Genomic DNA, 57,671 nt, shown 5'->3' with positions numbered 1-57,671 from the left:
CCGTTTGCAACATTTTTAATGATATTTTCTTCATTTCAGCTATAGCAATGATAGTATCCGTAATCATTAATCACTGAGTTTGGTTTGTGTTTATGGCTATCCTTGATTTACCCGAATCTATTCTTCAATCTTTATCTAGTGTTTTGACACAGTTACAACAAGTTCTCCCTGCTCCTAAACAACCAACAGATTTTTCTGCGATTGCTTTTCGATGGGAAAATCAACAATTAGTTGCAATTCAACAACCTAAAAAAATGTATTTAGAAGATCTAAAAGGAATTGAACGCCAAAAAGCCAAGATTATTCAAAATACTTTACAGTTTCTCAATGGTTTACCTGCCAATGATGTCTTACTCACAGGTTCACGCGGTACAGGGAAATCATCCATTGTTCGTGCCTTACTCACAGAATATTCAGCACAAGGTCTGCGTTTAATTGAAATTGAACGAGACGATCTTTCTGATTTACCTAAAATCCAAAAATTAATCGAACATCGTCCTGAAAAATTTATTGTTTATTGTGACGATCTTGCGTTTAACGCAGAAGATGAGAATTATCGTAGTTTAAAAAGTGTCTTGGATGGTTCACTTCAATCGGGTTCAAGTAATTTTATTATTTATGCAACCAGTAACCGCCGTCATTTACTACCTGAATTTATGCACGAAAATACGCCTGTGCGTAAAGTCGATGTTCCTCAATATACCGAGTTACATCCTCAAGAAGCGATTGAGGAAAAAATTTCACTGTCTGATCGTTTTGGCATGTGGCTTTCCTTCTATCCAATGGATCAACAACTGTATTTAGAAATTGTTGAGCATTATATTGTTCAAGCAAATTTGGAATATAACGACATTGTTCGTGCTGAAAGTTTGAAATGGTGCCAAGCTCGTGGGCAGCGTTCAGGGCGTGCAGCTTACCAGTTCTCTAAACATTGGATTGGCTCGCAAAACCTTGAAAAATTGTCTAACAAAGCTTAGGGAGATTGTCCTAAAAAGCTTTGGCTTTGTCCTTATTTCCGCTTAGCAAAGGCAATTGTTTTTCATAACCTAGCTTTTCAGTATGGAAAGAACGTAGGAAACAAGATGAAAAAACAATTGCCACCCTCATCCCTCACAAGCAAAATTTTGGGTAAAAGTTTATTACTCGCACAAAGCACCTTAGACCAAGCGATTAAATATTCAACGAGTCCTTTTTCTGCACCAGAAATCATTCGTCCTAGAACTGAAGAAAAATTCTATACATGGACACACTATGGCATCTTCTTTCCACTGCTACCTGAGCCACATCGTTATTTGAATATCATGATTTTACTCGGTACACCTGGTGCATTGGCTTTTGATCATGATTATATTACTTTGGGCGATCCACGTAAGACCGCAACTTTCTTTTCAAGCACTGCTGCCTTAGATGAACATCTATTAAAAGCCTATATCATGCCTGAAGAGACTCATATTCAAGAAAATGGTTGGCAGATTGAGTTGGGGCAAGAGGTTTCGATTGAAGGCACTTTACCCAATATTCACCTCAAAGGTGCTTATCATGGCTTAAAGTTTGAGTTTGATTTGGATGTTACAGATCAAGTCTCTTGGTTTATTAAAACCCCAATTTATGATCATTTTAGTTTATTGTCAAAATTTAAAGGACAACTCGAATACCAAGGACAAACAACACTTGCAGAAGGCTTATGTACTTATGAATATGCTAGAGCAGCGGGTGCACATGGTATCGTTAAAAAATTGCTGCCTGAAGCCTATAAACTCCCTCTCGATTTTTTTACTTATCAAATTATTAACTTAACAGAAACCACTCAACTACTTTTAACCAAAGCCGATATTTTAGGTCAACCAGCGGCATATAGCTTACATGTTCGCCACACAGATCAACCTGCTGAAGTGTATACCAACGTGGAATTTAAAATTATTTCACATCAAGTTGATGATTATATTTCCCCAAGTGGTAAGAAAATGCGTTTACCGCAATTGTTTTCATGGTCTGTGAAGGATGATGCCAACAACAAACTGCTCGACATTATTGCAGAAGTCGACAGCCCATATCGCTATGGTCATGGGATCGGTTATGCAAGTGCATACACTTTCACGGGTGAATATCAAAACCAAAAAGTTCAAGGTCGTGGTTATCTTGAATATATTGATGTCGAAAATCAAAATGCTTTTAAAGATTAAAAGCTTTTAATTAGGTAAAACAAGCCTTTGGACATGATCCAAAGGCTTATAGCTTTAGGCTTAAACTTCTTTTTGATTAAGATCAATTAAAATAAAAGTATCAACAATTTGCCTGATTGAATTTTTGATCTCTGCTGCAACTTTGACATCATAGCCTTCTACTAAAAAGCGGCTAATTAATCCTTCAATTAAGGTATAAATAATTTCAACTAATGCATCTGCATTTGGCATAGATCTTAAATACTGAGCGATTAAGTTCCGAATCCAAATCTTATGCTCTTTCGAAACCATGATGATGTCTTGATCACCCACATGCGATTCGGCAACTGCTCGAACAAATAGACATCCTTTAAAATTATCTTCTTGAAACCACAACAGATGCCAATCAATCAATTTATCTAATGCTGCTCGCCCAGTTTCACCTGCAACATAAGCAACCAGACTATTCCTAAACTTTTGGTCTCGCGCTTCTAAGACAGACTTCACCAATTGATTTTTATTTTTAAAATAGGTGTACATCGTTGTTTTTGAACAACCGGACTCATCCCGAATTAAATCGACACCCACACCAACAAAACTATTTTCATAAAATAATTTTTCTGCTGTATCCAAAATTTTGTGGGCTGATTTAGACATAAAAATTTACTCACTCAAATAGTACAGATCTGTACTATTTTTAATTTTAGCGATATCATCTCTTCAAAGCAACCATTCAATGAGAATGAAATGTTATCAATATTCCAAGGTAAAGAGCACCTCGCCCCAGCACCACAATCCATTGATATAATTAGAAGCTTAGTCGGTGGAACACTGAGTATTTTAATCCTGATTATCCTCAGTAAATTGACAAATAATCTATTCATCATGGCGCCATTCGGTGCAACTTGCGTACTGTTATATGCAGTATCTCAATCGCCGTTAGCTCAACCTCGTAATGTTATTCTTGGACACTTTATCTCGGCATTCATTGGTTTACTATTTCTTAAACTTTTTGGTATCACCACAATCAGTATTGCACTTTCTGTTGGCTGTGCCATTGCTGCCATGCAATTATTGCGCTGTGTCCACCCACCTGCTGGTGCAAACCCACTCGTGATTTTACTTACCGCAAATACCATTGAATATCACTGGAGTTTCTTATTTTCCCCAGTATTATTCGGGGCAACTTCTCTTGTACTGATTGCTTGGTTGGTTAATAACCTCAAATCAGAAAACAAATGGCCAATTTATGGTTTAGCATTGATTCATAGTAAAAAGACTATCAAATAAATAAAGTCGTGATGGAGGAGATCAAAGCTCTCTCCATCGTATCCCTTTAAGCTCATAGAAAACTTTCTATCAATGAATTCAATAAATTTCTCTTGCTAATTATTATACTTTTCCATAATAATAGGTAGATCAGTATACCTAATTTATATTTAATTATGAGCACCAAATCCGCAAAACAAAAAATCTTAGATGCAGCATCCATCCTGTTCTATAACGATGGGATTACTAACACAGGCATTAATAGCATTACAGACAAAGCAAAAGTCGCGAAAATGTCTTTGTATAATAATTTTCCAACCAAATCTGACCTAATTACCTGTTATATCGAAGCTCGCCATCAAGAATGGTTAGACTTATATAAGAAAAGAAAAGTTCAGATCAAAACACCGATGGATGGTATTTTAGCTATTTTTGATGCCTATCAAGACCATGCTGAATTTGCCTATGAAAAAGGTTTTCGTGGTTGTGGTTTACTGAATGCAGCAGCCGAATTTCCTGCTCATAGTCCTGAACGTTTAGCCGTTAAGAATCATAAAGATGAAATCGAAAATATTGTGGCTGGGCATTTATCACAATTATTCAAAGAACCGCAAAAAGTCCAACAACTTGCGCTACTTATTTCTTTCATATTAGAAGGCTCGATTGCCCGTGCAGGTTTAGAAAGTTCCAGTGAGAAAGTATTTGCGGCAAAACAAATGGTTCAAAATTTATTAGAACGAGAGATTTCAAATTGAGTAGCTCATCTTTTAATTTCAGTACTCATTCTGGTTTTATCGCCGTTTTAATTGCCTCTATTTTATGGGGAACGACAGGTACTGCTGCCTCTTACGCGCCAAATTTAAGTCCTTTAGCGATTGGCGCAATCGCAATGGGTGGCGGTGGCTTATTACAAGCTTTATTAGCCCATAGAAATATCCGCAGTCATTTACCTCAAATTGGCTCTCATTATCCTTTACTTTTGATAGGCATGATCTCTGTAGCGATCTATCCTCTCGCCTTTTATTCATCAATGCGTATGGCGGGGATCACGATTGGGACTGTCGTTTCAATTGGTTCAGCGCCTTTATTCACTGCATTGCTAGAAAAATTCTTTGATAAAAAAGCACTCTCAGGAAAATGGTTTATTAGTTTTGTTTTTGGTGTTGTAGGAGTATTACTGTTATCTCTAGGAGAATCTCACGCTCAAGGTGCGACACAAATAGTGACTACAGACCAAAAAACTTTTGGGATTATTCTCGGACTGATCGCGGCACTGACCTATTCTTTATATTCTTGGGCTGCCAAAAAAATGATTGATCGAGGTGTCGATTCAAAAGCCTCCATGGGCTTAATTTTTGGTTTTGGTGCTTTAATCTTATTACCAACACTGTTTTTTACTGGTTCAAATCTTTTTGATGAACCTGTGAATCTGTATGTAGTGGGTTATATGATGCTGATTCCAATGTTCCTTGGCTATCTGCTATTTGGTTACGCTTTAAAGACTATTTCAGCCAGCACTGCAACCACACTGACCTTATTTGAACCACTGGTTGCAGCTTTATTTGCAGTCTTATTGGTAGGCGAGCAACTGGCACCAATTGGTTGGGTTGGTATGGCATTGATTTTTGTCTGTCTGGCAGTGTTGTCTAAAGCAGATAAACCAAATTAATTTTTTTATTTAAGATTAGAGATATTCAGAATTGATGCAGAAAATAAATTTTCTCTGCATCAAAAATACAGCTTAAATATTAATACTCTTTTGCTAGCTTCTCTAAGGTTGTGAGCATTTTTCTCACCACACTTCTTTTATGATGCAGCATATTCTTAATATTGCTTGGATTAAAACCTGTCAATTTTGCAATACCACGACTGGTCATGTATTCACCAGTTTTTGCAAAGTGCTTTTCACTTAACTCGGTTTTCGCATTTGAGAATCGAACTGCCAGCTTATAATCACTAAACTCAGACCATGCACCAGTCTTATATTCGTCCGCATCAAAGCTACCCTTCTGCTGAGTAGGTTTTTCACGAAGAATATTACTCAAGCGGTTAATGACAATCTTTTCTTCACTTTGTTCAATTATTTGATAAAGTTCAGTTTCTTCAAAAGGACGTCCTAAAGCGATGTCTTTTCTATATTGCTCAACGACCTTTTCTTTTGACTCGACCTTTTTCTCACCTTGTTGAGTGAGACAGAGAATCTTAAATAAAGACTCTAATCGGCCACATGTAAAAATATAAGAAATTTTCAACTTTTGTACTCCACAATGAGTTTTAGCTCATCAAAAAATAATTTACCCAATACTTCAAATACAATAGCGTAGGCAGTACGCGTTCGCTATGCATAAAATGAATGATTCGATTTTTTAAATAGAAGAATAGTCAGGTAAATATAAGAACCACCTAGATTTACCCACAGCCTAACAAGCAATAGAAAGATGAATTGTATTTTAGGTCGGTTGTAACTCAGTCATTGGCCATCTTGGTGTCGTCGTCACCGCTAAACCATCATGTTGCCCAGCTTTTAAACGTTGGTATCCAGCAAAGGCAATCATGGCGCCATTATCAGTGCACAATGCAGGCTCGGCATAATAGACTTGAGCTTTGATTTTTTTAAGTGATGTTTCCAATTGCTCACGCAATCTTAGATTGGCGCTCACACCACCTGCAATCACCAAACGTTTTAAACCTGTTTGCTTTAAAGCTTTCACTGATTTTTTAACCAGTGTATCGACAACAGCTTCTTGAAAAGAAGCCGCCACATCGGCATCACGACTCTCTTCACCTAGCTTTTTCAGTTGTACTGAAACTGCAGTTTTAAGACCGCTAAAAGAAAAATCTAAACCTTGATGTAATATTGGTCGTGGGAATTCAAATGCTTTGGCATCACCCTGTAACGCCAATTTCGCAATATTCGGCCCACCTGGATAAGGCAATTTCATCATTTTTGCGACTTTATCAAAGGCTTCACCCGCTGCATCGTCAATTGACTCACCGAGCAATTCGTATTGACCGATGCCATAGGCTGCCATGAGTTGAGTGTGTCCACCCGAAACCAATAAAGCTACAAATGGAAATTCCGGTGGAGTTTCCGAAAGCAATGGCGCAAGCATATGGCCTTCCATATGATGCACACCAATCGCAGGTTTATTAAATGCAAACGCCAAACTGCGGCCAAACAACGCTCCAGTCATCAGTGCACCCATCAATCCTGGACCACGGGTATAGGCAACAGCATCAATCTCTTGCTTTTTAACACCACTCTGCTCAAGCAATTGATTAATCAAAGGAATCATCTTACGAACATGATCACGTGAAGCCAATTCAGGAACGACACCGCCATATTCTGCATGCAGTTTAATTTGGCTATACAAAACCTGTCCACGTAAGCCGAGCTCGCTATCATAGAGTGCTAACCCAGTTTCATCACACGAAGTTTCTAAGCCCAAAACAATCATTAAACTGCCTTTACAACGATCAAAAATAATATCAGAGCTATTATAGACTTGTGATCTGAGTTGTAAATGAGTAAAATACTGACCTTCACTTGCGATCTAGTGCAATCGTGCATTAGATCTTATCCATAATCTTAGAGGATTTTACATGCCACAAGTTAAGTTGAAAGAAGGCGAACCAGTAGACGTAGCTATCCGTCGTTTCAAGCGTTCATGCGAAAAAGCGGGTGTTTTAGCTGACGTTCGTAAGCGCGAATTCTATGAGAAACCAACTCAAGAGCGTAAGCGTAAAAAAGCTGCTGCAGTTAAGCGTTATCAAAAGAAATTGACTCGCGAATCTGTACGTACTACTCGCCTTTACTAATTAATTTGTGATTGACTGCTGAAAATACTATGAATACTTTAAAAAACCAAATTACTGACGTGTTAAAAAACTCAATGCGTGCCAAAGATATGGCAACAGTAACGGTTATTCGTGGTGTACAGGCAGCAATTAAGCAAATCGAAGTCGATGAGCGCATTGAGCTTGACGATGCTCAGGTTCTTGCGGTCATTGAAAAGCAAATTAAACAACGTAAAGAATCGATCAAGGCCTTTTCTGGCGCTGGTCGAGATGATTTAGCTAGTAAGGAACAAGCCGAAGTTGAGGTTATTTCTCAATTTCTACCAGCAGCTATGACTGAGGAAGAACTTGATTCCATCATTGAGCAAACGATTGCTGCTCAAGAAGCTACTAGCATGAAAGATATGGGTAAGGTGATGAATTCTCTACGTCCGATCATAGCCGGGCGTGCCGATCCTGCACAAGTATCTGCTAAAATTAAAGCAAAATTAAGCTAAGCTAGAATTTTAACGCTTATTTTGGTATTAATTCAAAAATATTTTTTCTAGATTATTATATTTATAACTGTTCATCAAGTTTAAGCATATTGATAAATAAGGTCTGAAGAATACGCATATATCTCGCCTTTATTCACACTAGTCATACTATAATATAAAATTAAATTTCCCAACTCCGAATCAACTATACCATTCTCCTTATTATATTCACATTTACCTAAAGTCACATATACTCTGACCGTACTATATCCAAGTAAACAATTATTTTGATAAATAATCGCTTCAATCTTAAAATCTATTTCATTTATAGAAGTTTTATTTGTGACTTTTTCACCGACATCATCATAGATTAGAATCAGATTTTCTTCGTTTGATTCTTTTAAATAGTCGACTAAATGCCCTCTTGCATCTTTAAATACAACTTCTTCAATAAAAATATTTTCAAGCTGTTCTGATATCTTCATTTTATTTAAAATCACACCGAACATTATATTTCACTAGCATTTGCATCTCATTTGACTCAGTGACTTGTTTGATTACATCCTGCTTAGTCATATTTGCGTATTGTGGCGGCAAAGATGAGCGATTTTTTTCAATCGCATCTGACATATCCTGAATATAACGCTGATTAATACCACAATACTGAGCTTGCTGCTCAGGTGTGAACTGTGAAATCTGTGGATTAAGGCTACGTAAAAAACTACGAATATCCTGTGCATAGACACTACGAATTTTCTCAACCGAATTTACATATTGCTCAACTGATGCTGCTGAGCTAATCCCTACACTGCTTATCGCAAAAATAAAAACTAAAATTTTCTTCATAAATGTTCTAACTTCTCAGCTATTTTTTACGCAGATCATCTTATCTTAATTCAATAAAGTTTGGTTTGTGCTCAGTAAAAAATTCTTCTTTTGGTGCAGGAAGATTCCCATCGGTCACTGTTCCTAGACGTAAACGAATCACATTAGGTAAATCTGTACGATATGAATAAAGTGGGCTTGCGCAATTTTGACAAAATACGCGTGCTTTATTCGGTGTGTGGAAATACTCTTTGAGCTGATCATGTCCTGACAGAATTTTAAATTGTGTTTCGTCAAGTGGGCTGTTCCAGCCAGCTATCGAACCTTGCGCCTGCTGACAATGACTACAATAGCATAAAATACTGTTTTCAATTTCACCATAATATTGATACTGCACAGCACCACACAAACATTGTCCTTTGATCATTTTTATTTCTCTTAATTCTTGATAAAGATTAAATTTTCATACGGCGATCATCTTGCATTTGTTTTAAGCGAGAGTCAATTTTTGCTGACATGGCTAAATTTCCTTTGGCTAAACGCTGAGCGTGCAACATCGATTTAATTGCATTTTCTTCATATCCTGACCAATACTCAGCTTCAGCACGGTAACAAAGCACATTAATTGCTTGCAGTGGCGAACTTTTATCTAAGTTTGTTGCTTGTTGCAACAGTTGCCAACCTTCAATATCTCTCTGGTTTTTATGAATAAACCTTTGAACTAATGTTTGAGCTTGAGCAGCCTGCCCTTGCCGAATTAAAACTTCTGCAAGTTTGTAAGATAGTGCCCTATTTTCAGGCATCGTTTTTTGAATAAAATTTATACTACTATAAGCCTGATCAAATTTATTTTGCCCTAAGTAAATATCTGTTTGAATCAGTGGGACCAATACATGATATTTAAGCTTTGCTTTTACCAAATCTAGATTTGCTTGTGCCTGAGTATAATCACCACGTTCTAAATAAAACTTACTTAGCGCTAATTGTGCAGCTGTATTTTTTTGATTTGCAAAAGCTTGTAATTGAGTTTCTGTCGCTTGGTTTGAAATTACGAGCGTATATAACTTTAAAATCTCAAAATCAAGATCATATATTTTTGATTTTACTTTTGGGAGTTGGTTTGCTCGTAATCGGGCTTCACTCATACGCTCTGTCGTTAGGGGATGAGTGAGCCAAAAATCAGGTAGAAAACTCACACGACTTGTTTCACGATGCATGGTTTCAAAATAATCTGCCATGCTTTGTGGGTTGTATCCAGCAGAATACATAAACTGCATACCGATACGGTCTGCTTCACGCTCTTGATTACGACTATAACTGAGTTGCTTGTCCATCAAAGCAGCTTGAGTGCCTAACATTACCGCGGAACCTACATCACCATCCGCTTTAGATGCGATTGCCGCACCGACAAGAATACCTGCAAGAGCAAGTAACCCCTGTCCTTTAAATGCTTCTTGTGAACGACTGTAATGTCGCTGTGCAACGTGGGCGATCTCGTGCGCCATGACACCAGCTATTTCATCCAAATTTTTTGCAGATGTAATTAAGCCTGTATTTAATGCAAACAAACCACCAGGCACTGCAAATGCGTTAATTTGTGGATCTTTTATAACCACTAAACCAATCGGTTGACCAAGCTGAGTCTGACTAAGAATACCTGAAAAAACCTGTAGAAATTGATCTTCTAACCACGCATCTTGTACCGTTGGCATCTGTCGATGAACTTCACGATAAACTTTTTCACCAATCAGTTTTTCTTTCTGTTGATCAAGCAAACCTATACCACTGCCAATTTCAGGTACTTCTGTTTGTCCAATTGTCTGTGTAGGCAAAAAGATCTGAGTATGACTCAATTGAGTTGTGGCCAATAAACCACATGCAAGCAGCAGCGATCTCAAGTCGTTTCTCTATGATTCTAATAAAGAAATTTAATATAACATTAGAAAATGAAGATATTTGCAACGAAGTGTTATAAAAGGCAGGAAAATCCTGCCTTAGTTTATATTTTTGAAATCAACACTATTATTTCGTGTTTATATAACGTTGATCGACACTAAATTTCTCTGGAAACTTTGCATTAATCTCTGCATAAAAAGACATAATCTCAACCATATCTTTTTCATAATCTCCCGTAGGATAAACAATTTTTCCTACCCCTGTTTTTTTCTTAGCATAATCCATATACGCCAATGCAATCGGTACGCCTGCGGTAGTTGCAACATGATAAAAACCAGTTTTCCACTGTTCTTGTTTAGCACGCGTCCCTTCTGGTGTAACTAACATCACTAACTTAGGATGTGTTTTGAACAAGTCACTCATGAGTTGAACCATACTCGGTCGCGCTTGTCCTTCTTGTTTCACGCTACGATCAATCCCAATACCACCCATTGCACGCACAAATGGACCAAATGGAAACTTCATGTAACTATCTTTAATCGTAAGACGAACATTTACACCTAAAGCTTTTAATGCCAACCGTGCATATAAAGCATCCCAATTACTGGTATGCGGAGCTGCAATCATCACGCATTGATCAACATTCAAATCCCAATGATTATCCAGTTCCCAACCCATTAGATTTAAACTTTTTTCAGCCAATTTCTCAAACACAGACACCCCGAAGACAAAATTTCAAAAGGCGCAAGTGTACCAATATTAATCAACTTAAAAAGATAGACCCGCACAATAATGCAGCAATTGACTGATCAGCATTGTAAGCAATTATTCAAACTTTGGATTAACGAGATAACGAGGTGTTCTATCTTGTAGTGCGGCCACTAAATTTTGATAGGCAAGTTTCACCATTTTCTGACGTGTTTCAGTCGTTGCTGAGCCAATATGCGGCAAGGTTACTGCATTTGGCAACTCAAATAATGCTGAATTTTGCAGAGGTTCTTTGGCATAGACATCTAATCCAGCAGCAAATATCTTATTTTGTTTTAATGCTTCGATTAAAGCGTCTTCATCTACTACAGAGCCACGCGCGATATTGACGAAGACAGCGTGTTTTTGCATTAAGTCAAACTGTTCTGCGCCAATCAGTGCTTGGGATTCATGATTTAAATCGACAGCAACTACAATAAAATCAGACTGCTGCAATAACTGATCTAAGTCGCGATATTGAGCATTGAATGCTTGAGCCACCTCAATCTTTTCACGGCGGTTATGGTACAAAATATTCATATTAAAACCATAAAATCCACGACGGGCAATGGCAGCACCAATATTCCCTAAGCCAATAATGCCTAGCGTTTTACCAAAAACATCCATACCAAATTGTTCAGTAGATACCGTTCGTTTCCACTGACCTTGTTTTGTCCATGCATCAAGGTATGGAACTTTGCGTGCAGCACTCAGCAACAAAGTAAAGGCAAGATCGGCCGTTGTTTCCGTCAAAACATGTGGTGTATTAGCAAGCCAAATTTTCTTTTGATTAAGATAGTTAACATCGTAATTATCATAACCAACAGACACTGTCGAAATGATTTTAAGTTTTTGGGCTGGTGCCAAATTACTTTCGTTTAACAGTCGTCCTGCGCCAATCATGGCATCAGCATCAACAACTTCTGTTCGAATCTGTTCGTTGATATCACCAAGTTTAGGATTAAGTACCACGACCTGATAATCTTGCTGTAACTGCGCTAAAACATCTTGATCTATTTGGCTGAATACAACAACTTTCTTCATGATTCGATTTCCGATCTTTATTGCATGAGCTGCCACAACCGTCTTTTTAATAAAGGTTGGGCTAACATTTCTTCTAAACTCGCTAAATGTAAGATATTAGAATGCTGAATAAAGTCCAATTGACCTAAGCATAATATCTTTTTTTGTGTTGCGGTTGCATCCAGAAAACCTTGAATATACGAGGAGAGTCCCCGGCTTTCCTGAAAAGCAGCCAAAGGAAATGGCCATTTTAATTCAGCATACTGCCCTAATCTTGCCTTTTGAATATTTTGCCAGAGTTGGCTTTGAGCATCGCTAAGCTGACTGCTTTCTAATAAAATGGCACAGTTTTCCAACACATACATTTGCAATTCAAATGACTGAACCTGAGCAGTAATAACAATCTGTTCTTTTTCAACAAGCGCTGCTTTAACAATAGGTTCTGTAACAACTTTCGTTTGCTGCGATACTTCAATTTCGGTGATCGGTGGCGTATGTGCAGATGTTGCTGGAATATCTTCTAAAATCGGTGCAATTTCAAATGTACGTTCTGTAGACTCAGAAACGTCATCAATTAATTGATCTCGCCATAGACTTGGTGCAGTGTTTTTTTGACATACAACTTCCCGAGGAATCCAAACATCTATTCCCAAAGCTGCTAGCCTGTTTCTCTGCTGCCCAATCATCTTACCTACTCATTCTGGTTACTCACGGTAATTTGCGATACCGTAAGTTGAGTAGTCTAACATAAACCGATCTCGTCAAAATGGCTTCCTTTTGTTCAATCAAATCAATACAAATTCAATTCATTATTTAAAAGATACGCTTATCTTTAATTTCGGAAAATATTTAACAAGAATAGATAATTTTTCATTCATCTATTTTCTACATTTTTATTAAAATACTTCAATAAATAATTAGTATCTTGCTTTGTTAAATTCAAACGTTCTCAGGGAAAAATAATGAGTTTCAAGGTTAATATTGAAAAATATAAGTTGTAGCATTAATACTTTACAAAACTCTCAGAAGCTCATCCCACTTGGTCAAATAACTCGGTGATTTATGGTTTTGATTCATACGCCACGCTCGCCCATGTGGCGTAATTAATCGCCCTAGTGTCATACAATCCCGACCAAATCTTTTATTAATATCATCAAAAGCGATCGAAAGATTTTTTCGAGCAACGAGCTTATTGGTGTCATGGAATAAATCTACTGCATGGCTATGTTGTGGGATAATATCCAACAAAATCACTTCTGCTTTTTTATAACGATGCCCTGCTTGATAAATTCGATCAAGCCCCTGTAACACAGCTTTGATAATTTCTAAACGATCATCGCTATAGTCAGATAGATACATCACTGTATAGGGGCGATAATATTGATCTTTGTCAAAACGATTCGTGCGAATGCTAACGCCAACAGCTTTGCACAGTAAGTTTTGCTTTCGCAAACGCTCAATAGCACGTAAGCTAAATTCAGTTAAAGCGCCACTCAGGCTAGTTTTGTCCTCAATCGGCTGACCAAAGGAACGGCTGCTTAACACTTGTCGTCGATCTGTCACAACATCTTCAATTTCTAAGCAAGCCATGCCTTGTAATTCTTTAACCGTATTTTCCATGACCACAGAAAAATACTTACCTAACATTTTAGGATCAGCTTGAACCAAATCCAACACCGAGTAGATATTCATTTTTTCTAAGCGCTGACGAATCTTTCGTCCAACACCCCACACTTCACCTACAGGCATCTGCTGTAACAAATCTTCAATCACGCATGGGTCTTCAGCAACGATATTACAGACACTATCAAAACAGGCATATTTCTTGGCTAGATTATTGGCAAGTTTTGCTTGAGTCTTGGAATAACCAATGCCTATGCAACATGGCAAACCCAACCAGTTTTTCACCGTGTCTAGAATTTGGTGCGCATATTCGGTTAAATCGTGACTATGCTGATAGGCAGTCAACTCTAAAAAGCATTCATCAATCGAATAAACTTCCTGTTCAGAGGGATCTACAAAGTTGCCTAATATGTTCATAAAACGACGCGACATTTCCGCATATAAAGCATAATTACTGGAAAAGACCTGCACTTGATGCTGACGAATAATATCTTCGATTTGAAAGAATGGCACAGCCATACGAATACCGAGCTTTTTTGCTTCATAAGAGCGGGAAACCACACAGCCATCGTTATTAGATAAAACCACCACAGGACGCTTTTCTAGCTTTGGATTGAACACGCGCTCACAACTGACATAACAGTTATTCACATCAATTAAAGCAAAAATACGTTGCGGTAGGCTCATTGGCTTACCTCATTGGCTTCAAGTTATACGTCACCACACCCCAGATCTGCAACTCTTGTCCGTCTGTGATATAAATATTTTGGTAATCTGGATTTTCAGCTTTTAACCATACCTTTGGCGGGCTGAAATGATGATCAATCATCAAACGTTTGACAGTAAAATCATTGTCAATCAAAGCAATCACTATATCCCCAGACTTCGCTGAAAGACTACGATCCACCACTAATGGGTCATCAATATCAATCCCTGCATCCAACATCGACAGTGAATTGGCTTTGACGATGAAAGTCGAGTTTTCGTTACGAATTAAAAATTCATTTAAATCAAGTGATTGCTCAACATGATCTTGGGCAGGCGATGGAAAACCCGCAGCAACCCGTTCCGTTGCCAGTGGAATATGATAAATTCGGTCATTCTTTGCTTGCACATTTTGGACTTTCATTTGACCAGTCAAATCTGTACGAGTATCTGTTTTGACATTATTCAGTAACCAATTTTTGATGAAATCAACCTGAGATTCGGGAACACGGATGACTTTGGTTGGCTCACTGAACTGTGCTTTACGTCCTGCATTACTTCGGGCACCACCATGCTCAAATTCGTTTTTTTTGGACATAATTCCTCCTTACCCAAGTTTAAAATACTTACAAATAATTTAACTTGAAAAAGTTACAAATTCAAGTTGACGTACAATTAATTTTGCATAACAATGAATTTAATAGATCAAATTTTGGCTTATTTAACTAATACACGGATGTGAAATAAGCTAATATTAGTATTTAAAATCAATGGTTTAAAAAATAAATTTAATTTTTACAACTTAAACCTTTGATCTAATTCAAGAATATATTTGATCTGTTAGCAGTAGATTTTACTCAAAAGATTTTTGATGTGGAGACATGAAAAATGAACAATCGACGTGATGCTATTCTAGGTTATGCTGACGAACAACATGCTTTCTTTATTCGTCTCATCGAGAACAACACTGTATTAGGTGAGAGCTATGGACTATTTTGTGACAACCAAAATAGTGAGGCAGCGGAAAGTATTATGACTACCCTTTTTCTAAAAAAATCTTTTTGGCTCAATGGCTCTGAGTTTAATGATATTGTTAAAGGGCTTAACCCAATTCATTGAGATCACACAATGGTGTTTTCAACAACTGTTTGCTATGACTAAGGGCTTGTACCATCACATTGAATCGACAAGCTCCTTATTTTTATTTTAGATTTCATTCAAGATTTAAATCACTTTCGTTGTCCTCAAATAAAAGCCCACTTATTTGAATCTCATAAGTGGGTCTTGTTATCGTATTGAAAATACAAGATTAAGGTCAGATAAATCTTTTATCATTCACAGGTGCAACTAACTTATAAATTTTTCCATCTATATCACTTTCAAAAAGTAAATCGATATTTGGAAAAATGATATTCCCTTCTACTTCAATATGCTCAACTCGTTTAAAAAAAGGAATATCTTGGTCTTCCAAATCATTGAGCTGTGCCACAACAATCGATTCATTTTCTTCTTGATCTTTAATAATTACCGTAATCTTATCCATAATACTTCTTCCCAAAATATTGTTGATAGGACTATGGGAAATTTTCTAGCAATTGTCGACTAATAGCTTGTAACAAGACTTATAACTATTATATTTTTATTTTTTAGACAACTAAGTGATTGAAATTAAGTACTGGTTAGAAATTTCTTTAATATTAAACTAACCATACAGTTACAATATTATTTAAAAATATTTCAACCGCCTTACTTTGACTTAATGTTAAATAAATTTTGTTAAAACCAATATAAGAATTTTAAATACTAGCCTTATATAATTAGAATATATCCTGAATAAAATTAAAAGCTAAGCATATGAAGTAGACTTGCTTATAAAAATCTAGATGAAGCCTATCATATATTTGGCTTATATCTAGCTTGAAGATTCAAGTAAAAAATTCTTAAAATATTTCTTTTGCAAATCTGAGGCTTATTTAAGCTAAATTCCATTTTTCTACACAATTTTACATTAGGCTACACACAAAATAATTTGATCTTTTTTGGGGTACTTGAATGAAATATCCACTCTATTCTGGGAAATTGAGTGTACTTAGCTCGGCATTACTGAGTATCAGCACTTCAGTTTTCGCCGCTAATAGCAACATAACAACACCTACAGAACCAGCAACGCAGGTTCTACCTACCCTATCGTTTAAAGCATCAGTAGAGCCACAAAAACCAAAAGATGATGATATAAGTGCTGTACCTAAAACCATTATCACCCGTGATGAAATGCTACAGTACGGCGATCAATCCATCATGGATGCATTGCGTAGAGCTGCTGGATTTCAACTTCCGACACCAGGACAAGGTCCACGCGGTGGTGGTGGCGCTTCTGGAATGCGTTTCCGTGGCGGAGCTGGTCCGACATTCCTTATCAATGGTGAACCTGTGCAAGGTGGACCACGTGGTGGAATGTCTATTATTGACACGATTACCCCTGAAATGATTGAACGAATTGAAGTCGTAAAGCAGCCAAGTGTTGCTCAAGCGTCTGTTGCGTCATCAGCTGTTATCAATATTATTTTGAAAGAACCTCTGGATAGTCGTATCAGTGGCTCGATAAAAGTAGGTTATGGTAAGTATGAGGGTTCTGAGAAACAATCAAAGAGCGAACAAAAAATCAGCCTACAAGCTGATGGTCGTGAAAATCAATGGTCATATAGTGTTTCTGCAAATCAAATGTGGGTTGATAACACATCCCTAACCAAAACAGAAACATCAGCGGGTACACGTGAACAATCGCGCACGGTCAATCGAAGCATGCAAATGTTTTCGCCTCGCTTGCAATACGATCTCGATGATCAACAAAAAATGATTGCCGAATTATTCTATCGCAACATCAAAATGGATGGTTATTCAGCCAATCAAACGCAAGATGATAAAAATGATAGCATTCGTCTAAATACACGTTATGAACGAAAAGACAAAGACTTAAGCGATAAGATTCGGCTATCCGTTGAACGTCAAACTGAAACTCAACTCACCCGCTCACCACAAAATACCATTTATACCGATGAAACCATTCATGAGTATGGTCTCGCTTATGATGGGATGCGTAAATTAGATCCGACTCGTCAAATCAAATTTGGTGTTGATACACGGAGTAGTAATTTAGACAGTAATGTGAGCAATAGTTTAGATGAGCAACGTTATGCTTTATATGCTGAGGGAAGCTGGCGTTTCACAGATCGACAAACCATTACGTTGGGCGCGCGCCAAGAATGGTTAAATCGCTCTGGTCTAGTTGATTATCAGGACCAACATCTTAGCCCTGTACTTGCTTATCGTTTTGATCTAACCGAACAATGGTCGATTCAAACCAACCTGAGCCAAGCATTTAACAGCCCAAAAACTGATCGTCTAATCCCAAACGTAACTGTTTCTACAGATAGCGATGCTGGTTCATTGAATAATCCTGATCGCGGCGGTAATCCTGAATTAAAACCAGAGAAAATAAGTGCTGTAGAGTCAACTCTTGCATATGACTCAGCGAATGGTGGTATGAGTTTAACCGCATATCATCGCGAAATTAAAGATTACATCGAAAAGGTGATTGCGCTTGAAGGTTCACGTTATGTTGAACGTCCACAAAACCAAAATCAAGCAACGACCTATGGTGTTGAACTTTCTGGACGTTATGCGCTGAAACAAACGGATGAAGGTCATTCATTTATGCTGAATGGGCAAATATCAACGATTCGTGCCCAAGTTGAAGATGAACAGCACAATGAGCGTTTAGTCAGCGATGTTGCCCCATACAATGCAAGTGCAGGTTTATCTTATAACTTTAAGCCTTGGCAGCTTTCTACCAGTATGAATCTAAGTTATACGCCTGAGTTTACGCGTGGCTTAGATGGTCAGCCTTATGATCGAACAACCAATCAACGTTTTGGATTAGACCTCAGTGCAACCAAACGTTTCACTGGTGGCTGGGCAGCAAGTTTGAATCTAAACAATCTACTCAGCACAGATTATAAAGAACGACTGACTAATCAATCTGACGGTAGTTTATATCAAGCAAGAACAAATCAAGGTATGGCGAGTTTCCAATTCTCTGTTGAGAAAAAGTTCTAACTTTACTGCCTAGGCTAAGTTGATTCACTATTAACAAAAGCCAGTTATGAAAATAGCTGGTTTTTTAGATTTCAAAATAGATATTAAAAATCTAACTATGAGAATTTTCGATATTGGGAATGCTATGATCTGCATATTATTTTCTTTAATGAATAAAGGATAATATGAGAGCCGAACTCAAAGCCAAAATCCTACAGGTCTGCGATGAAAAAATTGCAAAAAAAGGCAGTAACGTCGGACTTTCTTTTTATGCTTTCTTTGCCAATAAAAATGATGATCCTGAATGCTTAATGGAAGCTGCCCATTGGTGGATCATTGAACATCGACTTGATCATTTTGAAAAAGCTGACAAGATCAAAGCACTAGTCCTAGCCCAATCTGACAACTAATCGATAGACTTAATACACATCGCGTTGATAACGCTGTTGCTGCTTAAGCTGTTCTAACTGTTCATGCCCTAGAATCTCTTTTAGAACTTGATCCACTCCGCTCGCCATGCCTTGTAAACTACCACAGACATATATCGCTGCACCTTGTGCAACCCATGCTTGTAATTGAACCGATTGTGCTCTTAGACAATCTTGAACATAGATTTTTTCAGCTTGATCACGTGAAAAAGCATAATCCACATGCTCCAGAAAACCATGCTGCTGCCAATAGCGAATCTCTGTTTGGTACAAATGATCAAACTGCTGCTGTCTTTCACCAAAAATCAACCAATTCCGTCTATATCCCCAATGCTCACGTTGGCGTAAATGTGCAACTAGACCTGCGATTCCCGTACCATTGCCAATTAAAATCAGTGGTCGTTCATCATGAACTAAGTGGAAACTTGGATTATGTCGTATATTGGCTTGCAGCGATTGGTCTTGCTCCAACCCCACTGTCAACCAACCTGAGCCTAGTCCTAAACCTGATTCAGTCTGTTGCTGTCTCACCACCAATTCGATTAAACCATTTTCAGGTAAGCTTGCAATCGAATACTCACGCTGAGCTAAGGATTCAAATTGTGTAATCCATTCAGCAAATGAAAGTGATGCACGCGGAGGTAGTTCTCTTAAATTTAAGCGGCGCAGTTGAGGAATGAAATCCACTGCATCTTTTTGCTGTTGTGCTGCTAAAAAATTCTGAATATCAATCGTATTATTTTCACATTGAATTTCTAAAATATCACCTGATGACCAAACCAAATCTTGTTCAGGAATCAATTGGATTTTATAAATTGCTTCCCCAATACTGCCTCTATTCAGGCATTGGCGATGAGCAAACTTTAATTCTACACGCTCTTTTTCAATAGATAGCGCTGAAAATTGAGTGCTAGTTAACTGCTCCAAGCCAAGCAACCATTGTTCTAAATCACGACTATTGAGCTGATCCACACAAACCGTCGGAAATAGAGCCTGAGCTTGCTGCTTCAATAGCCATTGTTCTAGTGTTTTCCCAAACTGACAAAAATTCGCATAACGTTGATCACCCAATGCAAGCATTGCAAATGACAAATGCGATAAATCTAAAGATTGGGACAATATTTTATGCACAAATGGCTGGGCTGAATCAGGTGCATCCCCTTCTCCATAGGTACTCACCACCCATAAAATACGTTGATGTTGCGTTAAATCAGCAATACTCAGTTCTTGAATATTTCGAATTGCAGTGTGATGATCAATTAAACGCAATTGTTCGGCGGTGTGATTTGCCCAAGATTCAGCATGACCCGATTGACTTGCATACACTACTAAATAAGCAGGATGATCTTGCTTGGCTTTTTGCTTCACATGACGTTGTTGCCATAACAACCAAACGATTATAAAGAGATGTAGACTCAATAATATTGCTAATATCACAATAATCGTCAGTACAGCTTGAGTCATCCTTTCACCCTTAAATGGCAGACCAAATGAGCAAAATAATTGCCGATAAACTACATGCCGTTAAAAGCAGATGTGTCACTAAACGGGTTTTAATGGTCAGGAACAAAATATAACCTGCCAACGATAATAAAATAATGATGATCGCGCTAATATCAATTAACCAATGCCAAGCTGTTCCAACATTTTTCCCACGATGAAGATCATTCAATAGTGAAACAGTAGTGGCTGATTTCTGCGTCATCTCAACATCACCATTGTCGAGCAATACCCATAAGTCTGTTGAACCTGCTGGGCTTTCGAGACGAATCATGACTTCACCATCCATCACTTCGCTACTTTTATAGCGGCCAATCAAAGGCTGTTTTGTACGAACATATTCAACAATACTTTGACTCGGGTTCTCTTGTTTTTGCAGAGACTCAACCAGTGTTGGCGGCAAAGTGAATGTGGTGGTCTGCTCTTCATTCTTTGATTTAAACCAATCAGGGTTATTGAGAAATAGACCTGTGGCAGCAAAGAAGATCAAAACGATAAAGGCAAAGGCAGAAAGCCAACCATGCACATAACGTGCATGGCGGTAAAAATCACGGCGCTGATACAAGGGACTAGCCTCATAGATGGAGTGATGCTAGAAATTAAGCACCACGTTGGAAATTCAGTTTAACTGTACCAATTTCTGCTTGAGCAGGAAGCGTTTGTGTCGCTGATTTTGGTGTGACATTCAATTCGATGGTTTGATAAGAATGATCACCATGCTCACGCGAGGTTTCAATATGAATTATATATTTACCTGCATTCACCATTTTACCCGCTTCGTCTTTACCATCCCAAGCCAACTTATACTGTCCTGGTTGACGTGAAGGTTTTGCAACAGCATCTAAGTTTGGCATTTGACGACCATATCGACGCCACCAAACATAGTTAGAGTTAATCCACTTCTCATCTTTACCCCAAACAGCCAGTGTACGCACAATCTTTTTATCGCTATCTGTAACCCAAACTGACACATAAGGTGCACGGTAGTTATCTACTGCGATCTTTGGAATATTCACTTCTAACTGAGCTTGGTAGCCTTTTGGCCAAGCTGTTGCTGTACCAGTTGCAGCTACATGACGCATTGTTTTCGGTTGATTGGCATCTAATAATGATGACCAGCCTGAACTTTGATAACGTGTGCCATCAGTTGCAACAAGTTGAGCTTCATAACCAACGAGTTGTTCAATCAGTTGCATCCCTTCATGTGCAGGCATTGCCGTTAATGCTGTTGCTAAAGCATCTGAATCGGCTGCACATTGTCCAACCACGACACATTGTTCAACGTTCTGAATCGGATGTCCTGTATGTGGATTTAACAAATGCGATTGATTTGCGAACCCACGATAGCCTTGACCACTAAAAGCCACTGCTTGATCTTTCAGGTTGAGTACTTGAGTTGGTGCAACATTATCAAAACGTTCATTCGGATCTTGTACACCAACTTTCCAACCCGCTTGTTGAGGTGATTTCCCCCATACACGCATATCGCCGCCAATATCGATCAGAATACCTTGTAAATGTGGCACTGCTTGTTTAGCTGCTAATAAAGCCCGATCAATTACATAACCTTTAGCGTAAGCATCAGGTGCGATTTTAATAGCCGATGTTGTTTTAATCTGCTTGGTTACAGGATTCAGTTCAATACTTTGCGTTTGTAACTGTCGTAATAAAGATTCTTGAGTGTTGTCATCCAAACGTTGGACTTGATTGCTATTTTCCCATAATTGAATCAATTGCCCCAAACGTGCATCAAAACCGCCACACGTTGCACTGCGCCACTGTTCACAAGCTGCGACAACATCATAAAGCTCAGATGAAGCCGAAATTTGCTGCTCACGATTTAATTGGCTAATTTCACTATCATCACGCCAAACAGAAAGAATCTGATCAAGCCTCGCAATTTCTGTTTGAATTGCTTGTAAAGCTTTTTCTGCATCTTGTTGCTGGGATGTAGTGACAACAACATCTAAAGATGTACCTAGTACATGATCTTGATGAAAACGATAACTTGGTAATTGGATTGGCGCGGATAATTGATTTGCATCTTTTATATTTCTACTTAGTTCATCTGCTTGAGTCGCCGTAAATGGGGACATCAAAACAGTTAACGCAGCCATCAACGGAGATAAACGAAAAATTATCTGTATTGGACGAAAAATTTGTTGAGTTGATGACATACGGGGATTCCATTTTCCAAGATTTACTTAAAATCTACTGGTCGCTCAATTAAAGTAATGCTCTTCTCTTTCTGTCTCAATACTTAACTTAGACTACGATATAATTTTATAAAATTTTTCAATAAAATCAATAACATTAATCTTCATCAAAAATTAAGCTAAAAGAGAGGAATAACTTTTTAATCATCAACTTAGTTTTTGAACATGACGATTAAAAATTTATCGAAATGATATTGCAATTGATACTCGTTATCAAGTAGATTGTGGCAAATCTTTTGCATTTTTGTATATTTCTCTTTTAAGGAATTTTTCATGCGTCATTTGATTACGACTGGATTACTCGCGCTGTTACCAACCTTGAGTTTTGCTCATACTGCCAGCCCATTTTTACTGCCTGAAGTCTTCGATAGCAAATCTGACAGTGTGAGCTTTCAAAGTGGTATCACAGTAGAAAAATTCTTTGTCCCAAGTAGAAATTTTAAAACCAGCTATCAAGTCACAACGCCTGAAGGTAAAACTGAATCTTTCAATGCAGCAGCTGAACTTAAAAAATTTAATATCGCTGAATTCAATTTAACCAATGATGGTACCTATCGCATTCGCACAAAAGAAGCGACTGGTAATCCAACTAAATATGCTCAAATTGATGGGCGTTGGTTACGTGTTCGTCCATCACGACCTGCAAATGCTGCACCTATGCAACCTCAAGCAAATGCTGAACAAAAAGCACCTATGCAAGCAAGCCAACCGCCACGTTTTGTGACAGAGGATCAAATCCCAGCTAATGCAAAAACACTTCAAACAACAAACTATTATCTTGCTGAAAGCTTTGTGACCAAGGGTAAACCTAGCCCAATTCCACAAATTGAAAATAAAGGTTTTGAGTTTAAGTTTTTAACTCACCCCAATGAACTGTATGCTGGTGAGTCATTAAAAGCTCAAGTTTTAATAGATGGAAAACCTGTACCAAATTTAGAAGTTGATGTATTTAAAGGTGCGAGCAGCTATCAACCAAATGCTAAACGTGAACAACCGCACGTGAAAACTAACGCTAAAGGTGAGCTTGAAATTAAATTTAATGAAGCTGGTATTTATTTAATTGCAGCGACTTATCCAGAAGCGAATAGTGACAATACCAAAACACCTGTTACTCAAACATACACGTATAGTGTTACAGTTGAAGTAACTGAATAATATATTATTCTGGCACTTCACTTAGTGTAAGTGCCCTTTTCTTTTATAATAAATAGCATCCACTTCTAAAATAAAAATAGTATATTGTTTTAAAACGTTCAGTTACTTTGTTTTATGACTTCAAAGAAAACCAGTGATGCAGGTATCTTTTTATGGATGGTTTATCAAACCATGCAGAAGATGAATTTAGATGCCGCAGCCATTTTTGCTAGTGTGCATTTACCAGATCAACCTCCAGACAAATTCGTTCGCCGCGATAACTCAACTCAATCGCGTTTTTGGCAAGCAGCAGCAGAAATTAGTCAAGATTCAGATATTGGTTTACATGTAGGTTCGAATGTGCCTGCATTTCGCGGACAAGTAATCGAATATCTTTTTTTAAGTAGCCCAACCTTTGGGGATGGTTTGAAACGAACCATTCGATATCAAGTATTATTGACAGACGCAATGTCATTTAAGCTTTTATTCAAAAATGAAACGACTGCAATTATTTCTGGTCTTAACCATCCAATTCGACATTATTTAGAATGTGCGATTGGAATTTTACTCATTTTTTTTAAATATATGAGTGAAAATACTTTTGTACCGATTGAAATTGGTTTGCCATATCTTGATGGTGCAACACAAGAAGAATATTTTAAAACATGGGGTTGTCCTGTCAAACTTGGACAAATTGAAGGTTATATTGAATTTAATAATGACTTATTAGGACAATCTTCCCCTGCCTACGAACCTGAATTATTAAAAATCCATGAACACCATGCAAAATCTCAAATTGAACTCCTCAATAAACACAAACTCATAGAACAAATAGAAAAAATTCTGGCAAGTGGTCTATTAGAATCAGGGGAATTTGACCAGAATATCGTTGCTAAACATTTAAATAGGAGCGCTCGCAGCTTAAGAGCTGATTTACATTTACTTAATACCAGCTACGAAAAAGTGATTGCGGGTTATCGTGAACGTTTAGCTAGACGCTTGTTATCTCAGACACAAGAGAATATTGATCAAATCGTTTACTTAACAGGATTTTCTGAACCATCAGCCTTTTCTAGAGCATTTAAACGTTGGACTGGGGAAACACCAACAGCTTATCGTCAAAGAAAACAAAAATAATTTGATTTAATAGGCAGATTAAAACTGTCAGAGCGGTCAAAACATTTCCTTTTTCTTTTTCTAAAATTCAATGCATGTTTTATTCGGTATATTCAACATGATTGGTTTCCCTGTAGGTATCTTTGTTGCAAATGGTATGGAATGGTATTTTCATAGAGTTTGGTTACATGAATTTCCAAGTAAAAATAGAAATAGTCCTTTTTTTACTCATATTGCTCACCATAAGCGTGCTCGTTTGAATAACTTTCATGACGAAGGTTATGCAGAATCCATGTTTAAAAATGCTGAAATGTATAATGAGAAATCGGCACTTATCGGTCTAGCAGCAGCATCAACTATTTTTCTACCTGTTGCACCTTTCTTTACTGCTGGTTTGTATTACGGCATTTGGAATTATTGGAAAGTTCATGCCAAATCACACTTAGATCCAGAATATGCAAAAAAACGAATTCCATGGCATTATGATCATCACATGACCAGCAACCAAAATGCGAATTGGTGCGTCACTAAACCTTGGTTCGATTATATTATGGGAACGCGTGTTTTAACTGATGTATCGCATACGGAAACAAACCCTCTAGCCATCAAAATGCCATTATGGTTAGAAAAAAAAGTGAATCGTGTTGCTCGCCGTGTATTACCTAAAGCCTATGCAAAAATTGATGCTAATACTCAACTAGATCAGCAGAATTTAAAACAAGGGATTGAAATCGCTTTGTAAATTTTATTTTATTGAGGATAAACAAGCCTAATCACTACGATTAGGCTTTAAAAATTATTAATCTGGGAGCTTTTAAACACAATAATAAATCGATATTATTCTGCTACAAAATAATCCTAGTAGAAAACTAACAATGTTAAATATTAAATCGAGTGTCGCTGTCTTAACTACATCATTAATACTATCTGCTTGTGGTAGTGATAATCATCAATCTAAAGAAAATAATTCGACTAGCCCTGCAACCTTCACAACTGAGTTTAAAAGTGATTTAACTTTACAAAAAGATTCAGACCCAGTCATTCAGATTGCAGGAAGAACGAGCAATCAAGATGATAATATAAATGCTTATTCAGTTACGCATCATTTTGAAAAATCAAAATCTTCAATTATTTTTAGTTATAATTTAGATAAAAATGATGTAAGTAAAACTTTGTATGTCAAATACGATCCGATACTCAAAGAAATATTAGGCGCTTCAATTAAAAGTAGTCCAACTAAAATAGGTGAATTACAAGTAGGGTCTATGCAGTATGCTTGTAGTGAATTTTTTTATGATGCTTGCAAAAACATTCAAATTAACTTTGATGATAAAACAGGTTATAGCGAGCTTACGTTTCATAATGCAAAACTATCCACTTCAAACCTAACTGATTCAACCAATACAATCAAAAGTTTCATCACTTTAAATGGAAAGCTAGCAGGTTCATTATCTAATTTGCCTCAAACATTCGAAGATATTAGAAAAACAAGCGTGTCAAATCTCTTAATAAATCAACAAAAAAATATGCCATTAGCAGTTATATACGATCCTATTTTGAAACAAATTTCTTTCGACACTTATACAGAAAATAATTTTGATACTGGTTTAAAATTGGACCAGTTCATTACAACATTAAATGATAAGTTCCCACCCTCTACTATACTTAGAACAGAAACATTAAGCGGTTTATCTGGTGCATGCATATCGAAGATAAGCGATATTTATGCATCACCATCATCTATTACGGTTACTGAAAACTCAAATGATATTACTTTAACATTTGATCAGACAACATATAAGCATACAAATGATGCTCTTTTAACTCCAAACCTACCATTGTTAGATACTTGTCCTTCTACATACCGCGAATTAAATGGTTTCGTGAAGGTAAATAAACCCCATACAAAGCTACAAATTAGCCCTATCAAAAAAGAAGATTTTGGATATTCAGATTTTCAAGTTCCTGCACAATATTTTGATGTCGCTAATCATAACTTACAGAAATTTGGTAATGATTTTATCGATGTTGAGATAAAGAATAAACAAATTGAAAAAGTTAGCTTTCATGAATACGATTTGAGAGTCGCTCCTAACTCTAATGTGCTTACAGTTTTTAGATATACTTTTACATGCGATGCCAAGAAATCATGTAAAGGAATATCTTACGATGATAAAAATACAAGTATCACATTTAAAAATACAAATTTATTTTATGAAGAAAATCAATTTGACACAATCAACCAGTCAATTACTTTAAATGGTGTATTTGATTTTGCTGGACGTTAATTTTGATTTATAAAATTTGAGTTAGAAACCGAGCAAATATCAGCTCGGTTTCTTATTTGATTAATGAGAATTCGTTTTCGACAATAAGTTTAAAATCAATACACCACTCATAATCAGTACAATCCCAATAATTCCCCAAACATCTAACTTCTGATCAAATACAAACCATGCCACGGTGGTAATTAAAACAATTCCTACACCCGACCAAACTGCATAAGCAATACCGACAGGGATTATTTTTAAGGTTAAAGATAAGCAATAGAATGCAATCATATAACCAAGAATCACAACTATAGATGCAATCGGCTTAGTAAACCCTTCACTACTTTTTAAAGCAGAAGTAGCAACAACTTCAGCAACAATTGCGATAAATAAAATGAGCCAATTCTTCATTCAATTTCCCATAGATAAATGGTTAAGAACAAAATCATAAAAATTAAAAAAATACCCTCTTATAATAAGAGGGTATTTTTAACACGTAACTTTATACAAGAATTATGCTGATTTCTTCGCCATATTATTTTTGCGAATGGTGATCATCAATAATTGTACTGCTGCGGGAGTCACACCAGGGATACGACTAGCTTGTGCCAAAGTTTCTGGACGGACTGTTTTTAACTTCAAGGTGATTTCACGTGACAAACCTGAAATCCCATCATATTCAAAATCAGCAGGAATTCGGGTTTCTTCTAGACGTTTCAATTGTGCAACATCTTCATGCTGACGATTAATATAGCCTTCGTATTTCACCGCAATTTCGATTTGCTCACCCACTTGCTCTGAAACTTCAGAACCCGTTAACTCTGCAATTTGACTGAAATTGATATTTGGACGTTTCAACAAATCAATCGCACTACATTCTTTACTAAGATCAGCACCCGTCATTTCAACGAATTTTTTACCCATTGGATTGTTTGGCGCAGCCCACAAATGCTGTAAACGAGAAGTTTCGCGCTCAACAGCTTCCATTTTTTCGCTATATGCAGCCCAACGTTCATCATCCACTAAACCAAGCTCACGGCCAATAGACGTTAAACGCTGATCAGCATTGTCTTCACGCAACATCAAACGGTATTCCGCACGCGAGGTAAACATACGGTATGGCTCTTTAGTACCCAGCGTGATCAGATCATCAACCAATACGCCCATGTAAGCTTGATCACGTTTTGGTGTCCACTCTTCTTGTTCCCACGCACGGCGTGCAGCATTCAAACCAGCAAGCAAGCCCTGTGCACCCGCTTCTTCATAACCTGTGGTACCGTTGATTTGACCAGCAAAGTACAGATTTTGAATCGCTTTGGTTTCAAGTGTAAATTTCAATGCTTGTGGATTGAAATAATCATATTCGATCGCATAGCCCGGACGTAAGATATGCGCATTTTCCATACCACGGATCGAACGAACTAAATTGAACTGTACGTCAAACGGCAAAGAAGTCGAAATTCCGTTTGGATAAAGTTCATGTGTATCCAGGCCTTCTGGTTCCAAGAACACTTGATGTGAATCTTTATCAGCAAAACGGTGAATTTTATCTTCAATTGATGGGCAATAGCGCGGACCTACACCTTCAATTACACCCGTATACATAGGTGAACGATCTAGACCACCACGAATAATTTCATGGGTTTTTTCGCTTGTATGGGTAATATAGCAATTCACCTGTTCAGGATGCATAGATGCATCACCCATAAATGACATTACAGGCGATGGGAAATCACCTGGCTGTGGCGTCATAACAGAGAAATCAACAGTACGCGCATCAATACGTGGCGGCGTACCTGTTTTTAAACGACCTACTGGCAATTTAAGTTCACGCAAACGATGAGCTAATGCAATTGACGGTGGATCGCCCGCACGACCACCACTTGAGTTTTGTAGACCAACGTGGATCACACCGCCCAAGAAAGTACCTGTCGTCAATACCACAGTTTTGGTATCAAAACGGATGCCCATTTGGGTTACAACGCCTTTAACTGTGTCGCCTTCAACAATCAAATCATCCGCAGCTTGTTGGAAAATATCCAGATTCGCTTGATTTTCTAAAGTATCACGAATTGCAGCTTTATAACGAACACGGTCAGCCTGTGCACGTGTTGCACGTACAGCCGCACCTTTACGAGAATTTAGAATACGGAACTGAATACCACCTTTATCCGCAGCAAGTGCCATTGCACCACCTAGTGCATCGATCTCGCGGACAAGGTGTGATTTACCAATACCACCAATTGCAGGGTTACAGCTCATCTGCCCCAAAGTTTCAATATTATGCGTCAACAATAATGTTTGTCTTCCCATACGAGCAGCAGCAAGCGCCGCTTCCGTACCAGCGTGACCGCCACCAATTACGATAACGTCGTAAACTTTAGGATAGTGCATAGTGGTAAATGTGTATTCAAAAAATGACAGAGTATTATACAGGATTTTTCATATTAAGTTGACAAAAACCGTCAATATTCTTATTCACTAGAAATCAATGATCTGTATACAAAACACACAAAAAGAAACCTTCTGTTGCATTTTTCTTCTATGTTTAACAAAGCGCCACACAATCATTAACCTGATCACCACTGTTTTATTGAATGAATTTCTTATTCTAATTAATGCATAAAATACTTTAGGAAAATGATATGAACAAAAAGCTTTTAATTTCATCGTTTCTTTGTAGCCTATGTTTAGCTTTAACTGCACAAGTAAATGCTAAATCGACTGTTGATGCTCAAGCTAAAAAGTATCAACAAGTTTGTAAAAGCAAAAAACAAGGTGATATGGTTTCTTTTGCTTATAAAGGTGTTGTTTATAATGGCACATGTGAACCGAATGAAGCTGGAAAACTAGCATTCCAGCCACCAATGCCTGCTAACAACGCGATACCAGAAACTCAAAGCAAAATTTCAGAAACTCAGTCCGCACCTCGTCCAGTAAGTTCAGTACAAACACCATAGATTTGTGCAAATAGAAAAGTTATAAACATTTAAAATGATAAAAGAATGTGACGTAAGCGCATTCTTTTATCGTATTTGATGTGATCAACACACTAAATTCAAAAAAAAGATCTTAAAATTGTAATCTGCCTATTTTATAATCCCTTTAGGCAAGCTGAATCTATTACAATAACCCCAAATACATTTACTTAGGTTTTCCTGTGAACTGGCTACAAATTCATATTACCGTTGATCAAGATCAAGTTGAGCTTACTGAAACACTGCTTCTCTCTTTAGGTGCTGTGAGTGTGACTTTGGATGATGCTGAAGATCAGGCACTTCTTGAACCGTTACCGGGTGAAACGCCACTATGGAATAAAGTTATTGTTACTGGAATTTATCAACAAGAAGAAGATGATCCTATCGATGTTGATACCTTAGAAGCTTTCCTCAAGGCGCAACTTCCTAACGTTCCGATGCGTCATGAATATTTAGAAAATCAAGTATGGGAACGCGCATGGATGGACTATTACGAACCAATCCAAATTGGCGAGAAATATTGGATCGTACCTGAGTGGTTAGAACCACCTGAAGCTGATGCAACAAATATTAAACTTGATCCAGGTCTTGCTTTTGGTACAGGTAACCATGCCAGCACTTTCTTGTGCCTACAGTGGTTGGGTAAAACCGATGTAAAAGATAAAATCGTCATTGACTACGGCTGTGGTTCGGGCATTTTAGGGGTTGCAGCTTTACTGCTTGGTGCTCAAAAAGTTTATGCCACCGATATCGATCCTCAAGCAGTATTGGCTACAAAACAAAATGCAGAATTAAATGGTGTACTTGAGCGTCTTTATGTAGGATTACCTGAAGAGTTTGAGCAAGAATTCAAACAACAACAAGCGGACATACTTGTCGCGAATATTTTAGCGGCACCGCTAATGGCACTTGCGCCTGAATTCTCAACTTTATTGAAAAATGAGGGTGAATTTGCACTTGCTGGTGTAATCGAAGAGCAAGTTGCTGATGTTTCTAGTGTTTACTCTGAATTTTTTGATATATTACAGATCGAAAAACGTGAAGAGAACTGGTGTCGCATCTCAGGAAAACGTAAAACAACAATTTGAGAAATTTGTTCCTTATGAGTGAAAAACAAACCCGCTGCCCCAAATGCTCAACCGTGTATAAAGTAACCCTTTCACAACTTAGCGTTGCACAGGGCATGGTTTGTTGCCCAAAATGTATCATTAATTTTAATGCTTTAACGAATCTAATCGATTCTGAAACGGCTGACACAACCCTAACACCACCAAATCGTTCATTATTTTCTTCGATTCAACCCGATAGTTCTTTTGCTGAGAAGCAAATGCAAATTTTGAGTATTTTTGATCAGAAAATTGAGAACTCAAATATTGATTTATTGACTTATTTAAATAATTTAAATTACTTTAATACTGAACCTGTTACGGCATTGCCTAATTTGAACTTATCAGAAGATAACTTATTAATCGACCATGAACAAAATCATAAACAACATGGCTGGCTTTATTACACATTGTGGGGATTAGGCAATATTGCATTAATTCTAGTTTTTGCTTTTCAGATTTTATGGTTCAATCCAAAACTCATGCATGATAGTCCAGCATTGAATCGCATCTTTAACTATGCTTGCAGTGTAGTAACGTGCAAAATAAAAAATGAACAATATAAATTTCTTAGTTTTGAAAAAGTAAAAATTAAACGTGTAGGAAAAGATGAAACAAGCTTCACGGGCGTATTAGTAAACCGTCACAAAGATAGTCTTGTGATTCCTTCTATTAAAGTGATTCTAAAAGAAAATGGAGAAGTCATCACCGATATCACTCTAAAGCCACAAGATTATTTAGTGGATAGTTTAAAAAGCATCCAAAGAATCCCAACGAATAGCCCTTTTCGATTCGAATTTACAGTGCCAAAGAGTAAAAATAGCTTCGATGATTATAGTTTAGAAATTGTACAACCTTAAAAGCGTAAAAAAATGACAAAAAAATAAAAAAAAGTGCAGTTAATTTGCTCACTTTTTCGCAGACAGTGGTATGATACGCGCCACGAATGCTTAACCCACTTACTCCTCGTTATTTATAGACAATAAAATCGTTAAACGAACTGTGCTTCTAACACATAAGCGCATTGTTGGTTTTTTTGTTTTTGAAAGTAGGCTGTAACAAATATTTAACTATTGTTACGCTTATTTTTTACACAAAACGAGGATTTGTGGCAAGCTAATAGTCCCTTTGTTTTAGAGTCACTGTTTTAGGATCTAAAACAGGACTCAGTAATTTAGACCACATTTACATATCACTTTATCCAAGTGGTATTTTGATTTTTCGGATTAACACGCATGAATAGCAAATCTCCTATTTTTACGGCTCAATCTGATGTCGCTCTTCGCATCCATGTAGATCGCGCAGTTCGTCATTATTTTGCACAATTGCAAGGTGAGCAACCATCTCAAGTTTATGACATGGTTTTAGCAGAAATGGAGAAACCTCTTTTATCTGTGGTCTTAGAATACACTCGTGGCAATCAAACGCGCGCTGCTGAGATTTTAGGCCTTAACCGCGGAACTTTACGTAAAAAGTTAAAAGCTCACGGTTTAATGAGTGAATAATTGATAAAATGCTCACGTTCTCGTGGGCATTTTTTTTGCCTTTGTTTTAATCTGTAGACTTCAAACTGTTGACTAGAATCATGACTATCAAACGTGCTTTAATCTCTGTTTCCGACAAAACTGGAATCGTTGAATTTGCTCAAAACCTTGCTGGATTAGGGGTAGAAATCTTATCTACGGGCGGTACATACAAGTTGCTTAAAGACAACAATATCGCTGTAGTAGAAGTTTCTGAACATACAGGTTTTCCTGAAATGATGGATGGTCGTGTTAAGACACTACATCCAAAAATTCATGGTGGTATCTTGGCACGTCGCGGTCTAGACGAAGCTGTGATGCAAGAACACAATATCGATGCAATTGATCTTGTGGTAGTAAACCTTTATCCATTTGCTGCAACAGTTGCTAAACCAAACTGCTCACTTGCAGATGCGATTGAGAACATCGACATTGGTGGTCCAACAATGGTGCGTGCAGCAGCAAAGAACCATGCTTCTGTGGGTATTATTGTAAATGCTTCTGACTATGATTTAGTTGTTGCGGAATTAAAAGATCATGGTGCACTTTCTTACGAGACTCGTTTCGACTTAGCGGTAAAAGCGTTTGAGCACACAGCACAATATGATGGCATGATTGCATCTTATCTTGGTGCTCGTGTTGGCAAAACTGAGGGTGAAGCAGATTTATTCCCTCGCACGTTCAACACCCAACTCAATAAAGCTCAAGATTTGCGTTATGGTGAGAACCCTCATCAAAATGCAGCATTCTATGTTGAAGCAAATGCTAAAGAAGCATCAGTTTCAACTGCGAAACAATTACAAGGCAAAGAATTGTCTTATAACAATATTGCAGATACAGATGCAGCACTTGAGTGTGTTAAATCATTTGCAAAACCTGCTTGTGTCATCGTTAAACATGCAAACCCATGTGGTGTTGCAGTTTCATTAGATGGTATCCAAGCGGCTTATGATCTTGCTTATGCAACTGATCCTGAATCTGCGTTTGGTGGCATCATTGCATTCAACCGTGAATTAGACGTTGCAACTGCACAAGCCATTGTGGATCGCCAATTTGTTGAAGTGATTATTGCACCAAGTATTGCTGAAGGCGTACTTGAAGTTACTGGCGCGAAAAAGAATGTACGCGTGTTAGTCTGTGGTGAACTTCCTGCAATCGATGCACGTACCGCTCAACTTGACTATAAACGCGTGAATGGTGGTTTGTTAGTTCAAGATCAAGACTTAGGTATGATCACCAAAGATGATCTAAAAGTAGTAACTAAACGCGCACCAACCGAACAAGAAATTGATGATCTTATCTTTGCTTGGAAAGTAGCAAAATATGTGAAATCAAATGCGATTGTTTATGCTAAAAATCGTCAAACGATTGGTGTAGGCGCAGGTCAAATGAGCCGCGTAAATTCTGCTCGTATTGCTGCAATCAAAGCTGAACATGCTGGCTTAGTGGTTGAAGGTGCGGTCATGGCATCTGATGCATTCTTCCCATTCCGTGATGGTATTGATAATGCGGCTAAAGCTGGCATTAAATGTATTATCCAACCGGGTGGTTCTATGCGTGATGAGGAAACTATTGCAGCCGCTGATGAAGCTGGTATTGCAATGGTGTTCACGGGTATGCGTCACTTCCGTCATTAATACCCCCTGAGTCCCTCTTTCTTGCGACATCTAAATCGCATCCTAGGGGGACTTTTTTATTCTGAACAGGTATATTCTTAAATACGGAAAAAGGAAATAACTTAATAATGAATATTTTAGTTTTGGGTAGCGGTGGCCGTGAACATGCACTTGCATGGAAAATCGCACAAGATTCAAAAGTAACACAAGTTTTTGTTGCTCCAGGTAATGCAGGCACAGCAACTGAAGATAAGTGTCAAAACGTTGACATCGATATTTTAAATAATCCTGCCATTATCGAATTTGCAAAGGCAAATGATGTGGCATTAGTGATTGTTGGTCCTGAAGCACCTTTAGTAAATGGTGTGGTTGATGCAGCACGTGAAGCAGGTTTAAAAATCTGGGGACCGACTCAGTACGCTGCACAGCTTGAAGGTTCTAAAGCATTCGCTAAACATTTCTTAAAACGTCATAACATCCCAACAGCATTTTATGATGTATTTACTGAAGTAAATGCTGCAAAAGCTTATATCGAAAAACATGGCGCACCAATCGTGATCAAAGCGGATGGCTTAGCGGCAGGTAAAGGTGTAATCGTTGCAATGACCAACGAAGAAGCTTTTGCTGCGATAGACGATATGCTTGCAGGCAACAAGTTTGGTGACGCTGGTTCACGTGTTGTAATTGAACAATTTCTTGCAGGTGAAGAAGCAAGTTTCATTTGTATGATCGATGGCAACAACATTTTACCTATGGCAACTTCACAAGACCATAAACGTATTTTTGAAGGCGACCAAGGTCCAAATACTGGTGGTATGGGTGCTTACTCTCCTGCTCCAGTGGTTACACCAGAAGTATTTGAACGTGTAATGAATGAAGTCATGCGTCCTACAGTTGATGGTATGGCAGCTGATGGTCATGTTTACACAGGTTTCTTATATGCTGGTTTAATGATTGATGAACAAGGTCAACCACGCGTTATTGAATTTAACTGTCGTTTCGGTGATCCAGAAACACAACCGATTATGATGCGCTTAAAATCATCTTTGGTTGATTTGGTTGAAGCGGGTATTGCTGGTAATTTACCAAGCGAAGCTGAGTGGGATGAACGTAAATCAATCGGTATTGTACTTGCAGCTGGAGGCTACCCTGATACTGTACGTAAAGGTGATGTGATTTCTGGTATCGGACAATCTCCTGAAGATACTAAGATCTTCCATGCAGGTACGGCAACGACAGAAGATGGCCATATCATCACAGCTGGTGGTCGCGTTCTTTGTGTAACAGCATTAGGTGATACAGTACTTGAAGCACAGATCAATGCTTTAGAAGTATGTGGTCAAGTGACATTTACAGGTATGCAATATCGTAGCGATATTGGTTACCGTGCGATTGCACGTGAACAAGCTGAATAAGCCTTATAACGATGAAAGGAAGCCTTCTTCGGAAGGCTTTTTTATTCACAAATAGTGCATAAATCAAGCATCTATATTCATTATATAAATAAAAAATTCAGAAAAATATATATTCAATTTAAAGTAAACTATTTGCAATCTGTATTCAGAAAAATTCATAAAACTATCATTCATTTATATTTACTTAGAACATAATTTTTCTTAAATAATCATACCGTTAGACTTTGAAGTATCTAGCACAACTACTATAACAAGATCTAAATTATTGGTATGATTGGTAAATTAATAGATGAATTGTTAACTATAGTTAAGATTCTTTTTGATCATTATCATATATTTAGAATATTAATTTTAAATTGTGACATTTCATCTACTTCAAGATTTAGCGTAAGAATAATTTGATTGGCTCTTCTTCTTAGTCTAGTAGCATTAGAGTAGAACATGAACAATCATCTATTTTTCAATGTTGTAAAACGTCTTAGATTCAAAATCTAAAATAATTTTGAATGATGATGCCAATTTACAACATACAAAACCATTGCGATTCCTGATGCTAGAGGAATGAAGATTTTCTCGGCATTGTTCCGACTAGGATTTATACATGAAAAAGCTGATCAGCCTTTTTTTAAGTGTATCGGTGTTATTACTTGCAGCATGCAGTAAACAGCCTGATACCGCATCTACTGAGCAAAAAGCGAATGCTGGTGGATTACAAACTGTTGTTATGGCATCTACTGGCTCAGATGCTGATATTTGGCGTTATATTGCAACTTTACCTGAAACCAAAGCCGCAGGTATTAAACTTGAAGTCAAAAACTTCACTGACTATGTTGCCATGAATACAGCTGTTGCTAATAAAGAAGTTGATATTAATGCCTTCCAATCTTACGCTTACCTTGTTGCTTTTAATGCGGCAAATAAAGATAAGATTGCACCTGTTTCAACGACTTATTTAGAACCGATGGGCATTTATTCAAGTAAAGTCAAAAAAGTTGAAGAATTTGCTCAAGGTGCAACCATTGCAATCCCAAATGACGGTGCAAACGAATCACGTGCATTGTTACTTTTACAAAGCGCAGGTTTAATCAAATTAAAAGCTGATTTCGATCCTGTGAAAGGCACACCTGCGGACATTATCGAAAATAGTAAAAAAATCGTAATCAAGCCAATTCAAATGGCGACAGCTGTACGTGTAAAAGACGAAGTTGATGCGATTTTATTAGGTAATACCTTGGCTTTAGAAGGTGGTTTGAACGTTCTTAAAGATGCAATCTATTACGAACCAATTGATCAAAGTACTAAATTAAATGTCAATGTTTTAGCAACTGCTGAATCTCGTAAAGACGATGCAGTACTACAAAAAGTTGGTGCGCTTTATCATACAGAAGCTGTGAAAAAATATGTGCAAGAACATTTTGCAGGTACAAAAGTTGATGTAAACAAACCGACAAGCTATCTCACTGAAGCAAAATCGTAATATAATATTTTCAATGAAACAGGCAAAGATATTTGCCTGTTTTTTCTTTTTTGCTTAGTACTGACGAACATGATCCAATTTAAAAACATTTCGAAACACTATCAATTGAAAGGTCAAACGATCAACGCACTGGATCAAATTAATTTAGAGATCCCAGAAGGCAGCATCTTCGGCATTATTGGTTATAGTGGTGCAGGTAAAAGTACGTTGATCCGTTTGATTAATTTGCTTGAACGCCCGACTCAGGGACAAGTGATTATCAATCAGAAAGACTTTACTGCAATGGATGCGCGTACGCTTCGTCAAGAACGTGCAAATATCGGCATGATCTTTCAACATTTCAATTTACTGCAAACTAAAACAGTATCTGAAAATATTGAAATGCCACTCAAATTATTGGGGCATAACAAAGCTGATCGTGAAAAGCGCTTAGCAGAGCTATTAGATTTCATCGATCTCAAGCATAAGAAAGATGCCTACCCTGATGAACTTTCAGGTGGACAAAAACAACGTGTAGGTATCGCACGCGCGCTTGCAAACCATCCCAAAATTTTACTATGTGATGAAGCAACCTCTGCACTTGACCCCCAGACCACACAATCCGTTTTAGCGCTATTAAAAAAGATTAATAAAGAACAGAAGATTACCATTGTGATGGTCACCCATGAAATGGATGTAATTGAGTCAGTCTGTGACTATGTTGCAGTGATGGAAGCAGGTCATGTGATTGAAACAGGCCCCACCCTCAATATTTTTAGCCAACCTCAGCATTCGACTACAAAGACCTTCATTCAAACAGTTTTGCAACAACAGTTACCAATTAATATCCTCAATAACCTTGAACATAAGCATCATAATAGTATTTATAGTCTGCAATTCTTGGGGACGTCTGCTCAAGAAACAGTAATTCAAGCTGTGATTAAACAATTTGATTTGAGCTTAAATATTCTTTTTGCCAACATGACTGAAATCAATGGCACTGTGATTGGACAGATGTTTATTCAACTTTTGGGTGATTCTGCGACTATTCAAGACGCTATTAAGTTTCTTGAGCAACAAGGCGTGAAAGTTGAACAATCAGGAGTGAGCCAATGAGAGATTTAATCGTACAATGGCTAACTGAAGCTTCCGCGCCGTTTTGGCACAGTTCCCTTTCAATTGATCAATTCGTCACGGCATTACAAGAAACCTTCCAAATGGTGTTCTTCTCTTTGCTTTTTGGTTGTATTTGGGGATTGGTTCAAGGTGTAACTTTAGTTGTCACTCGCACAGGTGGTATCTTACAAAATCGAGCAATCTATTATTTTCTCAACCCAATTGTAAATGCACTACGTTCTTTACCGTTTATCATTTTACTTATTGCAGTCATTCCATTAACTAAATTATTAGTTGGAACTTCGATTGGTACTTGGGCTGCGATTGTTCCCCTCACCATTTACGTAGGTCCGTATTTAGGGCGATTGATTGAAACTTCATTACTTGAAGTGAATGAGGGTATTATTGAATCAGCTCAAGCTATGGGTGCCTCACCTTGGCAGATCATTTTTAAATTTATTATCCCCGAAGCACGTAGCTCATTAATTTTGAATCTGACCACAGGGACGATTTCCTTAATTGGTGCAACTGCAATGGCTGGCGCAGTTGGTGCAGGAGGTATCGGTGATTTAGCTATTTCCTATGGTTATCAACGCTTTGATACCAGTGTTGTTATTTTAACCGTGATTGTACTGCTAATTTTAGTTCAACTCGTTCAATCATTTGGTGATTGGTTAGCAAAATTACGCTAATCACAGCATAAGAGGAAGCTCTCATTTTGAGGGCTTTTTTTGTATCTTTCTACTATTTCAAGGAAAGTAAATTTCATTTGCAGCTTTGAATGTATTGACGTGCAAAGGCACTAAATCATCCAGTTCTTGATACCCACCCGCCAATACAAACAGTAATGGAATTTTCATTTTTTTTGCCATTTCAAAAACCAGGCGATCTCGTTCATATAACAACTCAGTGGTAAACCATTTTGAGCCATATTTATCTAGTTGGTGGCAGTCCATACCAGCTTGATAGATAATTAGATCTGCTTCCCAATGTGAAGCATATTGAAACGCTTCAAAAATTGCTTCGCGATACAAATCAAAATTACCCTGTTTAGGATGAACATAGCGAGTCAAACTACGTTCACCAGCCTTACAACCAAAACGAACTCCAAAAATACTAAAATTAATCAAATTGGTCATCCGATTGGTAAATATTGCTGTGCCATCGCCTCCATGTTGATCACAATCTAAAATAAAAATCCGCTTCTCAGGATTTTGTTTTGCAACCAATGCCAAGCCATTAAAAGTACAATATGCGGCACCAGATTCATAACTCGCATGATGAAAACCTTGTGCAATATTTGCAGCAATCCCTTCTTTCAATGCGATCTCAGCTCCTAAAAGCTGCCCCGCTTGCACCGACAGAATGGCATCCCTTAATTGCTCATTCCAAGGTTTAAAACCCTGAATAGTAGCAAATGCAGATTCTCCCGATAAAAAGGCTTCCACATATTCTGGGTTATGTAGTTTTTTTAATATCTCAGTATCAATTAAACCTGGATCAATTAAATCAACCATTTGATGAGTTCGCAGCACATCAGCGACGGCTGTCAGTTTTTCCATACTGTTGGTATGTGTTCTTGCAAAATAGCGTGGTGCGTAACAAGCTTTTAGCATGGATGCCCTACATAAATTTGATCTTTTGCAATCTCAATCAGTTGACTTAGTTCCGTCGTATCAGGTCTAAATAATCCATTATCTACCTGTTGTTTAAAATGATACCCAAACGCACGTGCACGGTTTTTTGGCGAAACAGCCAGTGTCGTTAATCGTAAAAACCAAAAACCATTCATTTGAGCAATTGGGATCACATATCCTTTATATTGTTTATTAGGCTTCTTTTCCAGCGCATCGACTTCATAACTTGCAGAGAAAAGACTTCCTGCAGGTAAGCGCACCCCATTCATCATCAATGGCACGAGACTGATACAGGAGTGATTATCCCCCATATTCAGTTTCTCCATCATAATGGGTAAACCATTATCATCCACAAAAATATTAATTTCACCTTGTCTCAATAAACGATGATGTGCAATTCGCAAGAAAAATTTTTCTGCCATCGGACATGAGCCAACTTTGGGCTTTTCCTCTAGAGAATGACACTCAATCATTTCAATTTGATCAATTGTTTGTGGAAGAATAATATCTGAAAGTAATTGGCAAATTAAAATGCTTTCTTCAAGCTCTGCATATTGATGGATTTTTCTAAGCTTCGCTTGAAAATCAACTTCTTGTTGCAAATTTTGAGTAAATGTATCTTGTGAATTAGAACGTTCTAAATATTGTTGCACATCAATATTAATATCTAAATTACGCCAAGTTTCTAACACTAAACCATATGAAGAACTTTGATTTAAAATGTTTTTCAATCCTTTAACCTCGTAGTCTTCAAAAATACGAAAATCTTGGAATCCCAACATATCACGAGGTTGTGAAACAAATTCAGCTATCACACGAGTGGCTTGAGTATAACCACAACCACGACGCTCTGTTTGATGGCTAAAATGCTCATTCAACATTTCTGTAAGTTTGGAAGACAAAGGATATAAATATTTTTTGAAGATAACGACAATCTCATGATCTACCAAATCAGTCATAATGCTCTCACTTTATTCTTATGATTTATTTTTCATTTCATCTTTAAATGTTTTACTTCGTTAAATATTGTTAAATCTAATTTTTAAACTATGTTAGCTTTAATTAAGTATTTTTCACACCACCAAAGATGAATATAAACCATTAATTTATCAAAATTTTATATCATATTTATAGAAAAATTATAACTTGTCAACTTGAAAAATGCTTCATGATTGAAGCTGTCATAATATGCCCTAAAAAGTCAGCATTCTGTATCAATTCTTACGCAAGCTTTTGCACTCTTATACATTTACACTTAAACTAATTATGATTTGATTATTCAAATACTCAATTCATCAATAACCACATAAATCAGAGATTTAGGATTCGGCCATGCATTATAAAATTCATGCAATTGACGTAAAAAATGCCTTAAAAAACTATATTTGGTTATTAGAAGATACTCATACGCAAGAAGTCGTAGCAATTGATCCAACAGAAGCAGCACTTGTTACCGATTTTTGCGAACAACATCAACTTGAGTTGAAACAAATCTGGTTAACACATTGGCATCGAGATCATACTGATGGCGTACAAGGTCTATTGGCTGACCAAAATTTACCTGTTTTCGGTCCACGTGATGAACTCAGTAAAATTTCTTTTATATCGAACCCGCTGCAACATAACGACCATTTTCACTTTAATGATTTAAAAGTTGAAATTATTGCAACACCAGGGCATACACTAGGTCATATTGTTTATTTTATTGAAGAAATAGACACGCTTTTCTCTGGTGACACATTATTTGCAATGGGCTGTGGACGCCTATTTGAGGGTTCTGCTGAACAAATGTACCACTCATTAAATCGCTTAGCAGCATTGCCAATACAAACCAAAGTTTATTGTACACATGAATATACGCTTGCAAATGCTGAGTTTGCATTAACAATTGAACCTCATAATGTTGCGCTACAAGAACGCATAAAAGAAGTCAAAGCATTGAGAGATGCAGAACAAATTACCCTACCAAGTACAATTGAATTAGAGCTTGAAACAAATCCTTTCTTACGCACAGAAAGTGTCGAAGATTTCGCACGGATCAGAGCACTTAAAGATCAGTTCTAATTTTAAAGTTCTACTTTTTAAAGGCTAAAATTTAGTTTTTAAAAAGTAGAAAGTGAAATCATTTTTTACATTTATTTTGGATCAAAATCCAATCCGAGAAAAAACAATACAAATAAATAAAATCAATTATTTAAATAATTTTATCAGATAAAATTTAAGTTTAATTTCGGTTTCAATTAATCTAATTTTACATTAGTTACATGAAGAAAAATAAATATATGCAATCCCCCTTTAAAATTTTTTAGGTCACCCTTATTAATAAATACAAGTTAAAAGGAGTTCTGGAATGAAAAACAGAGTTGTGAAAGCAAAAAATTTATTGGCTTTTCGTATTTGGTTAGAAAAATTAGGATATTCAGTAAAAAGTTTAGCCGACAATAAAGGTTTTACCTTTAGTTTTAAAAAAGAATACGGTTTGGTCACGTGTGACTTATCTGGAAATGCCTTAGCCATGCAGCTTGGCGAAGAATTTGAAGATCATTTAAAAGCTTAATGCGATTCTTTTGTGCATACATAAGGATTTCAAAGGGATTTGGAATCCTTGATCGTTCATTCAAAAAATTTAATCACTTATCGCAATCTAATTCTTCATTTTATAGTCATCTCAAACAAAATAACATTGGAACTAAAGTCATTTCCAAGTATTATAATGCCCAGTCGAGGGATGCTGCGACGATTGATTAGCACTAAAAATCAATTTGCCAGGCTCGACGATCGGTTAGACACTCGTGCTAACCAACAACGGCATCCGCGAACAGAATGATCCATACTATTTTTCTAGGAGATCCTGATGAACGCGGTTACTGCTTCATTTACAGATTATAAAGTCGCTGATATTTCTCTTGCTGACTACGGCCGTAAAGAAATCAAACTTGCTGAAGCAGAAATGCCAGCTTTGATTGGTTTACGTAAGCGTTATTCGGCTGAAAAACCACTTGCTGGTGCAAAAATTTTGGGTTGTATTCATATGACAATCCAAACTGCAGTTTTAATCGAAACACTCGTAGAACTTGGCGCCGAAGTTCGTTGGACATCATGTAACATCTTCTCTACTCAAGATCACGCTGCTGCTGCTATCGCTGCTGCGGGTATTCCTGTGTTTGCTTGGAAAGGCGAAACTGAAGAAGAATACATGTGGTGTCTTGAACAACAAATCAATGTAAATGGCACCCCTTGGGATGCCAACATGATTCTTGATGATGGTGGTGATTTAACACTACTTGTTCACGAAAAATACCCTGAAGTGATTGCAAAAATCCACGGTGTAACTGAAGAAACAACAACAGGTGTTCAACGTCTGTATGAAATGTTACGTGATGGTACTTTAAAAGTTCCTGCAATCAACGTAAATGATTCCGTAACGAAATCTAAAAACGACAACAAATATGGTTGCCGCCATTCTCTAAATGATGCGATCAAACGTGGTACAGATATGTTGTTATCTGGTCGTCGTGCACTTGTGATCGGTTACGGTGACGTAGGTAAAGGTTCTGCACAATCACTTCGTCAAGAAGGCATGATTGTACGTGTAACTGAAGTAGATCCAATCTGTGCAATGCAAGCATGCATGGACGGTTACGAAGTTGTATCTCCATACAAAAATGGTGTTCAAACAGGCAAGAAAGAAGACATCAACCTTGATCTTCTTCAAAGCACTGACCTTATCGTAACTACAACGGGTAACTACCACGTTTGTGATTCAGCAATGCTTGATTCATTAAAAGCAGGTGCAGTAGTGTGTAACATCGGTCACTTTGATACTGAAATCGACACTGCTTACCTCCGTGGTTACAAATGGGTTGAAGTTAAGCCTCAAGTTCACCAAGTGTATCGTTCAGAAAATGAAAATGATTACTTAATCCTTCTTTCTGAAGGGCGTTTAGTGAATCTTGGTAATGCAACAGGTCACCCATCACGTATTATGGATGGTTCTTTTGCTAATCAGGTATTGGGTCAAATGCACTTGTTCGGTGAGAAATTTGCTGATCTTCCTGAAGATCAAAAAGCTGAGAAAATCCGTGTAGAACTGATTCCTAAGAAATTAGATGAAGAAGTTGCTGCTGCCATGGTGCTTGGCTTTGGTGGTGTATTAACCCAGTTAACGCAAGTACAAGCAGATTACCTCGGTGTTTCTGTGGAAGGTCCATTCAAATCTGACGCTTATAAATACTAAGAAAATCAGGGCAGACGTTTACGGACTGCCCTTTTTTCTAAAATAATGTCTAAGCGATTAAAAAAGGATTTGAAATGACGAAACGTGTTCCTATTTCTTTTGAATTTTTCCCGCCAAAAACAGATGCTGGCGCTGAAAAGTTACGTATCGTTCACCAAGAACTACAGCTATTAAACCCAGAGTTTTTCTCAATTACTTATGGTGCTGGTGGTTCTACTCGTGAGCGCACTTTAGCAGCCATTAATGATTTTAATGGCAAAGGCACGCCCGTCGCCCCTCACCTTTCTTGTATTGGTGATGATAAAGCTCGTATTGCTGAGCTCTTAGATTTATATAAATCACAAGGGATTGACCGCATCGTAGCATTGCGTGGTGATTTACCTTCAGGTCAAGTTGGCCTTGGCGAATTGCCTTACGCTCAAGATCTTGTTCGCTTTATCCGTGAACATTCAGGCGATCACTTCCATATTGAAGTGGCTGCGTATCCTGAAATGCACCCTCAAGCCGATACATTTGATGGTGACATCCAACGTTTTGTTGAAAAAGTGAATGCAGGCGCGAACGCAGGTATTACCCAATTTTTCTTTAATCCAGATGCTTATTTCTATTTCATCGAACGTATTGCCAAAGCTGGTGTGGATATTCCCGTTGCGCCTGGCATCATGCCAATTACTAATGCAAGCAATTTAATTCGCTTTGCGGATGGAACTGGTGCAGAAATTCCACGTTGGATTCGCAAACAACTTGCTGCTTATGGTGATGATAGTGAAAGTATTAAAGCCTTCGGCCATGAAGTGATTGTTAAACTTTGCGAACGTTTAATTGCTGGCGGAGCACCGACCTTACACTTTTATTCAATGAATCAAACAGAGCCAACTCGACAACTCGTTGTTGATCTTGGTTTAAACTAATTTGTACGAGCCTTACCCAGCATGAACCGTTTTTATATCGAAACAGAATTAAATACTGGCAATACGATTGAATTAACAGAATCGGTGTTTCATCACTGGGTACGAGTGCTTCGTGCAAAAGAGCAAGATCAAGCCATCTTTTTCAATGGAAAAGGTGGTGAATATATCGTAACCCTTACTGAAATTAATAAGAAAAATGCTTTTGTTTCTATTGATCAGTTTAACTCTATAGATCGAACAGCACCTGTTAAAGTAATTTTAGGCCAAGTCATGAGCAAAGGCGATCGTATGGATTATGCGATTCAAAAAGCCACTGAACTTGGTGTCACAACTATTCAATTATTGACTAGTGAACGTTGTGAAATGCGGTTAAGATATGAACGTGATCAAAAGAAATTAGATCATTGGCAGTCAATTGCGATTGCTGCGTGTGAACAATGTGGAATGAACAAAGTTCCAAATGTTCTAGCACCAATTAGTTTAACCGATTGGGTAAAATCGGCACAGCTACCACAATCACGTTTTGTGTTAGCGCCAAACAAAGACCAAGAAAATGTAGTACTAAATAGTCAGCCTGATTTAGCCCTACTGATTGGTCCAGAAGGTGGTTTAAGTGAAGCAGAAATTGATGCTGCTAACCAAAATCATTTTCAAAACTGGTGTATTGGAGATCGTGTTTTAAGGACTGAAACCGCTCCAGTTGTAGCTTTATCAATTTTAAATTATCACTTTTCAACCAAATAAAGTATTTGCATTGCTTTCCATCTGGTTTAACGGTAATTTAAAATAAAACTATATCGTGTTTACAAAAAATAATGATTGTACGCATAGATAAATAATGAAAAGGACTATTCTTTGTATGCTCGGGGTTCATGAAAAAAATTTGCCACAATTTGTTTATACGGATCAAATTAACTATACGAATCATGTACGTCTATTTATATTGAGTGTGTTTTGCATTTCTCTCTTAGATTATGTTTTATTTGGATTTTTTTATTCTTTTAGTGCAAATATTTTTACGACCTGGATTAGTATTTGCCTGAGCATTTTATTTTGCTTTTATTGTATTTGTCATTTTTCAATAAAACATTATTCATCTGTTAGGTTTGCACATAAGACAAATATCGCCTTTCAAATTATTTGCTTTTTCACAGGATTATTACTGGGTATCAGTACGATTATCATCAATTATTTTTTGATCAAAGATGTACCAAATTTATCTGGTTCCCATATTTTAACTTTAACAGCACTACTACTCACCTCCTCACATATTATTGCCCTGACCTTTCTTACCCAACACGTTAAATATTTCTTTTTATTTTTTATTCCAAGTATTACCCCATTAGTTTTTTCTCAAATTTTACATCGCGACCAAGAACATACGCTTTTTTATCTTGCTTATTATTCATCTTTCTTTGCGACACTTTTATGTGCACAAGCAACTTTTAAAATTCACCAACGCTTATACCAAGTTTTAGAAAAAAATAAACAATTGGTCGATGTGGCTGAACAACACAATCAATGGACCGAAGAACTTTGCCAACAATTACAACGTGAAGTGAATAAATCGAAAGATATTGAAGCTCAATTACAATTTAACAATCATTTATTAGAACAGAAAGTTCGCGAGCGTACTTTTGATTTAACAGAAATCAATAATAGTTTGCAGGAACATCGTCAAAATTTAGCTTTTGCACATGAAACTGCGGGTATTCGACCTTGGGAATGGAATTTAGAAAATAATACTGTTGGGATTACCAATTCTCATCGTAAAGAAGTTACACGTGATTCTGAGAATCACTATTCCTTGCTGCATAAAATCGTACATCCTGATGATGTTGAACGTGTTAAAAATACACTTTACAAACATCTATGCGGCCAAACTAAACGTTACGAAGAAACTTTCCGCATTAAACGACCGAGTGGTGAATGGGTTTGGATTCATGATGTTGGTCAAGTGATTTTAAGAAATCCAAAAGATGAGACTCCCCTACGCATGGTCGGTATTCATCGTGATATTAACCAAGAAAAGAAAGATCAAGAACGGTTAAAATTAGCAGCGAGTGTATTCGAACAAGCTTCAGAAGGTATCTTCATTCTAGATGATAGCTTCCACTATCTTGAAGTTAATCCTAAATATGAACAATTAACGGGTTTAGATAAACAGTTCATATTAGAAAAACAACTTTTTGAGATTACAAAACAAAATAAACAGCATCATCATAATTTTCATCTGTCTATCCTTGATACTTTGCACGAAGAACATGAGTACGAAGGTGAGTTTCAGGAAACTTATCTTTCTGAAAAATCATGTTTCCTTTGGATTCATATCAATGCTGTAAAAGATGAATCAGATCGAGTAATTAATTATATCGGGATTGTCTCTGACCAAACTGAACGTAAACATCAAGAGCAACGTTTATCATATTTAACCAATTACGATACCCTGACCGATCTGCCTAATCGCTTCTATTATCACCAGCAACTGCATCAATATTTGGTCAATGAAGCTTCGATACAGAATTTAGCAGTTATCCGACTCAATATTGACCGTTTCCGTGCCTTGAATGAGTTACTCAGCAATCAAGCGGGTAATGAACTTTTGAAGCAAGTGGCACAACGTTTACGTATCAGTAATATTGATGCACTTTTAGTCTCACATTTAAGTGCAGACGATTTTGCAATTATTTATGAAATGTCACCGTTACATCCGCCAATTAATCAGTTATGCAGTAACATTGTTGAAGCTTTTAGCAAACCGTTTTATATCGCTAATCAAGAGTATGTGGTCAGTATTTCGATTGGAGTTGCGATTTACCCTGAACACGGGCGTCAAGTCGATAACTTAAATACCCATGCCGAGCAAGCATTAACAGAAGCCAAACGCTTAGGTGGAAATACAATCCGTTATTATTCTAGTGAGCGAACCAACTTCGTAGTTAAGCATACTGATTTAGAGCTTGATTTGAGAAAGGCGATTCAAAACAATGAACTAGTTGTTTATTATCAGCCAAAAATCACTGCTCAGAATTGTCAAATTAATGGATTTGAAGCACTCATTCGTTGGAAACATCCAACGAAAGGTCTAATAATGCCCGATATTTTCATTCCTTTAGCAGAAAGTACCAGTCTAATTTCTGATATTGGACGATTTGTCTTGTATGAGGCAGCGAAACAGTTACAAGAATGGCAAAAACTAGGTTTTACTAACATCCATATTGCTGTAAACATTGTTGCTCAACAAATTTTGCGTGGTCAGTTATTGCATGATATTGATGCTGTACTCGATCAATACTCTATTATAGGTGAAAATTTAGAGTTAGAAATTACCGAATCAGCATTTTTAGAAAATACTGAAAGTGTTAAAACAATTTTGTGCGCATTGAAAGAACGTAATATTTCAATTGCACTGGATGACTTTGGTACAGGCTATTCTTCTCTGGCTTATTTAACTGAATATCCAATTGATATTTTAAAGATTGATCGTGCATTTATTTCGAGAATTGGTAACGCAAAACAAGATGCGATTGTTAATGCCATGATCGCGATGGGTAAAACAATTGGCTTAAAAGTTGTCGCTGAAGGCGTTGAAACAGAACAGCAATGTGAATATTTGAAACGACAAAACTGTGACATATTACAGGGTTACTTATTTGCCAAACCCTTAACTGCAGTACATGCAACTGAATACTTACAGCAACATATGCGTCTAGCAATTGCAAGATATTCCATTTAAAACCATATTTTGAGCTTTTTGGCAGTTTAATTTACGCCCAATATAAATTGTCAATAAGCCTATACGTTCAGTGAAAATAAGCTTTTTTGACTGGGCGAAAACATGAACTAGTGCTATATTCTTGTGCACTTATCTTAATATAATCATCAGCCATGTATATGCCTGATTATTATCGGAACAATCGAGACTCAGATGGACGATCAATCTTTAAAAGAAGCCGCTTTGTATTACCATGAATTTCCTACACCTGGAAAAATCAGCGTGACACCGAGCAAGCAACTCGTAAACCAACGAGACTTAGCGCTTGCGTATTCTCCTGGTGTTGCTGCTCCATGTCTGGAAATTGAACGTGACCCTTCTGCTGCTGCAAAATATACAGCACGTGGAAATTTGGTTGCCGTCGTGAGTAATGGTACAGCCGTGCTTGGTTTAGGAAACATTGGTCCTCTTGCTTCTAAGCCTGTTATGGAAGGTAAAGGCGTTCTATTCAAGAAGTTTGCTGGTGTTGATGTATTTGATATTGAAATTGCGGAAAATGATCCAGACAAAATCGTTGATATTGTTGCTTCATTAGAACCAACTTTTGGTGGTATCAATCTAGAAGATATCAAAGCACCAGAATGTTTCTATATCGAGAAGAAACTTCGTGAACGCATGAAAATTCCTGTGTTCCATGATGACCAACATGGTACAAGTATTATCGTAGGTTCAGCATTATTGAATGCTTTACAACTCGTTAATAAAAAAATTGATGAAATTAAAATCGTTGCATCAGGCGCTGGTGCTGCCGCATTATCATGTTTAGATTTACTTTGTGCATTAGGCGTAAATAAATCGAATATTATTGTAGCTGATTCTCGTGGTCTTCTAACAACTTCACGTGAAGGACTTGATGAATCTAAAAAACGTTATGTTCAAGATATTTCAGCGACTCAATTACATGAAGTAATGGCTGGCGCAGATATGTTCTTGGGTCTTTCTGCAGCAGGAATTTTAACCAAAGAAATGGTTAAAGAAATGGCTGAAAACCCAATTATTTTTGCACTTGCAAACCCAGATCCAGAAATCTTACCTGAACATGCGCACGAAGTTCGCCCAGACGTGATTATGGCAACTGGTCGTTCAGACTATCCAAACCAAGTAAACAATGCGCTTTGTTTCCCATATATTTTCCGTGGTGCACTCGATGTCGGTGCTACAACGATCAACGAAGATATGAAAATTGCTTGTGTACATGCGATTGCACGTATGGCACATGTTGAAGCAGATGCTGCGACTTACGGTGAAAAATCTGCATCATTCGGTCGTGATTACTTGATCCCTCGCCCTCTAGACCAACGCTTGATTTTAGAAATCGCGCCTGCGGTTGCTAAAGCTGCAATGGATTCTGGTGTCGCGACACGTCCAATTGAAGATTTCTCTGTATATCGTCAAAGACTTTCTGAGTTTGTATATAACTCAGCATTCTTAATGAAACCGATTTTCTCACAAGCGAAAACTGATCCTAAGCGTATTGCATATGCCGAAGGTGAAGATCAACGCGTATTACGTGCGGTTCAAATTGTTGTAGATGAAGGTCTAGCTAAACCAATTCTTGTTGGTCGTACAGCCGTTATTGAAGACAATATCAGAAAACTCGGTTTACGCTTACAGCACGGTGTTAATATTGAAATCGTCGATCAAGAAAAAAATCCTTTATATGATGATTTCTGGAAAGACTACTACAATACAATGCAACGTAAAGGCGTAACTGTTGAATATGCACAACGTGAAGCACGTCGTCGTTCAACCTTAATCGCCGCATTGCTAGTTAAATTTGGCAAAGCTGATGGTATGTTATGTGGTACTTATGCGAGCTACGATATCCATTTAGATTTCGTTAAAAACGTGATCGGTTTAAAAGAAGGTCGTAGTACATTCTTTACACTCAATGCATTAATGCTTGAAGATCGTAACTTGTTTATTGCCGATACCTATGTAAATACCAATCCAACTGCTGAACAACTTGCAGAGATGACTATTTTAGCAGCTGAAGAAGTGCGTCGTTTTGGTATGACTCCTCGTGTCGCTTTACTGTCTCACTCAAGTTTTGGAAGTGATCAAGTTGATCCAAGTGCTCAGAAAATGCGTGAAGTTTATCGTTTACTTTCTGAACAAGCGCCTGAACTTGAAGTTGAAGGTGAAATGCATGGTGATGCTGCTTTAGATGATAATATTCGTCATTTTGCATTCCCAAATTCACGCTTTAAAGGTTCAGCAAACTTGTTGATTATGCCGAATTTAGATTCTGCAAATATTTCATTCAATTTGTTAAAAGCAACATCTGGTAATAATGTAACGATTGGTCCAATCTTATTAGGCGCAGCAAAGCCAGTTCATATTTTAACACCGACAGCAACTACCCGCCGTCTAGTGAATATGACAGCTTTAACTGTTGCTGAAATTCAGCAAAGCCAAAACTGATACAGTTTAAGCATAGCTTTTAACATTAAAAGCTATGCTTAGTGCTTGAGAAAACCTCTATTCTGTAGCATGATTGTGTGAAGAATAGAGGTTTTTTATGCAAGTTTATTTAGTAGGCGGTGCTGTTCGAGATCATTTACTCGGTCACCCCTATCACGAAAAAGATTATGTTGTGGTTGGAGCAACACCTGAACAATTATTATCTGAAGGCTACCAACCCGTTGGAAAGGATTTTCCTGTATTTCTTCATCCAAAAACAAAAGAAGAATATGCACTAGCACGTACTGAAAGAAAATCAGGCATTGGCTATCATGGATTTCAATTTTTTACTGATACCACTGTTAAATTAGAAGAAGATTTAATTCGCCGTGACTTAACAATTAATGCAATGGCAATGGATGAAACTGGGCAAGTTTATGATCCATATGGTGGTCAAAAAGATCTTGATCAGAAAATCCTACGCCATGTTTCAGATGCATTTACAGAAGACCCCTTACGTGTGCTACGTGTTGCTCGCTTCGCTGCTCGTTATGCTAGTTATGGATTTGAAATTGCAGAAGAAACTTTGCAATTAATGAAAAGGATTGCCAATTCAGGGGAACTCAATGCTTTAACACCTGAACGTGTATGGAAAGAAACTTCTCGTGCATTGATGGAAGATCATGCCGATATCTATTTTCAAACATTAAGAGATTGTGATGCGCTAAAAGTACTGTTTCCTGAGATAGATGCGTTATTTGGTATTCCACAACGCCCAGAGTACCATCCTGAAATAGATTGTGGTGTACACACCTTAATGGCACTAAAACAAGCCTGTCAGGCCAACTATGGACTAGATGTACGTTTTGCTGTTTTGGTGCATGATTTAGGGAAAGCACTTACCCCAACTGAGGAATTACCACGGCATATCATGCATGAGGAACGTGGATTAGAACCCGTTACAAACGTATGTGAACGCTTGAAAGTTCCCACACATCTTAAAAATTTAGCTTTAATTGTTTGCAAAGAACATCTGAAATGCCATCAAATCAAGAATTTGAAACCTGGTACTGTATGGCGTTTACTACAGCGCTTGGATGTTTTACGAAAACCAGAAAAAGTCATTGCTTTTGTGCAGGCTTGTGAATGCGATGCTAAAGGTCGATTAGGTTTAGAAGATCGCCCTTACCCACAAGCACAGTATATTTTGGATGCCATGGAGATTGTTCGGAATATTAGAGCACAGGATTTACCAGAACATGTTCAAGGTGCAGAAATTGGCGAAATGCTCATTCAGTATCGAATTGAAGCATTGGCAAAACTTAAAGAAACACATGAGGAATAATTTTAAAAAATTAACACAAATAAAAACCCAGTCATAATGACTGGGTTTTTTTAACTTTTACTGATTCAATAAAAATTATTGAGCAGCAGCAGCTTGAGCAGCAGCAACTTCGTCAGCAAAGCTCATTTCAGCTTTCTTCTCAATACCTTCACCTACTTCGAAGCGAACGAATTGAGCTACAACCGTACCAGTTGCTTTTAATACGTCAGCAACTTTCTTGTCGTTATCAATAACATACATTTGACGATCAAGTGCAACTTCGTTCAAGTATTTCTCAACTGAACCAGTTACCATTTTCTCAACGATGTTTGCAGGCTTACCTGATTCTAATGCTTTCGCTTCAGCAATTTCTTTCTCTTTAGCGATCAAGTCAGCAGAAACAGATTCAGCATTTACTGCAACTGGGTTGAACGCAGCAACGTGCATTGCAATACCTTTACCAGTGTCAGCATCACCTGTGTAAGAAACAACAACACCGATTTTTAAACCGTGCTTATAAACAGCCAAGTTTTCGCCTTCAACGATTTGAGCACGACGAACTTGAATGTTTTCACCAATTTTTTGAACAAGTGCAACACGAGCTTCTTCTACAGTTGCGCCATCTTCAAGCTTAAGTTCAGCAATTTTTGCAGCATCAGTTTCATTTGCAGCAAGTGCAGCAGCAGCAACTTTATCAGAGAAGTTTTTGAAGTTTTCGTCTTTAGCAACGAAGTCAGTTTGACAGTTAACTTCAACAAGAATTGCTTTATTACCGTTTTGGATGATAGTGATCGCACCATCAGCAGCAATGTTACCTGCTTTTTTAGCAGCTTTTGCTTGACCTGATTTACGAAGGTTATCAATCGCAAGTTCAATGTCACCACCTGCTTCTGTTAATGCTTTTTTGCATTCCATCATTGCAAGACCAGTACGGTCACGTAATTCTTTTACCATGCTTGCAGTAATTGCAGTCATGTTGATCTCCTAAAATCGGTAGAAAATAAATCTGTTCAACAAAAACGGCCCAAAGAAACTCTGGACCGTTTGCAATCTCGACGCTTAATTTGCCACCATTACATGTCGCAAAAATGACAAGCTTGCGTCAAACCGCATTAAGCCTCAGAAGCGTCTTTTGCAGCGTCATCGCCTTTAGCTTGTGCATTCGCTTGTGATTGAGCATATTCTTTACCAGCAAGAATTGCATTTGCCATAGCTGATGCATATAAAGTTACTGCACGGATCGCATCGTCATTACCAGGAATAACATAATCAACGTTATCTGGGTTAGAGTTTGTATCAACGATACCGATTACAGGAATACCTAAGTTTTTCGCTTCTTTGATTGCAATCGCTTCGTGATCAACGTCGATTACAAATAATGCGTCAGGTAAACCACCCATGTTTTTAACGCCGCCTAAAGCACGTTCAAGTTTTTCCATCTCACGAGTACGCTCTAAAGCTTCACGTTTAGTAAGCTTAGCAAAAGTACCATCTTGAGATTGAGTTTGAAGATCTTTTAAACGGTTGATAGATTGGCGAAGTGTTTTCCAGTTCGTCAACATACCACCTAACCAACGGTGATCTACATAAGGTTGACCAGCACGTTGAGCTTGTTCACGGATGATGTTAGAAGCAGCACGTTTAGTACCAACGAACAATACTTTGTTCTTTTTGCTTGCAAGATTGTTAACAAAGTTCAAAGCATCATTTAACGCAGGAACAGTGTGCTCAAGGTTGATGATGTGAATTTTGTTACGCGCGCCGAAAATATATTGACGCATTTTTGGGTTCCAAAAACGAGTTTGGTGACCAAAGTGTGCGCCTGCTTGAAGAAGGTCGCGCATGCTTACGTTGTAATCTGCCATTTTCTTTACCTTAAAGTTTGGGTTAGGCCTCCATATATCCGCATTCTCCACCTATTGCTAGGCACCCAGAGTAATGTGTCGATATATGTGCGGATTTTTGATAACTATTCATCAGTTTTTCGCACAACTTTTATAAGCAAAATTGTCACGAAAAGCATTTGATAAAATAGGCGGCTATTTATACCATAGACGCTTGCAAATTACCAAAAGTTTTTAGAGATCATGAACACGACTTATACAGCTCCTCGTCGATTAATCAAAACGCCCGAAGAAATTGAAAAGATGCGTGTTGCAGGAAAACTGGCGGCTGAAATTTTAGACATGATTAAGCCGTATATTAAAGCAGGCGTAAATACCCTAGAACTTGATACAATTTGTCGTAATCACATTGAAAATGTACAACAAGCAATTCCAGCATGTGTTGGTTATGGCGCTGCACCTGGCCGTCCAGCATTTCAACATTCAATTTGTACTTCGGTTAACCATGTCGTTTGTCATGGTATCCCCTCTGAAAGTAAAGTTTTAAAAAATGGTGATATTCTCAATATTGATGTCACTGTCATTAAAGATGGTTATCACGGCGATACCAACATGATGTATATCGTCGGTGGAGAGACTTCTATTCTTGCGAATCGTCTCTGCCAAGTTGCACAAGAAGCCATGTATCGTGGTATGGCCACGGTTAAACACGGCTCATATCTTGGCGATATTGGGCATGCAATCCAACAATATGTTGAGTCTGAACGTTTTAGCGTTGTACGTGAATATTGTGGTCATGGTATTGGCAATGTCTTCCATGATGAACCACAAGTTTTACACTATGGTCAGAAAGGTACGGGTATGCGCTTAGAAGCAGGCATGACGTTTACGATTGAACCAATGGTCAATGCAGGGGTTTGGCAAACAAAACTTTTAGGTGACAAATGGACTGTCGTTACTAAAGACCACAAACTTTCAGCTCAGTATGAACATACCATTTTGGTAACAGAAACAGGCATCGAAGTACTTACTGCTCGTCCTGAAGAAGATTTATCTCGTTTTATGTAATTTATTTCGTTAAAGAAAAGCTACTTCGGTAGCTTTTTTTAATATCCATAATTTCTTCATTAATTCATCTAAATCAAACAAAAGTCTTCATAAGCATAACAATTATAAATTTTAACTAAACAAACCATTTAGTAAAAAACGTTATTTTTATCAAAATAAAAAGTTCCTTATAAATCGGACATGGAGTCCTCACTATGAAAAAACGCATGCTATGCATTGCAGTAGGAATTGCTGCAACCCTACCCACTATTAGTTTTGCGGAGTCACCTTATTTTAGTTTAAAAGATGGAGATGGTTTCAAACGTTTCTCTCTTTCAGCTGGTTGGTTACATGCCATGCCACAAGGTAAACCAAATGGTGTAAACATTAATACCAGTGTGAAGAAGGGAGATTATGCAGTTGGCGATGTTCAACTCGACACTGTGACTAATGCAATTGCCAATACCAAAGAGGGTGCAGCCCAAAAAGAAAAGCTATTAGGTGTCGCCAAACTTGGCACAACTCTAGGCTTAATTGAAAATGGAACATTAACTTCAAACATGAGCGGTAAAGCTAATATTAATAGTTTAGAAAGTTGGAATAGCGCAGACGCAGGACTTAAAGCTGATAATGTTGATACTTTAGGGATCATGGCTAATTATTTCTTTACAGATAACATTTCATTAGAGTTTAAAGCAGGTATCCCTCCTAAAGTTGATATTAAAGGACAAGGACAAATTAATGCCCCTGTACTTGGTATTGCGACACCAGAAGGTAAGCTAGATACACCGATTATTGGTGGAATTGCCAATGGCTTAATTAATGGCATTGGTGGTATTCCTTTGGATACACAAATCCCAATAACTAATTTAGCTCAATCTAAAAAAGCAGCATCAGCTACGGCGTGGTTACCTGCTGCTGAACTACATTATCAGTTTGGTAAATCTGGTGTAAATAAATTTAGACCCTATATCGGTGTTGGTGTGATGTATGCACATTTTACCAATGTAAAACTTGATTCTGGTATTAATCAAGATCTAGTGGCCGCAGGTCATATGGTTCAAAATGTTCTTGATGGTAAAGCAGGGGCAGCTTTGGAAGGAAAAACTTCTTCAGCTGCCCCTAGTGTTAAAGTAAAAGCAGATGATGCTTGGGCACCAATGGCAACACTCGGAGCTACTTATGACTTCAATGACCGCTGGTTTGGAGTAGGTTCAGTCACTTACGCACCAATGAGTGGTGATGCTAAAATTACTGTAGTTAACAACAATACAGGCAAAGAATTGATCAGAGCAAATACAAAAATTGATATTGACCCTCTGATTACTTATGTCGGTGTTGGCTACCGCTTCTAAACCAAGATCGAGAAAAAACAGCTTCGGCTGTTTTTTTTATTTATCGCCACCTTTTAAATCATCATGCATAAAAAACATGCACCAATTGCAATCATTTTCGAAATAATGAAGAAACATAAATATCAATAAAGCATATGAGATTCATTGATAAATAACACCCATAAATAGAAATAATATTTCTAATATAATTATATATTTATAATTATAGAGTTAATTTTAAATTTTGATCAAATTTATTTTTTGGCACGCCCCTTGCTTAGTAACAAGCATCATGAATCAACGACGATTCATAAAAAATTTGCTGACGGCCAATGAAGTCCGTTCTGTTCGGTTTGTGTATGCAGAAATATTGCATAGCAAAAATATATTTCGTTCAGTTCAGGGGAAGGTTATGTCTTCAAAAATGAATCTAAATGCTAAAAAAGCAACTGAAATAAAATTATTTAGCTTTTCAACGCCTGCCATGCGTGCTTTTCATATGACTTGGCTCGCATTCTTTGTATGTTTCTTCGCTTGGTTTGCTTGTGCACCATTAATGCCAGTCATCAAAGGTGAATTTAATCTAACCAAAGACCAAATCGCAAACATCAATATCGCTGCGGTTGCAATCACAATTCTGATCCGACTCATTGTTGGTCCACTCTG

At 37.5% G+C, this 57,671-nt stretch carries 55 protein-coding genes and 1 pseudogene; 34 read left to right on the top strand and 22 right to left on the bottom strand.

The genetic code is table 11. From position 1 onward, the window contains the following. The first annotated feature begins 92 nt into the window (after nt 1-92). Together AAV96_RS06565 and AAV96_RS06560 are read left to right on the top strand one after the other, a co-directional pair. Entirely contained in the window at nt 93-977 is an 885-nt protein-coding gene (locus AAV96_RS06565; RefSeq protein WP_042862403.1) for an ATP-binding protein, read from the top strand. A gap of 105 nt (nt 978-1,082) precedes the next feature. Continuing rightward, the gene (locus AAV96_RS06560) at nt 1,083-2,183 is read left to right on the top strand and encodes a DUF6670 family protein (protein WP_046738739.1); all 1,101 of its coding nucleotides are present in this window, start codon (nt 1,083-1,085) and stop codon (nt 2,181-2,183) included. Between the two features lie 60 nt (nt 2,184-2,243). On the opposite strand, the gene AAV96_RS06555 is transcribed toward AAV96_RS06560, so the two are convergent. Continuing rightward, nucleotides 2,244-2,819 (bottom strand): TetR/AcrR family transcriptional regulator, encoded by a 576-nt coding sequence (locus tag AAV96_RS06555; RefSeq protein ID WP_046738738.1) that lies wholly within the window; start codon nt 2,817-2,819, stop codon nt 2,244-2,246. Nucleotides 2,820-2,909: 90 nt separating this feature from the next. Between AAV96_RS06555 and AAV96_RS06550 the strand changes: the two genes are divergently transcribed. From AAV96_RS06550 to AAV96_RS06540, 3 genes are all read left to right on the top strand, one after another. Then, on the top strand, nt 2,910-3,452 hold the full coding sequence (locus AAV96_RS06550; protein ID WP_046738737.1) for an HPP family protein: 543 nt from the start codon (nt 2,910-2,912) through the stop codon (nt 3,450-3,452). Between the two features lie 155 nt (nt 3,453-3,607). Continuing rightward, the gene (locus AAV96_RS06545; RefSeq protein WP_046738736.1) at nt 3,608-4,186 is read left to right on the top strand and encodes a TetR/AcrR family transcriptional regulator; all 579 of its coding nucleotides are present in this window, start codon (nt 3,608-3,610) and stop codon (nt 4,184-4,186) included. Then, a complete protein-coding gene (locus AAV96_RS06540) occupies nt 4,183-5,100 on the top strand; it encodes a DMT family transporter (RefSeq protein ID WP_046738735.1) in 918 nt (305 codons plus the stop codon). Before AAV96_RS06545 ends, AAV96_RS06540 begins: the two co-directional genes overlap by 4 nt. Before the next feature lie 79 nt (nt 5,101-5,179). On the opposite strand, the gene AAV96_RS06535 is transcribed toward AAV96_RS06540, so the two are convergent. Together AAV96_RS06535 and tsaD are read right to left on the bottom strand one after the other, a co-directional pair. Next, on the bottom strand, nt 5,180-5,683 hold the full coding sequence (locus tag AAV96_RS06535; protein ID WP_004662957.1) for a hypothetical protein: 504 nt from the start codon (nt 5,681-5,683) through the stop codon (nt 5,180-5,182). Between the two features lie 198 nt (nt 5,684-5,881). Continuing rightward, on the bottom strand, nt 5,882-6,889 hold the full coding sequence (tsaD, locus tag AAV96_RS06530) for a tRNA (adenosine(37)-N6)-threonylcarbamoyltransferase complex transferase subunit TsaD (RefSeq protein WP_004662959.1): 1,008 nt from the start codon (nt 6,887-6,889) through the stop codon (nt 5,882-5,884). Nucleotides 6,890-7,034: 145 nt separating this feature from the next. Between tsaD and rpsU the strand changes: the two genes are divergently transcribed. Then, nucleotides 7,035-7,250: a 30S ribosomal protein S21 gene (gene rpsU / locus AAV96_RS06525; protein WP_004652785.1), complete on the top strand. Its 216-nt coding sequence runs from the start codon at nt 7,035-7,037 to the stop codon at nt 7,248-7,250. Between the two features lie 29 nt (nt 7,251-7,279). Further along, entirely contained in the window at nt 7,280-7,726 is a 447-nt protein-coding gene (locus AAV96_RS06520; RefSeq protein ID WP_004808327.1) for a GatB/YqeY domain-containing protein, read from the top strand. An 80-nt stretch (nt 7,727-7,806) separates the two neighbouring features. Here AAV96_RS06520 and AAV96_RS06515 read toward each other — a convergent pair whose 3' ends face one another. From AAV96_RS06515 to AAV96_RS06475, 9 genes are all read right to left on the bottom strand, one after another. After that, nucleotides 7,807-8,214 carry a hypothetical protein gene (locus tag AAV96_RS06515; RefSeq protein WP_046738734.1) on the bottom strand — a complete coding sequence of 136 codons (408 nt, stop codon included), beginning with the start codon at nt 8,212-8,214 and terminating at the stop codon, nt 7,807-7,809. After that, the gene (locus AAV96_RS06510; RefSeq protein ID WP_046738733.1) at nt 8,192-8,551 is read right to left on the bottom strand and encodes a hypothetical protein; all 360 of its coding nucleotides are present in this window, start codon (nt 8,549-8,551) and stop codon (nt 8,192-8,194) included. The genes AAV96_RS06515 and AAV96_RS06510 overlap by 23 nt, the downstream gene beginning before the upstream one ends. Before the next feature lie 40 nt (nt 8,552-8,591). Continuing rightward, nucleotides 8,592-8,957 carry a GFA family protein gene (locus AAV96_RS06505; RefSeq protein ID WP_004662964.1) on the bottom strand — a complete coding sequence of 122 codons (366 nt, stop codon included), beginning with the start codon at nt 8,955-8,957 and terminating at the stop codon, nt 8,592-8,594. Between the two features lie 28 nt (nt 8,958-8,985). Further along, complete coding sequence (locus tag AAV96_RS06500; protein ID WP_227505826.1) at nt 8,986-10,398, bottom strand: M48 family metalloprotease; 1,413 nt, start codon at nt 10,396-10,398, stop codon at nt 8,986-8,988. 154 nt (nt 10,399-10,552) lie between these two features. Next, nucleotides 10,553-11,140 carry a 1-acyl-sn-glycerol-3-phosphate acyltransferase gene (locus AAV96_RS06495; RefSeq protein ID WP_046738732.1) on the bottom strand — a complete coding sequence of 196 codons (588 nt, stop codon included), beginning with the start codon at nt 11,138-11,140 and terminating at the stop codon, nt 10,553-10,555. A 111-nt stretch (nt 11,141-11,251) separates the two neighbouring features. Beyond that, nucleotides 11,252-12,217: a 2-hydroxyacid dehydrogenase gene (locus AAV96_RS06490; RefSeq protein ID WP_046738731.1), complete on the bottom strand. Its 966-nt coding sequence runs from the start codon at nt 12,215-12,217 to the stop codon at nt 11,252-11,254. A 17-nt stretch (nt 12,218-12,234) separates the two neighbouring features. Continuing rightward, nucleotides 12,235-12,882 carry a hypothetical protein gene (locus AAV96_RS06485; RefSeq protein ID WP_046738730.1) on the bottom strand — a complete coding sequence of 216 codons (648 nt, stop codon included), beginning with the start codon at nt 12,880-12,882 and terminating at the stop codon, nt 12,235-12,237. Nucleotides 12,883-13,207: 325 nt separating this feature from the next. Then, complete coding sequence (locus AAV96_RS06480) at nt 13,208-14,506, bottom strand: Y-family DNA polymerase (RefSeq protein WP_046738729.1); 1,299 nt, start codon at nt 14,504-14,506, stop codon at nt 13,208-13,210. Nucleotides 14,507-14,510: 4 nt separating this feature from the next. Continuing rightward, on the bottom strand, nt 14,511-15,122 hold the full coding sequence (locus tag AAV96_RS06475; protein ID WP_046738728.1) for a LexA family protein: 612 nt from the start codon (nt 15,120-15,122) through the stop codon (nt 14,511-14,513). Nucleotides 15,123-15,412: 290 nt separating this feature from the next. Between AAV96_RS06475 and AAV96_RS06470 the strand changes: the two genes are divergently transcribed. Next, nucleotides 15,413-15,643, top strand: a complete 231-nt coding sequence (locus AAV96_RS06470) for a hypothetical protein (protein ID WP_004662971.1) — start codon at nt 15,413-15,415, stop codon at nt 15,641-15,643. Nucleotides 15,644-15,839: 196 nt separating this feature from the next. On the opposite strand, the gene AAV96_RS06465 is transcribed toward AAV96_RS06470, so the two are convergent. Then, nucleotides 15,840-16,067, bottom strand: a complete 228-nt coding sequence (locus AAV96_RS06465; RefSeq protein WP_004662973.1) for a hypothetical protein — start codon at nt 16,065-16,067, stop codon at nt 15,840-15,842. A gap of 509 nt (nt 16,068-16,576) precedes the next feature. Between AAV96_RS06465 and AAV96_RS06460 the strand changes: the two genes are divergently transcribed. Together AAV96_RS06460 and AAV96_RS06455 are read left to right on the top strand one after the other, a co-directional pair. After that, on the top strand, nt 16,577-18,640 hold the full coding sequence (locus tag AAV96_RS06460; RefSeq protein ID WP_046738727.1) for a TonB-dependent receptor plug domain-containing protein: 2,064 nt from the start codon (nt 16,577-16,579) through the stop codon (nt 18,638-18,640). A gap of 164 nt (nt 18,641-18,804) precedes the next feature. After that, entirely contained in the window at nt 18,805-19,029 is a 225-nt protein-coding gene (locus AAV96_RS06455; RefSeq protein WP_046738726.1) for a DUF6500 family protein, read from the top strand. Nucleotides 19,030-19,038: 9 nt separating this feature from the next. On the opposite strand, the gene AAV96_RS06450 is transcribed toward AAV96_RS06455, so the two are convergent. Genes AAV96_RS06450 through AAV96_RS06440 form a run of 3 tightly spaced genes read right to left on the bottom strand, consistent with a single transcriptional unit; the run spans nt 19,039 to nt 22,724 of the window. After that, nucleotides 19,039-20,511: a sulfite reductase subunit alpha gene (locus AAV96_RS06450; RefSeq protein WP_046738725.1), complete on the bottom strand. Its 1,473-nt coding sequence runs from the start codon at nt 20,509-20,511 to the stop codon at nt 19,039-19,041. Nucleotides 20,512-20,521: 10 nt separating this feature from the next. Next, nucleotides 20,522-21,112 (bottom strand): PepSY-associated TM helix domain-containing protein, encoded by a 591-nt coding sequence (locus AAV96_RS06445; RefSeq protein WP_046738724.1) that lies wholly within the window; start codon nt 21,110-21,112, stop codon nt 20,522-20,524. A 34-nt stretch (nt 21,113-21,146) separates the two neighbouring features. Next, nucleotides 21,147-22,724 (bottom strand): DUF2271 domain-containing protein, encoded by a 1,578-nt coding sequence (locus tag AAV96_RS06440; RefSeq protein WP_046738723.1) that lies wholly within the window; start codon nt 22,722-22,724, stop codon nt 21,147-21,149. 312 nt (nt 22,725-23,036) lie between these two features. Between AAV96_RS06440 and AAV96_RS06435 the strand changes: the two genes are divergently transcribed. The 4 genes from AAV96_RS06435 to AAV96_RS06420 all read left to right on the top strand — a co-directional run bounded on the left by AAV96_RS06435 (nt 23,037) and on the right by AAV96_RS06420 (nt 27,301). After that, nucleotides 23,037-23,918, top strand: a complete 882-nt coding sequence (locus tag AAV96_RS06435; protein WP_046738722.1) for a DUF4198 domain-containing protein — start codon at nt 23,037-23,039, stop codon at nt 23,916-23,918. Between the two features lie 114 nt (nt 23,919-24,032). Then, nucleotides 24,033-25,034, top strand: coding sequence for an AraC family transcriptional regulator (locus tag AAV96_RS06430; RefSeq protein WP_046738721.1), 1,002 nt, complete (start codon nt 24,033-24,035; stop codon nt 25,032-25,034). Between the two features lie 97 nt (nt 25,035-25,131). Next, a complete protein-coding gene (locus AAV96_RS06425) occupies nt 25,132-25,755 on the top strand; it encodes a sterol desaturase family protein (RefSeq protein WP_046738720.1) in 624 nt (207 codons plus the stop codon). 133 nt (nt 25,756-25,888) lie between these two features. Next, nucleotides 25,889-27,301, top strand: coding sequence for a hypothetical protein (locus tag AAV96_RS06420; RefSeq protein WP_046738719.1), 1,413 nt, complete (start codon nt 25,889-25,891; stop codon nt 27,299-27,301). Between the two features lie 60 nt (nt 27,302-27,361). Here AAV96_RS06420 and AAV96_RS06415 read toward each other — a convergent pair whose 3' ends face one another. Then, entirely contained in the window at nt 27,362-27,694 is a 333-nt protein-coding gene (locus AAV96_RS06415; protein ID WP_004661309.1) for a DMT family transporter, read from the bottom strand. Between the two features lie 102 nt (nt 27,695-27,796). Next, nucleotides 27,797-29,677, bottom strand: coding sequence for a tRNA uridine-5-carboxymethylaminomethyl(34) synthesis enzyme MnmG (gene mnmG / locus AAV96_RS06410; protein ID WP_046738718.1), 1,881 nt, complete (start codon nt 29,675-29,677; stop codon nt 27,797-27,799). Nucleotides 29,678-29,928: 251 nt separating this feature from the next. On the opposite strand from mnmG, the gene AAV96_RS06405 reads away from it, so the two are divergent. The 9 genes from AAV96_RS06405 (at nt 29,929) to AAV96_RS06365 (ending at nt 39,185) form a co-directional block, all read left to right on the top strand. Beyond that, a complete protein-coding gene (locus AAV96_RS06405; protein ID WP_046738717.1) occupies nt 29,929-30,243 on the top strand; it encodes a hypothetical protein in 315 nt (104 codons plus the stop codon). A 200-nt stretch (nt 30,244-30,443) separates the two neighbouring features. Continuing rightward, nucleotides 30,444-31,349, top strand: a complete 906-nt coding sequence (prmA, locus tag AAV96_RS06400; RefSeq protein WP_005215317.1) for a 50S ribosomal protein L11 methyltransferase — start codon at nt 30,444-30,446, stop codon at nt 31,347-31,349. A 14-nt stretch (nt 31,350-31,363) separates the two neighbouring features. Continuing rightward, nucleotides 31,364-32,227 (top strand): DUF3426 domain-containing protein, encoded by an 864-nt coding sequence (locus AAV96_RS06395; protein ID WP_005215316.1) that lies wholly within the window; start codon nt 31,364-31,366, stop codon nt 32,225-32,227. Nucleotides 32,228-32,602: 375 nt separating this feature from the next. Continuing rightward, nucleotides 32,603-32,872, top strand: a complete 270-nt coding sequence (gene fis / locus AAV96_RS06390) for a DNA-binding transcriptional regulator Fis (RefSeq protein ID WP_001086304.1) — start codon at nt 32,603-32,605, stop codon at nt 32,870-32,872. A gap of 80 nt (nt 32,873-32,952) precedes the next feature. Next, complete coding sequence (purH, locus tag AAV96_RS06385; RefSeq protein WP_046738716.1) at nt 32,953-34,527, top strand: bifunctional phosphoribosylaminoimidazolecarboxamide formyltransferase/IMP cyclohydrolase; 1,575 nt, start codon at nt 32,953-32,955, stop codon at nt 34,525-34,527. A gap of 107 nt (nt 34,528-34,634) precedes the next feature. Next, nucleotides 34,635-35,921 (top strand): phosphoribosylamine--glycine ligase, encoded by a 1,287-nt coding sequence (purD, locus tag AAV96_RS06380; RefSeq protein WP_046738715.1) that lies wholly within the window; start codon nt 34,635-34,637, stop codon nt 35,919-35,921. A 601-nt stretch (nt 35,922-36,522) separates the two neighbouring features. Beyond that, nucleotides 36,523-37,398: a MetQ/NlpA family ABC transporter substrate-binding protein gene (locus AAV96_RS06375; RefSeq protein ID WP_004661294.1), complete on the top strand. Its 876-nt coding sequence runs from the start codon at nt 36,523-36,525 to the stop codon at nt 37,396-37,398. A 69-nt stretch (nt 37,399-37,467) separates the two neighbouring features. Then, entirely contained in the window at nt 37,468-38,493 is a 1,026-nt protein-coding gene (locus tag AAV96_RS06370; RefSeq protein ID WP_005161062.1) for a methionine ABC transporter ATP-binding protein, read from the top strand. Beyond that, nucleotides 38,490-39,185, top strand: a complete 696-nt coding sequence (locus AAV96_RS06365; RefSeq protein ID WP_046738714.1) for a methionine ABC transporter permease — start codon at nt 38,490-38,492, stop codon at nt 39,183-39,185. Before AAV96_RS06370 ends, AAV96_RS06365 begins: the two co-directional genes overlap by 4 nt. 57 nt (nt 39,186-39,242) lie before the next feature. Here AAV96_RS06365 and AAV96_RS06360 read toward each other — a convergent pair whose 3' ends face one another. Together AAV96_RS06360 and AAV96_RS06355 are read right to left on the bottom strand one after the other, a co-directional pair. Beyond that, entirely contained in the window at nt 39,243-40,109 is an 867-nt protein-coding gene (locus AAV96_RS06360; RefSeq protein WP_046738713.1) for a histone deacetylase, read from the bottom strand. After that, the gene (locus AAV96_RS06355) at nt 40,103-41,089 is read right to left on the bottom strand and encodes a hypothetical protein (RefSeq protein WP_046738712.1); all 987 of its coding nucleotides are present in this window, start codon (nt 41,087-41,089) and stop codon (nt 40,103-40,105) included. The genes AAV96_RS06360 and AAV96_RS06355 overlap by 7 nt, the downstream gene beginning before the upstream one ends. 373 nt (nt 41,090-41,462) lie before the next feature. Between AAV96_RS06355 and gloB the strand changes: the two genes are divergently transcribed. The 8 genes from gloB (at nt 41,463) to AAV96_RS06315 (ending at nt 52,801) form a co-directional block, all read left to right on the top strand. Then, on the top strand, nt 41,463-42,194 hold the full coding sequence (gene gloB / locus AAV96_RS06350) for a hydroxyacylglutathione hydrolase (RefSeq protein WP_046738711.1): 732 nt from the start codon (nt 41,463-41,465) through the stop codon (nt 42,192-42,194). A 286-nt stretch (nt 42,195-42,480) separates the two neighbouring features. Continuing rightward, complete coding sequence (locus AAV96_RS06345; RefSeq protein WP_004661287.1) at nt 42,481-42,687, top strand: hypothetical protein; 207 nt, start codon at nt 42,481-42,483, stop codon at nt 42,685-42,687. 297 nt (nt 42,688-42,984) lie between these two features. Next, nucleotides 42,985-44,367 carry an adenosylhomocysteinase gene (gene ahcY / locus AAV96_RS06340; RefSeq protein WP_046738710.1) on the top strand — a complete coding sequence of 461 codons (1,383 nt, stop codon included), beginning with the start codon at nt 42,985-42,987 and terminating at the stop codon, nt 44,365-44,367. Between the two features lie 74 nt (nt 44,368-44,441). Then, the gene (gene metF / locus AAV96_RS06335) at nt 44,442-45,278 is read left to right on the top strand and encodes a methylenetetrahydrofolate reductase [NAD(P)H] (protein WP_004661285.1); all 837 of its coding nucleotides are present in this window, start codon (nt 44,442-44,444) and stop codon (nt 45,276-45,278) included. Nucleotides 45,279-45,299: 21 nt separating this feature from the next. Beyond that, nucleotides 45,300-46,022, top strand: a complete 723-nt coding sequence (locus AAV96_RS06330) for a 16S rRNA (uracil(1498)-N(3))-methyltransferase (protein ID WP_005215303.1) — start codon at nt 45,300-45,302, stop codon at nt 46,020-46,022. A 115-nt stretch (nt 46,023-46,137) separates the two neighbouring features. Continuing rightward, nucleotides 46,138-49,014, top strand: a complete 2,877-nt coding sequence (locus AAV96_RS06325) for an EAL domain-containing protein (protein ID WP_046738709.1) — start codon at nt 46,138-46,140, stop codon at nt 49,012-49,014. A gap of 192 nt (nt 49,015-49,206) precedes the next feature. Next, a complete protein-coding gene (locus AAV96_RS06320) occupies nt 49,207-51,477 on the top strand; it encodes an NADP-dependent malic enzyme (RefSeq protein WP_004661278.1) in 2,271 nt (756 codons plus the stop codon). Between the two features lie 97 nt (nt 51,478-51,574). Beyond that, entirely contained in the window at nt 51,575-52,801 is a 1,227-nt protein-coding gene (locus AAV96_RS06315) for a multifunctional CCA addition/repair protein (RefSeq protein ID WP_046738708.1), read from the top strand. A gap of 75 nt (nt 52,802-52,876) precedes the next feature. Here AAV96_RS06315 and tsf read toward each other — a convergent pair whose 3' ends face one another. Next, nucleotides 52,877-53,755 (bottom strand): translation elongation factor Ts, encoded by an 879-nt coding sequence (gene tsf / locus AAV96_RS06310; protein ID WP_004661274.1) that lies wholly within the window; start codon nt 53,753-53,755, stop codon nt 52,877-52,879. Nucleotides 53,756-53,892: 137 nt separating this feature from the next. Next, nucleotides 53,893-54,645 carry a 30S ribosomal protein S2 gene (gene rpsB / locus AAV96_RS06305; RefSeq protein WP_004661273.1) on the bottom strand — a complete coding sequence of 251 codons (753 nt, stop codon included), beginning with the start codon at nt 54,643-54,645 and terminating at the stop codon, nt 53,893-53,895. 222 nt (nt 54,646-54,867) lie between these two features. Here rpsB and map point away from each other — a divergent pair, with 222 nt between their 5' ends. From map to AAV96_RS06290, 3 genes and pseudogenes are all read left to right on the top strand, one after another. After that, on the top strand, nt 54,868-55,692 hold the full coding sequence (map, locus tag AAV96_RS06300) for a type I methionyl aminopeptidase (protein WP_004661270.1): 825 nt from the start codon (nt 54,868-54,870) through the stop codon (nt 55,690-55,692). Nucleotides 55,693-55,886: 194 nt separating this feature from the next. Further along, nucleotides 55,887-57,026, top strand: coding sequence for an OmpW/AlkL family protein (locus AAV96_RS06295; RefSeq protein ID WP_046738707.1), 1,140 nt, complete (start codon nt 55,887-55,889; stop codon nt 57,024-57,026). A 391-nt stretch (nt 57,027-57,417) separates the two neighbouring features. Next, nucleotides 57,418-57,671: pseudogene (locus AAV96_RS06290) on the top strand (MFS transporter); the annotation flags it as partial.

The sequence above is a fragment of the Acinetobacter sp. AG1 genome, from assembly GCF_001005525.1.
GTDB classification, from domain to species: domain Bacteria; phylum Pseudomonadota; class Gammaproteobacteria; order Pseudomonadales; family Moraxellaceae; genus Acinetobacter; species Acinetobacter modestus.
Note: the sequence above shows the minus strand (reverse complement) of the source record. Positions and strands in the feature narration are given on the sequence as shown.

Excerpts from the sequence above, each read along its gene's own strand:
- AAV96_RS06565 (WP_042862403.1), top strand. The coding sequence starts at position 93 with ATGGCTATCCTTGATTTACCCGAATCTATTCTTCAATCTTTATCTAGT.
- AAV96_RS06560 (WP_046738739.1), top strand. The coding sequence starts at position 1,083 with ATGAAAAAACAATTGCCACCCTCATCCCTCACAAGCAAAATTTTGGGT.
- AAV96_RS06555 (WP_046738738.1), bottom strand. The coding sequence starts at position 2,819 with ATGTCTAAATCAGCCCACAAAATTTTGGATACAGCAGAAAAATTATTT.
- AAV96_RS06550 (WP_046738737.1), top strand. The coding sequence starts at position 2,910 with ATGTTATCAATATTCCAAGGTAAAGAGCACCTCGCCCCAGCACCACAA.
- AAV96_RS06545 (WP_046738736.1), top strand. The coding sequence starts at position 3,608 with ATGAGCACCAAATCCGCAAAACAAAAAATCTTAGATGCAGCATCCATC.
- tsaD (WP_004662959.1), bottom strand. The coding sequence starts at position 6,889 with ATGATTGTTTTGGGCTTAGAAACTTCGTGTGATGAAACTGGGTTAGCA.
- rpsU (WP_004652785.1), top strand. The coding sequence starts at position 7,035 with ATGCCACAAGTTAAGTTGAAAGAAGGCGAACCAGTAGACGTAGCTATC.
- AAV96_RS06520 (WP_004808327.1), top strand. The coding sequence starts at position 7,280 with ATGAATACTTTAAAAAACCAAATTACTGACGTGTTAAAAAACTCAATG.
- AAV96_RS06515 (WP_046738734.1), bottom strand. The coding sequence starts at position 8,214 with ATGTTCGGTGTGATTTTAAATAAAATGAAGATATCAGAACAGCTTGAA.
- AAV96_RS06510 (WP_046738733.1), bottom strand. The coding sequence starts at position 8,551 with ATGAAGAAAATTTTAGTTTTTATTTTTGCGATAAGCAGTGTAGGGATT.
- AAV96_RS06505 (WP_004662964.1), bottom strand. The coding sequence starts at position 8,957 with ATGATCAAAGGACAATGTTTGTGTGGTGCTGTGCAGTATCAATATTAT.
- AAV96_RS06490 (WP_046738731.1), bottom strand. The coding sequence starts at position 12,217 with ATGAAGAAAGTTGTTGTATTCAGCCAAATAGATCAAGATGTTTTAGCG.
- AAV96_RS06485 (WP_046738730.1), bottom strand. The coding sequence starts at position 12,882 with ATGATTGGGCAGCAGAGAAACAGGCTAGCAGCTTTGGGAATAGATGTT.
- AAV96_RS06480 (WP_046738729.1), bottom strand. The coding sequence starts at position 14,506 with ATGAGCCTACCGCAACGTATTTTTGCTTTAATTGATGTGAATAACTGT.
- AAV96_RS06475 (WP_046738728.1), bottom strand. The coding sequence starts at position 15,122 with ATGTCCAAAAAAAACGAATTTGAGCATGGTGGTGCCCGAAGTAATGCA.
- AAV96_RS06470 (WP_004662971.1), top strand. The coding sequence starts at position 15,413 with ATGAACAATCGACGTGATGCTATTCTAGGTTATGCTGACGAACAACAT.
- AAV96_RS06465 (WP_004662973.1), bottom strand. The coding sequence starts at position 16,067 with ATGGATAAGATTACGGTAATTATTAAAGATCAAGAAGAAAATGAATCG.
- AAV96_RS06460 (WP_046738727.1), top strand. The coding sequence starts at position 16,577 with ATGAAATATCCACTCTATTCTGGGAAATTGAGTGTACTTAGCTCGGCA.
- AAV96_RS06455 (WP_046738726.1), top strand. The coding sequence starts at position 18,805 with ATGAGAGCCGAACTCAAAGCCAAAATCCTACAGGTCTGCGATGAAAAA.
- AAV96_RS06450 (WP_046738725.1), bottom strand. The coding sequence starts at position 20,511 with ATGACTCAAGCTGTACTGACGATTATTGTGATATTAGCAATATTATTG.
- AAV96_RS06440 (WP_046738723.1), bottom strand. The coding sequence starts at position 22,724 with ATGTCATCAACTCAACAAATTTTTCGTCCAATACAGATAATTTTTCGT.
- AAV96_RS06435 (WP_046738722.1), top strand. The coding sequence starts at position 23,037 with ATGCGTCATTTGATTACGACTGGATTACTCGCGCTGTTACCAACCTTG.
- AAV96_RS06430 (WP_046738721.1), top strand. The coding sequence starts at position 24,033 with ATGACTTCAAAGAAAACCAGTGATGCAGGTATCTTTTTATGGATGGTT.
- AAV96_RS06425 (WP_046738720.1), top strand. The coding sequence starts at position 25,132 with ATGATTGGTTTCCCTGTAGGTATCTTTGTTGCAAATGGTATGGAATGG.
- AAV96_RS06420 (WP_046738719.1), top strand. The coding sequence starts at position 25,889 with ATGTTAAATATTAAATCGAGTGTCGCTGTCTTAACTACATCATTAATA.
- AAV96_RS06415 (WP_004661309.1), bottom strand. The coding sequence starts at position 27,694 with ATGAAGAATTGGCTCATTTTATTTATCGCAATTGTTGCTGAAGTTGTT.
- mnmG (WP_046738718.1), bottom strand. The coding sequence starts at position 29,677 with ATGCACTATCCTAAAGTTTACGACGTTATCGTAATTGGTGGCGGTCAC.
- AAV96_RS06405 (WP_046738717.1), top strand. The coding sequence starts at position 29,929 with ATGAACAAAAAGCTTTTAATTTCATCGTTTCTTTGTAGCCTATGTTTA.
- AAV96_RS06395 (WP_005215316.1), top strand. The coding sequence starts at position 31,364 with ATGAGTGAAAAACAAACCCGCTGCCCCAAATGCTCAACCGTGTATAAA.
- fis (WP_001086304.1), top strand. The coding sequence starts at position 32,603 with ATGAATAGCAAATCTCCTATTTTTACGGCTCAATCTGATGTCGCTCTT.
- purH (WP_046738716.1), top strand. The coding sequence starts at position 32,953 with ATGACTATCAAACGTGCTTTAATCTCTGTTTCCGACAAAACTGGAATC.
- purD (WP_046738715.1), top strand. The coding sequence starts at position 34,635 with ATGAATATTTTAGTTTTGGGTAGCGGTGGCCGTGAACATGCACTTGCA.
- AAV96_RS06375 (WP_004661294.1), top strand. The coding sequence starts at position 36,523 with ATGAAAAAGCTGATCAGCCTTTTTTTAAGTGTATCGGTGTTATTACTT.
- AAV96_RS06370 (WP_005161062.1), top strand. The coding sequence starts at position 37,468 with ATGATCCAATTTAAAAACATTTCGAAACACTATCAATTGAAAGGTCAA.
- AAV96_RS06365 (WP_046738714.1), top strand. The coding sequence starts at position 38,490 with ATGAGAGATTTAATCGTACAATGGCTAACTGAAGCTTCCGCGCCGTTT.
- AAV96_RS06360 (WP_046738713.1), bottom strand. The coding sequence starts at position 40,109 with ATGCTAAAAGCTTGTTACGCACCACGCTATTTTGCAAGAACACATACC.
- AAV96_RS06355 (WP_046738712.1), bottom strand. The coding sequence starts at position 41,089 with ATGACTGATTTGGTAGATCATGAGATTGTCGTTATCTTCAAAAAATAT.
- gloB (WP_046738711.1), top strand. The coding sequence starts at position 41,463 with ATGCATTATAAAATTCATGCAATTGACGTAAAAAATGCCTTAAAAAAC.
- AAV96_RS06345 (WP_004661287.1), top strand. The coding sequence starts at position 42,481 with ATGAAAAACAGAGTTGTGAAAGCAAAAAATTTATTGGCTTTTCGTATT.
- ahcY (WP_046738710.1), top strand. The coding sequence starts at position 42,985 with ATGAACGCGGTTACTGCTTCATTTACAGATTATAAAGTCGCTGATATT.
- metF (WP_004661285.1), top strand. The coding sequence starts at position 44,442 with ATGACGAAACGTGTTCCTATTTCTTTTGAATTTTTCCCGCCAAAAACA.
- AAV96_RS06330 (WP_005215303.1), top strand. The coding sequence starts at position 45,300 with ATGAACCGTTTTTATATCGAAACAGAATTAAATACTGGCAATACGATT.
- AAV96_RS06325 (WP_046738709.1), top strand. The coding sequence starts at position 46,138 with ATGCTCGGGGTTCATGAAAAAAATTTGCCACAATTTGTTTATACGGAT.
- AAV96_RS06320 (WP_004661278.1), top strand. The coding sequence starts at position 49,207 with ATGGACGATCAATCTTTAAAAGAAGCCGCTTTGTATTACCATGAATTT.
- AAV96_RS06315 (WP_046738708.1), top strand. The coding sequence starts at position 51,575 with ATGCAAGTTTATTTAGTAGGCGGTGCTGTTCGAGATCATTTACTCGGT.
- tsf (WP_004661274.1), bottom strand. The coding sequence starts at position 53,755 with ATGACTGCAATTACTGCAAGCATGGTAAAAGAATTACGTGACCGTACT.
- rpsB (WP_004661273.1), bottom strand. The coding sequence starts at position 54,645 with ATGGCAGATTACAACGTAAGCATGCGCGACCTTCTTCAAGCAGGCGCA.
- map (WP_004661270.1), top strand. The coding sequence starts at position 54,868 with ATGAACACGACTTATACAGCTCCTCGTCGATTAATCAAAACGCCCGAA.
- AAV96_RS06295 (WP_046738707.1), top strand. The coding sequence starts at position 55,887 with ATGAAAAAACGCATGCTATGCATTGCAGTAGGAATTGCTGCAACCCTA.